At 38.6% G+C, this 57,671-nt stretch carries 49 protein-coding genes, 22 tRNA genes, 2 rRNA genes and 1 riboswitch (2 of these 74 cut by a window edge); of the genes, 54 read left to right on the plus strand and 19 right to left on the minus strand.

Translation table 11 applies throughout. The features are described 5' to 3' along the window. The 25 genes from BK580_RS04885 to BK580_RS05005 all read left to right on the plus strand — a co-directional run. A 23S ribosomal RNA gene (locus BK580_RS04885) occupies positions 1 to 1,708 on the plus strand; it begins 1,224 nt to the left of the window's first position. A 114-nt stretch (positions 1,709 to 1,822) separates the two neighbouring features. Next, positions 1,823 to 1,939 (plus strand): 5S ribosomal RNA (rrf, locus tag BK580_RS04890). A 9-nt stretch (positions 1,940 to 1,948) separates the two neighbouring features. After that, a tRNA-Val gene (locus tag BK580_RS04895) sits at positions 1,949 to 2,024 on the plus strand. Positions 2,025 to 2,030: 6 nt separating this feature from the next. Continuing rightward, a tRNA-Thr gene (locus BK580_RS04900) sits at positions 2,031 to 2,106 on the plus strand. A 247-nt stretch (positions 2,107 to 2,353) separates the two neighbouring features. Then, positions 2,354 to 2,429 (plus strand) — tRNA-Lys (locus BK580_RS04905). A gap of 8 nt (positions 2,430 to 2,437) precedes the next feature. Next, positions 2,438 to 2,518 (plus strand) — tRNA-Leu (locus BK580_RS04910). Between the two features lie 8 nt (positions 2,519 to 2,526). After that, positions 2,527 to 2,601 (plus strand) — tRNA-Gly (locus tag BK580_RS04915). 8 nt (positions 2,602 to 2,609) lie between these two features. Next, positions 2,610 to 2,698 (plus strand) — tRNA-Leu (locus BK580_RS04920). Between the two features lie 33 nt (positions 2,699 to 2,731). Then, a tRNA-Arg gene (locus BK580_RS04925) sits at positions 2,732 to 2,808 on the plus strand. Positions 2,809 to 2,812: 4 nt separating this feature from the next. Next, positions 2,813 to 2,889 (plus strand) — tRNA-Pro (locus BK580_RS04930). Between the two features lie 18 nt (positions 2,890 to 2,907). After that, positions 2,908 to 2,980: transfer RNA gene (locus BK580_RS04935), tRNA-Ala, on the plus strand. 29 nt (positions 2,981 to 3,009) lie between these two features. Then, positions 3,010 to 3,086 (plus strand) — tRNA-Met (locus BK580_RS04940). Between the two features lie 5 nt (positions 3,087 to 3,091). Beyond that, a tRNA-Ile gene (locus BK580_RS04945) sits at positions 3,092 to 3,168 on the plus strand. Between the two features lie 15 nt (positions 3,169 to 3,183). Next, a tRNA-Ser gene (locus BK580_RS04950) sits at positions 3,184 to 3,276 on the plus strand. Between the two features lie 45 nt (positions 3,277 to 3,321). Then, a tRNA-Met gene (locus tag BK580_RS04955) sits at positions 3,322 to 3,398 on the plus strand. A gap of 3 nt (positions 3,399 to 3,401) precedes the next feature. Continuing rightward, positions 3,402 to 3,477, plus strand: a tRNA-Asp gene (locus BK580_RS04960). A gap of 148 nt (positions 3,478 to 3,625) precedes the next feature. Next, positions 3,626 to 3,701, plus strand: a tRNA-Phe gene (locus BK580_RS04965). Between the two features lie 166 nt (positions 3,702 to 3,867). After that, positions 3,868 to 3,943: transfer RNA gene (locus tag BK580_RS04970), tRNA-Thr, on the plus strand. 24 nt (positions 3,944 to 3,967) lie between these two features. Further along, positions 3,968 to 4,040 (plus strand) — tRNA-His (locus BK580_RS04975). 10 nt (positions 4,041 to 4,050) lie between these two features. After that, positions 4,051 to 4,124: transfer RNA gene (locus BK580_RS04980), tRNA-Gly, on the plus strand. A 3-nt stretch (positions 4,125 to 4,127) separates the two neighbouring features. Further along, positions 4,128 to 4,204 (plus strand) — tRNA-Ile (locus BK580_RS04985). Between the two features lie 17 nt (positions 4,205 to 4,221). After that, positions 4,222 to 4,296 (plus strand) — tRNA-Asn (locus BK580_RS04990). A gap of 5 nt (positions 4,297 to 4,301) precedes the next feature. Beyond that, positions 4,302 to 4,392 (plus strand) — tRNA-Ser (locus BK580_RS04995). 10 nt (positions 4,393 to 4,402) lie between these two features. Beyond that, positions 4,403 to 4,474, plus strand: a tRNA-Glu gene (locus tag BK580_RS05000). Between the two features lie 428 nt (positions 4,475 to 4,902). Continuing rightward, complete coding sequence (locus BK580_RS05005; protein ID WP_078379273.1) at positions 4,903 to 5,238, plus strand: zinc ribbon domain-containing protein YjdM; 336 nt, start codon at positions 4,903 to 4,905, stop codon at positions 5,236 to 5,238. Between the two features lie 294 nt (positions 5,239 to 5,532). Here the strand turns inward: BK580_RS05005 and solA are convergent, their stop codons facing one another. Beyond that, positions 5,533 to 6,669: an N-methyl-L-tryptophan oxidase gene (gene solA / locus BK580_RS05010; protein ID WP_078379274.1), complete on the minus strand. Its 1,137-nt coding sequence runs from the start codon at positions 6,667 to 6,669 to the stop codon at positions 5,533 to 5,535. Positions 6,670 to 7,158: 489 nt separating this feature from the next. Between solA and glgB the strand changes: the two genes are divergently transcribed. The 5 genes from glgB to BK580_RS05035 are packed head-to-tail and all read left to right on the plus strand — an operon-like array spanning position 7,159 to position 15,118. Continuing rightward, positions 7,159 to 9,042 carry a 1,4-alpha-glucan branching enzyme gene (gene glgB, locus BK580_RS05015; RefSeq protein WP_078379275.1) on the plus strand — a complete coding sequence of 628 codons (1,884 nt, stop codon included), beginning with the start codon at positions 7,159 to 7,161 and terminating at the stop codon, positions 9,040 to 9,042. 5 nt (positions 9,043 to 9,047) lie between these two features. Next, positions 9,048 to 10,202 carry a glucose-1-phosphate adenylyltransferase gene (locus BK580_RS05020; RefSeq protein ID WP_078379276.1) on the plus strand — a complete coding sequence of 385 codons (1,155 nt, stop codon included), beginning with the start codon at positions 9,048 to 9,050 and terminating at the stop codon, positions 10,200 to 10,202. Positions 10,203 to 10,243: 41 nt separating this feature from the next. Next, the gene (locus tag BK580_RS05025; RefSeq protein WP_078379277.1) at positions 10,244 to 11,269 is read left to right on the plus strand and encodes a GlgC family sugar phosphate nucleotidyltransferase; all 1,026 of its coding nucleotides are present in this window, start codon (positions 10,244 to 10,246) and stop codon (positions 11,267 to 11,269) included. Beyond that, positions 11,266 to 12,723, plus strand: coding sequence for a glycogen synthase GlgA (gene glgA / locus BK580_RS05030; protein ID WP_078379278.1), 1,458 nt, complete (start codon positions 11,266 to 11,268; stop codon positions 12,721 to 12,723). Before BK580_RS05025 ends, glgA begins: the two co-directional genes overlap by 4 nt. After that, a complete protein-coding gene (locus tag BK580_RS05035; protein WP_078379279.1) occupies positions 12,713 to 15,118 on the plus strand; it encodes a glycogen/starch/alpha-glucan phosphorylase in 2,406 nt (801 codons plus the stop codon). The genes glgA and BK580_RS05035 overlap by 11 nt, the downstream gene beginning before the upstream one ends. An 89-nt stretch (positions 15,119 to 15,207) precedes the next feature. On the opposite strand, the gene BK580_RS05040 is transcribed toward BK580_RS05035, so the two are convergent. The 3 genes from BK580_RS05040 to BK580_RS05050 all read right to left on the minus strand — a co-directional run bounded on the left by BK580_RS05040 (position 15,208) and on the right by BK580_RS05050 (position 18,358). Then, positions 15,208 to 15,936: a lipase family protein gene (locus BK580_RS05040; protein ID WP_078379280.1), complete on the minus strand. Its 729-nt coding sequence runs from the start codon at positions 15,934 to 15,936 to the stop codon at positions 15,208 to 15,210. A 610-nt stretch (positions 15,937 to 16,546) separates the two neighbouring features. Beyond that, positions 16,547 to 17,293 (minus strand): TraR/DksA C4-type zinc finger protein, encoded by a 747-nt coding sequence (locus tag BK580_RS05045; protein ID WP_078379281.1) that lies wholly within the window; start codon positions 17,291 to 17,293, stop codon positions 16,547 to 16,549. A 126-nt stretch (positions 17,294 to 17,419) separates the two neighbouring features. Further along, complete coding sequence (locus BK580_RS05050) at positions 17,420 to 18,358, minus strand: 1,4-dihydroxy-2-naphthoate polyprenyltransferase (protein WP_078379282.1); 939 nt, start codon at positions 18,356 to 18,358, stop codon at positions 17,420 to 17,422. 415 nt (positions 18,359 to 18,773) lie between these two features. Between BK580_RS05050 and BK580_RS05055 the strand changes: the two genes are divergently transcribed. From BK580_RS05055 to BK580_RS05100, 10 genes are all read left to right on the plus strand, one after another. Beyond that, complete coding sequence (locus BK580_RS05055) at positions 18,774 to 20,165, plus strand: isochorismate synthase (protein WP_078379283.1); 1,392 nt, start codon at positions 18,774 to 18,776, stop codon at positions 20,163 to 20,165. Continuing rightward, entirely contained in the window at positions 20,165 to 21,922 is a 1,758-nt protein-coding gene (gene menD, locus BK580_RS05060) for a 2-succinyl-5-enolpyruvyl-6-hydroxy-3-cyclohexene-1-carboxylic-acid synthase (protein ID WP_078379284.1), read from the plus strand. Before BK580_RS05055 ends, menD begins: the two co-directional genes overlap by 1 nt. After that, complete coding sequence (gene menH, locus BK580_RS05065; RefSeq protein WP_235863994.1) at positions 21,919 to 22,731, plus strand: 2-succinyl-6-hydroxy-2,4-cyclohexadiene-1-carboxylate synthase; 813 nt, start codon at positions 21,919 to 21,921, stop codon at positions 22,729 to 22,731. The genes menD and menH overlap by 4 nt, the downstream gene beginning before the upstream one ends. 21 nt (positions 22,732 to 22,752) lie before the next feature. Beyond that, entirely contained in the window at positions 22,753 to 23,574 is an 822-nt protein-coding gene (menB, locus tag BK580_RS05070; protein ID WP_078379286.1) for a 1,4-dihydroxy-2-naphthoyl-CoA synthase, read from the plus strand. Positions 23,575 to 23,852: 278 nt separating this feature from the next. Then, positions 23,853 to 25,349: an o-succinylbenzoate--CoA ligase gene (locus BK580_RS05075; protein WP_078379287.1), complete on the plus strand. Its 1,497-nt coding sequence runs from the start codon at positions 23,853 to 23,855 to the stop codon at positions 25,347 to 25,349. Further along, on the plus strand, positions 25,346 to 26,452 hold the full coding sequence (gene menC / locus BK580_RS05080) for an o-succinylbenzoate synthase (protein ID WP_078379288.1): 1,107 nt from the start codon (positions 25,346 to 25,348) through the stop codon (positions 26,450 to 26,452). The genes BK580_RS05075 and menC overlap by 4 nt, the downstream gene beginning before the upstream one ends. 381 nt (positions 26,453 to 26,833) lie before the next feature. Then, positions 26,834 to 27,769, plus strand: coding sequence for a metal ABC transporter solute-binding protein, Zn/Mn family (locus BK580_RS05085; protein ID WP_328589038.1), 936 nt, complete (start codon positions 26,834 to 26,836; stop codon positions 27,767 to 27,769). 109 nt (positions 27,770 to 27,878) lie between these two features. Continuing rightward, positions 27,879 to 28,625, plus strand: a complete 747-nt coding sequence (locus BK580_RS05090) for a metal ABC transporter ATP-binding protein (protein ID WP_078379289.1) — start codon at positions 27,879 to 27,881, stop codon at positions 28,623 to 28,625. A 10-nt stretch (positions 28,626 to 28,635) separates the two neighbouring features. Continuing rightward, complete coding sequence (locus BK580_RS05095) at positions 28,636 to 29,994, plus strand: metal ABC transporter permease (RefSeq protein WP_078379290.1); 1,359 nt, start codon at positions 28,636 to 28,638, stop codon at positions 29,992 to 29,994. Beyond that, positions 29,991 to 30,875 (plus strand): metal ABC transporter permease, encoded by an 885-nt coding sequence (locus BK580_RS05100; RefSeq protein ID WP_078379291.1) that lies wholly within the window; start codon positions 29,991 to 29,993, stop codon positions 30,873 to 30,875. The genes BK580_RS05095 and BK580_RS05100 overlap by 4 nt, the downstream gene beginning before the upstream one ends. Before the next feature lie 180 nt (positions 30,876 to 31,055). Here BK580_RS05100 and BK580_RS05105 read toward each other — a convergent pair whose 3' ends face one another. Beyond that, positions 31,056 to 31,217, minus strand: coding sequence for a DUF1540 domain-containing protein (locus tag BK580_RS05105; protein WP_078379292.1), 162 nt, complete (start codon positions 31,215 to 31,217; stop codon positions 31,056 to 31,058). A gap of 196 nt (positions 31,218 to 31,413) precedes the next feature. On the opposite strand from BK580_RS05105, the gene BK580_RS05110 reads away from it, so the two are divergent. After that, the gene (locus tag BK580_RS05110) at positions 31,414 to 31,692 is read left to right on the plus strand and encodes a DUF2325 domain-containing protein (RefSeq protein WP_078379293.1); all 279 of its coding nucleotides are present in this window, start codon (positions 31,414 to 31,416) and stop codon (positions 31,690 to 31,692) included. Between the two features lie 655 nt (positions 31,693 to 32,347). Beyond that, positions 32,348 to 33,310 carry a CobW family GTP-binding protein gene (locus tag BK580_RS05115; RefSeq protein WP_078379294.1) on the plus strand — a complete coding sequence of 321 codons (963 nt, stop codon included), beginning with the start codon at positions 32,348 to 32,350 and terminating at the stop codon, positions 33,308 to 33,310. A 167-nt stretch (positions 33,311 to 33,477) separates the two neighbouring features. Here BK580_RS05115 and BK580_RS05120 read toward each other — a convergent pair whose 3' ends face one another. Beyond that, complete coding sequence (locus BK580_RS05120) at positions 33,478 to 34,662, minus strand: metal ABC transporter solute-binding protein, Zn/Mn family (RefSeq protein ID WP_078379295.1); 1,185 nt, start codon at positions 34,660 to 34,662, stop codon at positions 33,478 to 33,480. Positions 34,663 to 34,755: 93 nt separating this feature from the next. Further along, positions 34,756 to 35,937 (minus strand): GTP-binding protein, encoded by a 1,182-nt coding sequence (locus tag BK580_RS05125; protein WP_078379296.1) that lies wholly within the window; start codon positions 35,935 to 35,937, stop codon positions 34,756 to 34,758. Between the two features lie 161 nt (positions 35,938 to 36,098). Between BK580_RS05125 and BK580_RS05130 the strand changes: the two genes are divergently transcribed. Then, positions 36,099 to 36,665, plus strand: a complete 567-nt coding sequence (locus BK580_RS05130; RefSeq protein WP_078379297.1) for a beta-class carbonic anhydrase — start codon at positions 36,099 to 36,101, stop codon at positions 36,663 to 36,665. On the opposite strand, the gene yidD is transcribed toward BK580_RS05130, so the two are convergent. Beyond that, positions 36,662 to 36,889 (minus strand): membrane protein insertion efficiency factor YidD, encoded by a 228-nt coding sequence (gene yidD / locus BK580_RS05135; RefSeq protein ID WP_078379298.1) that lies wholly within the window; start codon positions 36,887 to 36,889, stop codon positions 36,662 to 36,664. The genes BK580_RS05130 and yidD overlap by 4 nt on opposite strands. 140 nt (positions 36,890 to 37,029) lie before the next feature. Between yidD and BK580_RS05140 the strand changes: the two genes are divergently transcribed. From BK580_RS05140 to BK580_RS05150, 3 genes are all read left to right on the plus strand, one after another. Then, positions 37,030 to 37,503, plus strand: coding sequence for an S-ribosylhomocysteine lyase (locus tag BK580_RS05140; protein WP_078379299.1), 474 nt, complete (start codon positions 37,030 to 37,032; stop codon positions 37,501 to 37,503). A gap of 194 nt (positions 37,504 to 37,697) precedes the next feature. Further along, the gene (locus BK580_RS05145; protein ID WP_078379300.1) at positions 37,698 to 38,705 is read left to right on the plus strand and encodes a permease; all 1,008 of its coding nucleotides are present in this window, start codon (positions 37,698 to 37,700) and stop codon (positions 38,703 to 38,705) included. A 17-nt stretch (positions 38,706 to 38,722) separates the two neighbouring features. Further along, the gene (locus tag BK580_RS05150) at positions 38,723 to 39,697 is read left to right on the plus strand and encodes a TIGR03943 family putative permease subunit (protein ID WP_078379301.1); all 975 of its coding nucleotides are present in this window, start codon (positions 38,723 to 38,725) and stop codon (positions 39,695 to 39,697) included. Between the two features lie 111 nt (positions 39,698 to 39,808). Here the strand turns inward: BK580_RS05150 and ytzI are convergent, their stop codons facing one another. Next, on the minus strand, positions 39,809 to 39,973 hold the full coding sequence (gene ytzI / locus BK580_RS05155; protein ID WP_078379302.1) for a YtzI protein: 165 nt from the start codon (positions 39,971 to 39,973) through the stop codon (positions 39,809 to 39,811). Positions 39,974 to 40,432: 459 nt separating this feature from the next. On the opposite strand from ytzI, the gene BK580_RS05160 reads away from it, so the two are divergent. Then, positions 40,433 to 40,873: a Dps family protein gene (locus tag BK580_RS05160; RefSeq protein ID WP_078379303.1), complete on the plus strand. Its 441-nt coding sequence runs from the start codon at positions 40,433 to 40,435 to the stop codon at positions 40,871 to 40,873. A gap of 86 nt (positions 40,874 to 40,959) precedes the next feature. Here BK580_RS05160 and BK580_RS05165 read toward each other — a convergent pair whose 3' ends face one another. Next, a complete protein-coding gene (locus BK580_RS05165) occupies positions 40,960 to 41,226 on the minus strand; it encodes a DUF6154 family protein (protein ID WP_139364842.1) in 267 nt (88 codons plus the stop codon). Positions 41,227 to 41,368: 142 nt separating this feature from the next. Between BK580_RS05165 and BK580_RS05170 the strand changes: the two genes are divergently transcribed. The 3 genes from BK580_RS05170 to ytkD all read left to right on the plus strand — a co-directional run bounded on the left by BK580_RS05170 (position 41,369) and on the right by ytkD (position 42,749). Further along, positions 41,369 to 41,767 carry a phage holin family protein gene (locus BK580_RS05170; RefSeq protein ID WP_078379305.1) on the plus strand — a complete coding sequence of 133 codons (399 nt, stop codon included), beginning with the start codon at positions 41,369 to 41,371 and terminating at the stop codon, positions 41,765 to 41,767. A gap of 66 nt (positions 41,768 to 41,833) precedes the next feature. Beyond that, positions 41,834 to 42,163 carry a hydrolase gene (locus BK580_RS05175; RefSeq protein WP_078382643.1) on the plus strand — a complete coding sequence of 110 codons (330 nt, stop codon included), beginning with the start codon at positions 41,834 to 41,836 and terminating at the stop codon, positions 42,161 to 42,163. A gap of 112 nt (positions 42,164 to 42,275) precedes the next feature. Continuing rightward, complete coding sequence (gene ytkD, locus BK580_RS05180) at positions 42,276 to 42,749, plus strand: RNA deprotection pyrophosphohydrolase (RefSeq protein ID WP_078379306.1); 474 nt, start codon at positions 42,276 to 42,278, stop codon at positions 42,747 to 42,749. Positions 42,750 to 42,780: 31 nt separating this feature from the next. Here ytkD and BK580_RS05185 read toward each other — a convergent pair whose 3' ends face one another. Genes BK580_RS05185 through BK580_RS05195 form a run of 3 tightly spaced genes read right to left on the minus strand, consistent with a single transcriptional unit; the run spans position 42,781 to position 45,351 of the window. Continuing rightward, positions 42,781 to 43,587, minus strand: coding sequence for an ABC transporter permease (locus BK580_RS05185; protein WP_078379307.1), 807 nt, complete (start codon positions 43,585 to 43,587; stop codon positions 42,781 to 42,783). After that, entirely contained in the window at positions 43,565 to 44,344 is a 780-nt protein-coding gene (locus tag BK580_RS05190; protein ID WP_078379308.1) for an ABC transporter ATP-binding protein, read from the minus strand. The genes BK580_RS05185 and BK580_RS05190 overlap by 23 nt, the downstream gene beginning before the upstream one ends. An 11-nt stretch (positions 44,345 to 44,355) precedes the next feature. After that, on the minus strand, positions 44,356 to 45,351 hold the full coding sequence (locus BK580_RS05195; RefSeq protein ID WP_078379309.1) for an ABC transporter substrate-binding protein: 996 nt from the start codon (positions 45,349 to 45,351) through the stop codon (positions 44,356 to 44,358). Between the two features lie 272 nt (positions 45,352 to 45,623). Here BK580_RS05195 and BK580_RS05200 point away from each other — a divergent pair, with 272 nt between their 5' ends. Then, entirely contained in the window at positions 45,624 to 46,355 is a 732-nt protein-coding gene (locus tag BK580_RS05200; protein WP_408055255.1) for an alpha/beta hydrolase family protein, read from the plus strand. Positions 46,356 to 46,584: 229 nt separating this feature from the next. On the opposite strand, the gene pckA is transcribed toward BK580_RS05200, so the two are convergent. After that, complete coding sequence (gene pckA / locus BK580_RS05205; protein ID WP_078382644.1) at positions 46,585 to 48,171, minus strand: phosphoenolpyruvate carboxykinase (ATP); 1,587 nt, start codon at positions 48,169 to 48,171, stop codon at positions 46,585 to 46,587. 265 nt (positions 48,172 to 48,436) lie between these two features. Next, a riboswitch (SAM riboswitch) is annotated at positions 48,437 to 48,610 on the plus strand. A 176-nt stretch (positions 48,611 to 48,786) separates the two neighbouring features. Here pckA and metK point away from each other — a divergent pair. Then, positions 48,787 to 49,986, plus strand: a complete 1,200-nt coding sequence (metK, locus tag BK580_RS05210) for a methionine adenosyltransferase (RefSeq protein WP_078379311.1) — start codon at positions 48,787 to 48,789, stop codon at positions 49,984 to 49,986. A gap of 216 nt (positions 49,987 to 50,202) precedes the next feature. Here metK and abc-f read toward each other — a convergent pair whose 3' ends face one another. Beyond that, positions 50,203 to 52,086 (minus strand): ribosomal protection-like ABC-F family protein, encoded by a 1,884-nt coding sequence (abc-f, locus tag BK580_RS05215; RefSeq protein ID WP_078379312.1) that lies wholly within the window; start codon positions 52,084 to 52,086, stop codon positions 50,203 to 50,205. A 140-nt stretch (positions 52,087 to 52,226) separates the two neighbouring features. Beyond that, the gene (locus BK580_RS24100) at positions 52,227 to 52,358 is read right to left on the minus strand and encodes an RAxF-45 family protein (RefSeq protein WP_328589039.1); all 132 of its coding nucleotides are present in this window, start codon (positions 52,356 to 52,358) and stop codon (positions 52,227 to 52,229) included. Positions 52,359 to 52,561: 203 nt separating this feature from the next. On the opposite strand from BK580_RS24100, the gene asnB reads away from it, so the two are divergent. Beyond that, on the plus strand, positions 52,562 to 54,487 hold the full coding sequence (gene asnB / locus BK580_RS05220; protein ID WP_078379313.1) for an asparagine synthase (glutamine-hydrolyzing): 1,926 nt from the start codon (positions 52,562 to 52,564) through the stop codon (positions 54,485 to 54,487). Between the two features lie 39 nt (positions 54,488 to 54,526). Here the strand turns inward: asnB and BK580_RS05225 are convergent, their stop codons facing one another. The 3 genes from BK580_RS05225 to BK580_RS05235 form a co-directional block, all read right to left on the minus strand. Beyond that, entirely contained in the window at positions 54,527 to 55,669 is a 1,143-nt protein-coding gene (locus BK580_RS05225) for a glycosyltransferase family 4 protein (protein ID WP_078379314.1), read from the minus strand. Between the two features lie 26 nt (positions 55,670 to 55,695). Then, a complete protein-coding gene (locus tag BK580_RS05230; protein WP_078379315.1) occupies positions 55,696 to 56,247 on the minus strand; it encodes a phosphatase PAP2 family protein in 552 nt (183 codons plus the stop codon). A 171-nt stretch (positions 56,248 to 56,418) separates the two neighbouring features. Continuing rightward, positions 56,419 to 56,937: a gamma carbonic anhydrase gene (locus tag BK580_RS05235; protein WP_078379316.1), complete on the minus strand. Its 519-nt coding sequence runs from the start codon at positions 56,935 to 56,937 to the stop codon at positions 56,419 to 56,421. Between the two features lie 213 nt (positions 56,938 to 57,150). Here BK580_RS05235 and BK580_RS05240 point away from each other — a divergent pair, with 213 nt between their 5' ends. After that, a protein-coding gene (locus BK580_RS05240; RefSeq protein ID WP_078379317.1) for an alpha/beta hydrolase crosses the window boundary here: on the plus strand, positions 57,151 to 57,671 show its 5' portion. Its footprint extends 271 nt past the window's final position; only the first 521 of its 792 coding nucleotides appear in the window; the start codon lies at positions 57,151 to 57,153; its stop codon lies beyond the right edge, outside the window.

Here is a 57,671-nt window from a genome sequence, read left to right on the forward strand (position 1 = left end):
GTGGTAGGAGAGCGTTCTAAGGGCGTTGAAGCTAGACCGGAAGGACTGGTGGAGCGCTTAGAAGTGAGAATGCCGGTATGAGTAGCGAAAGAAGGGTGAGAATCCCTTCCACCGAATGCCTAAGGTTTCCTGAGGAAGGCTCGTCCGCTCAGGGTTAGTCGGGACCTAAGCCGAGGCCGAAAGGCGTAGGCGATGGATAACAGGTTGATATTCCTGTACCACCTCCACTCCGTTTGAGCAATGGGGGGACGCAGAAGGATAGGGTAAGCGCGCTGTTGGATATGCGCGTCCAAGCAGCAAGGCTGAGAAGTAGGCAAATCCGCTTCTCATATAAGGCTGAGCTGTGATGGCGAGGGAAATATAGTACCGAAGTTCCTGATTTCACACTGCCAAGAAAAGCCTCTAGCGAGGAGTATGGTGCCCGTACCGCAAACCGACACAGGTAGGCGAGGAGAGAATCCTAAGGTGAGCGAGAGAACTCTGGTTAAGGAACTCGGCAAAATGACCCCGTAACTTCGGGAGAAGGGGTGCTCTGTTAGGGTGTTAAAGCCCGAGAGAGCCGCAGTGAATAGGCCCAGGCGACTGTTTAGCAAAAACACAGGTCTCTGCGAAGCCGTAAGGCGAAGTATAGGGGCTGACGCCTGCCCGGTGCTGGAAGGTTAAGGGGAGAGGTTAGCGCAAGCGAAGCTTTGAACCGAAGCCCCAGTAAACGGCGGCCGTAACTATAACGGTCCTAAGGTAGCGAAATTCCTTGTCGGGTAAGTTCCGACCCGCACGAAAGGCGTAACGATCTGGGCACTGTCTCAACCAGAGACTCGGTGAAATTATAGTACCTGTGAAGATGCAGGTTACCCGCGACAGGACGGAAAGACCCCGTGGAGCTTTACTGTAGCCTGATATTGAATTTTGGTACAGCTTGTACAGGATAGGTAGGAGCCTGAGAAGCCGGAGCGCTAGCTTCGGTGGAGGCGTCGGTGGGATACTACCCTGGCTGTATTGAAATTCTAACCCGCAGCCCTTATCGGGCTGGGAGACAGTGTCAGGTGGGCAGTTTGACTGGGGCGGTCGCCTCCTAAAGAGTAACGGAGGCGCCCAAAGGTTCCCTCAGAATGGTTGGAAATCATTCGTAGAGTGTAAAGGCACAAGGGAGCTTGACTGCGAGACCTACAAGTCGAGCAGGGACGAAAGTCGGGCTTAGTGATCCGGTGGTTCCGCATGGAAGGGCCATCGCTCAACGGATAAAAGCTACCCCGGGGATAACAGGCTTATCTCCCCCAAGAGTCCACATCGACGGGGAGGTTTGGCACCTCGATGTCGGCTCATCGCATCCTGGGGCTGTAGTCGGTCCCAAGGGTTGGGCTGTTCGCCCATTAAAGCGGTACGCGAGCTGGGTTCAGAACGTCGTGAGACAGTTCGGTCCCTATCCGTCGTGGGCGCAGGAAATTTGAGAGGAGCTGTCCTTAGTACGAGAGGACCGGGATGGACGCACCTCTGGTGTACCAGTTGTCTTGCCAAAGGCATAGCTGGGTAGCTACGTGCGGACGGGATAAGTGCTGAAAGCATCTAAGCATGAAGCCCCCCTCAAGATGAGATTTCCTTTAGCTTCGGCTAGTAAGATCCCTGAAAGATGATCAGGTAGATAGGTTCGAGGTGGAAGCGTGGCGACATGTGCAGCTGACGAATACTAATCGATCGAGGACTTAACCCAAAAATAATGAACGATACTTAGTGAATCTTGATATAAAAATACGTTATCTAGTTTTGAAGGAATATAGCAAAAAAATGCTTGATTTTCTTCAAAAATATATTATAATAATATTTGTCTGGTGGCGATAGCGAAGAGGTCACACCCGTTCCCATACCGAACACGGAAGTTAAGCTCTTCAGCGCCGATGGTAGTTGGGGGCTGTCCCCCTGTGAGAGTAGGACGTTGCCAGGCGAATATATTGGAGGATTAGCTCAGCTGGGAGAGCACCTGCCTTACAAGCAGGGGGTCGGCGGTTCGATCCCGTCATCCTCCACCATTTTTAGCCGGTGTAGCTCAGTTGGTAGAGCAACTGACTTGTAATCAGTAGGTCGTGGGTTCGACTCCTATCGCCGGCACCACTTAGTTTTTTTGTTAGTTTTATCTATTTCATTGTTATATATGAATAATAAAGCAACTAATTTTATTATGTGCCATTAGCTCAGTAGGTAGAGCACATTTGAATAAACTGCGAAGCGATACTACAGCGTACTCGTTGATTAACTTCTAGAATTATCTAGCAGAAACGAGGACGTCGTACAGAATATGCTTCTTAGATTGAAATAATATATAAAGATTTATTAAAAATTAATATGTTTCTTTAATTAAGTGCCATTAGCTCAGTAGGTAGAGCATCTGACTTTTAATCAGAGGGTCGAAGGTTCGAATCCTTCATGGCACACCATTTATCACGCGGGTGTGGCGGAATTGGCAGACGCGCTAGACTTAGGATCTAGTGTCTTTGACGTGGGGGTTCGAGTCCCTTCACCCGCATTATATTAGCGGAAGTAGTTCAGTGGTAGAACACCACCTTGCCAAGGTGGGGGTCGCGGGTTCGAATCCCGTCTTCCGCTCCAACAGTAGTGCCGGGGTGGCGGAACTGGCAGACGCACAGGACTTAAAATCCTGCGGTAGGTGACTACCGTACCGGTTCGATTCCGGTCCTCGGCACCAAAGTTTTTTGCACTAGCAAAATAAATTTCAATAGCGCCCGTAGCTCAATTGGATAGAGCGTTTGACTACGGATCAAAAGGTTAGGGGTTCGAGTCCTCTCGGGCGCGCCAATTTCGGGGAGTAGCTCAGCTTGGTAGAGCACTTGGTTTGGGACCAAGGGGTCGCAGGTTCGAATCCTGTCTTCCCGACCATGAAATTTACAGTTATATGGGGCCTTAGCTCAGCTGGGAGAGCGCCTGCTTTGCACGCAGGAGGTCAGCGGTTCGATCCCGCTAGGCTCCACTTATAAAACTTTAATACTTTTCTTTTTTGGCGGTGTAGCTCAGCTGGCTAGAGCGTACGGTTCATACCCGTGAGGTCGTGGGTTCGACTCCCTCCGCCGCTACCAAAAAAGGACCTTTAGCTCAGCTGGTTAGAGCAGACGGCTCATAACCGTCCGGTCGTAGGTTCGAGTCCTACAAGGTCCACCAGTAATTCTTATATGTGGAGGAATACCCAAGTCTGGCTGAAGGGATCGGTCTTGAAAACCGACAGGGGTGTCAAAGCCCGCGGGGGTTCGAATCCCTCTTCCTCCTCCATATTCTTATAAGAATTGCTTAAAGTAAAAGTTTATATATTATTGTCGCGGGGTGGAGCAGTCCGGTAGCTCGTCGGGCTCATAACCCGAAGGTCGCAGGTTCAAATCCTGTCCCCGCAACCAATAGGTCCCGTGGTGTAGCGGTTAACATGCCTGCCTGTCACGCAGGAGATCGCCGGTTCGATCCCGGTCGGGACCGCCATTTTAAATTTAATAATGGCTCGGTAGCTCAGTTGGTAGAGCACGATCGAATAAGCTGCGAAGCAATTCAACAGCGCACAAATTTTGGTTTTGAAATTTGGGTGATCATGCAAATAACTACTAATTATTGTTGCAAAGATTTACATTATGGCTCGGTAGCTCAGTTGGTAGAGCAATGGACTGAAAATCCATGTGTCGGCGGTTCGATTCCGTCCCGAGCCACCATTTTTAGGTTAATGCAGTATTGCCGGTGTAGCTCAGTTGGTAGAGCACGAACGAATAATCTTCGTAGTGAATCATTAGCGCACAAATCGAGTTGCTTCCTGAATAATCCCTGAGATTTGGGTGACTATTCAAAAACGAATAAATATTGTTGAATTAACTTTAATTAGCCGGTGTAGCTCAGTTGGTAGAGCAACTGACTTGTAATCAGTAGGTCGTGGGTTCGACTCCTATCGCCGGCACCATTTTTAAAATTAAATAGTATTATGGCGGTTGTGGCGAAGTGGTTAACGCACCTGATTGTGGTTCAGGCATTCGTGGGTTCGATTCCCATCAGTCGCCCTTTTTTTTTGCGGGTGTAGTTTAATGGTAAAACCTCAGCCTTCCAAGCTGATGTCGTGGGTTCGATTCCCATCACCCGCTCCATATGGGCCTATAGCTCAGCTGGTTAGAGCGCACGCCTGATAAGCGTGAGGTCGGTGGTTCGAGTCCACTTAGGCCCACCATACTTTAATATGATTAATCCACCATAGCTCAGCGGTAGAGCATTCGGCTGTTAACCGAAGGGTCGTAGGTTCGAATCCTACTGGTGGAGCCATATTCGGGGAAGTACTCAAGTGGCTGAAGAGGCGCCCCTGCTAAGGGTGTAGGTCGTGTAAGCGGCGCGAGGGTTCAAATCCCTCCTTCTCCGCCATTCTAATTTAGGCCCGTTGGTCAAGCGGTTAAGACACCGCCCTTTCACGGCGGTAACACGGGTTCGAATCCCGTACGGGTCATCAAAAAGTTGTGATATTTATAACAAATATCATGGCTTTTTTATTTTGTTTTAATTTTACCCCTCTCATCTAAATATAAATAGCATCTTTTTATAATGTGAAATTATGCTATACATTTGCTATACTTAAGTCTTATTCCTCTAAATAAACTAATAGTTGTCTAACTCCTTCTATTTCGTATAAATTCATATAAGGGCACAATATATTGATAAGAAAATTGATATCTTCTATTATTTGATTTAGAATAGCTCTGGGTGAATAGTAATGCATGGATTAACTAAATGGATCTTGTAAGAAGGCTTGTCAGTATGGAAAGACTATGACAATATATAAACATGTATGGTTGCAATACGATTTTTTTGAAAAAGCAAAAGTAAAATAATTTTTATGTGCAAGAATTAACAAGAATGAGTGGAGGAAATGAATGTATGAGCGAAATACCAAATTGTCCAAAATGTAACTCCGAATATACATATGAGGATGGAAGTCTTTTTATTTGCCCAGAATGTGCCTATGAGTGGTCATTAGAAACAGAAAATAGTGAAGAGCAAAAGGTTGTTAAAGATGCAAATGGGAATGTCTTAAACGATGGGGATTCTGTAACTGTTATTAAAGATTTGAAAGTAAAAGGGAGCTCTTCCGTCTTAAAAATAGGTACTAAAGTAAAGAGTATTCGTTTGGTTGATGGTGATCATGATATTGATTGCAAAATTGATGGTTTTGGAGCTATGAAATTAAAATCTGAGTTTGTTAAAAAAGTGTAATTTTACTTTTGCGAACTTCTATTTTAATGATTGATTTTATGAAAATAAGTGAATTACATAATCTTATGTGCAGCTACTGATATTAGTGCACATGTATCGACCTTCCACGGATTCACGGACTATGTGGAAGGTTTTTTGTTGATTAAAATAATATGGCTTCTATTTTTGAGGCTTGTCAGGGCATCATAGGCCATCAAAGGACTGTATGTAACAAACAACATCCAAATTAACAATTAAACTCAAAAAAGCAACACTAGGAGACTAGGAAGAGGCATCCTTAGGTTAGAGAGCGAGTCAATTGTCAAATCGACGAACTGAAAATAACGATATATCTTCTTCGCTACTACCTTCTATAATTAATTCACTTAAAATTTTCCCAACGACGCTACTAAATTTAAATCCATGACCAGAGAAGCCTGCTGCAATTGCTACGTTTGGGTAGGATGGATGCAAGTCTATAATAAAGTTTTCATCGGGAGTAAGGGTGTAGATACAAGTCTTTCCATTCTTTAGAAGAATATCTTGTTGCATGGACATATACTTTTGCAAAAACTGTTTCAAATCTCCCTCATCTTCTGGGAATTCACCGAATTGTATAATAGAAGAGTCAGGATTAATTTTTTCGCCTCCATCATGTCGACCGACCTTCAAACCGGACCCGTTAATACTTGGAAACCCATAATAAATTCCTGTAGAGGTGTCGAAAGCAAAAGCAGGAAAATGTTGGCTATTGTACATACTTTCATTTACATTAAACCAAGCAAAAGTCTTTCGAATAGGAGTAAGCGGAAGGTTTAAATCTAGTAATGCAAGTAAATGAGTGCTCCATGCTCCTGCTGAAAGCACCAATGAATCAGAATAGAAAACCTGATCTTTGGTTGTGATACGAACATTTTTTCCTTGGATAGATATATCCATCACAGGACAATTTGTTAAAATAGTAGCACCATGCTTTTTTGCTAGTTGAGCATATGTCAGAATACACTCTTCAGATTTAAGAATCCCAGAGCTTGGTTCATGGCAGGCGATAAAATTTTTCGGTAGTGTGATGCCTGGCCATTTTTGGTTAACCTGATTTGCTTTCATAATCTCTAGTGGCAAAGAAAATTTATTTGCACTAGCTATAACATTTGCAATAAAAGGTGATTCACTATTTCCGACGTTGAGCACACCTGTTTGTAAGAATAGCTCCCTATCTGTTTGTTGCTCTATATCGTTCCAAAGCTCTTGGGATTTTAGTGCTAGGGGAACATACGCCTCATTTTCACCGTAGGCATATCTTATTATTCTTGTGTCGCCATGATGACTGCCTCTATTATGTGGTGGATTAAAAGCATCTAATAATAATGTTTTCTGCCCATTTTTCGAGAGATAGTATCCTGCTGCCATCCCCATTGAACCAGCTCCTACAACAATTACATCATAATGCATTTGTGTCCTCATCCTCCTAATTTTAGCGAAAATTAAATTTAGAAATGAAATGGCTAGTTTTGTGTTGAAAGAGGGGGTGTTCGACTGTTTCATAACTTAAGTAGATACCCTCTATTCTATCAGTTAAAACTAAATATCTCATAATAATTTTAATATTTTAATATAATTACCCTCTCAAATGCCTCTTCATGATAAAAATTTTCAAAAAACTTTTCGACAAATTTATAGATTTTTCAAAGGATTTTCTTGTCTAAAAATCTTTATTGGAACCCCTTACATTTTTATAGTCATATCAAGAACTTTGACGTTATCCAAATGGAAGCGGTTTCTCTGATTTAGAGTGATTTCGACAAAATAGCAATAAATTGTGAATATTGCTACATTATGTCAACTGATTAGTGGTTGTCGGAAAAAGGAGAATGTTATAAAAAAGAGAATAGTAAAGTATAACAATAATCTTTTTAATTATATTCTGAAAGGGTGACGATTTTGATTGCAACTAGCACTACTGATTTTCAGTTGCACCTATTTCATGAGGGAACATTGAATAAGAGTTATGAGCTATTTGGTGCACATATTATGAAACACCGAAAGAAAATTATCGGAACTAGATTTACGGTTTGGGCCCCTAATGCAACGGTCGTTAGAGTTATTGGATCCTTTAATGATTGGAATGGGGAAGATTACGTTTTACAAAAAATAAATAATGAAGGCGTCTGGAGTATTCAGGTACCAGAAGAACTTACTGGACACCTCTATAAATATGAAATAGTTACAAAAACTGGGGAGATACTACATAAGTCAGATCCATTTGCTTTTCATGCTGAGGTAAGACCGAAAACTGCATCGATTGTATATGAGATGCAAGGGTATAAATGGAAAGATCAAAACTGGCGTAGAAAGAAAAAGAGAAAACTAGTTTACGAGAAGCCTATGTTTATTTATGAGTTGCATTTAGGGACATGGAAGAAAAAAGAGGATGGAGAATTATACTCCTATCGTGAGTTAATTTCTGAACTCATCCCCTATGTGAAAGAGCAGGGGTTTACTCATATCGAGCTTCTACCTTTAGTTGAACATCCCTATGACAGATCATGGGGATACCAAGGAACAGGCTATTATGCAGCGACAAGTAGATATGGGACTCCAAGTGATTTAATGGCATTTATTGATGCGTGTCACCAAGAGGACATTGGCGTTTTATTAGATTGGGTGCCAGGGCATTTTTGTAAGGATGCACATGGATTATCTATGTTTGATGGTACTCCTACTTTTGAGTATCAAACTTATAATGATCGCGAGAATGAAGTTTGGGGAACTGCAAACTTTGATTTAGGGAAGCCTGAGGTTCGAAGCTTTTTAATTTCAAATGCCCTGTATTGGATGGAATATTTCCATGTGGATGGTTTCCGTGTTGATGCTGTAGCAAACATGCTTTATTGGCCAAATTCACAAGAGGAACATGCAAATCCATTTGCACAGGAGTTTTTGAGAAAGTTGAATGAAGCTGTTTTTGAGTACGATTATAGTGCGCTTATGATTGCAGAGGATTCAACAGATTGGCCACTAGTTACTGCTCCGACATCATCAGGAGGATTAGGATTTAACTATAAATGGAATATGGGATGGATGAATGACATTCTGCGCTATATGGAGGCACCTCCTGAACACCGTAAACATCTCCATGATAAGGTCACATTTTCTATTGTATATGCTTTTTCTGAAAACTTCATTTTGCCATTTTCACACGATGAAGTAGTGCATGGAAAAAAATCTTTATTAAATAAAATGCCTGGGGAATATCAGGAGAAATTTAATCAATTACGATTATTATATGCATTTTTTCTCGCTCATCCTGGGAAGAAGCTTCTCTTTATGGGAGGGGAATTCGGACAATTTGATGAGTGGAAGGATTTAGAGCAGCTTGATTGGTTTTTGAAGGAAGAATATGAATCACACCAACAAATGAATCTTTATTTTAAAGAGTTGCTAGCATTTTATAAAGAGCAAAAGGCATTATATGAACTTGATCATATGCCAGAGGGTTTTGAATGGATTGATGCAGATAATCGTGAGCAAAGTATTTTTTCTTTTATTCGAAAAGGAAAAAAACCAACAGATACGTTAGTGGTTTTATGTAATTTTACAAACTCCGCATATGAACAATACAAAGTTGGAGTGCCTTTCATGGCCGAATATGAAGAGGTCTTTAATTCAGATCAAGTGAAATACGGTGGATCTGGTGTGGAAAATATAGGGGAGATTAGTGCGAAAGAAGGGGCATATCATGGCAAAGACTTTCATATGATGGTCAATGTTGCGCCTTTTGGAGTAAGTATGTGGCGACCTAAGAAATTACGAGGGGAGAGATAGTAGGGATGATGAAGAATAAATGTGTAGCAATGTTATTAGCAGGAGGAAAAGGTAGTCGGTTAAGCTCTTTAACAAAGACATTAGCTAAACCTGCTGTCCCGTTTGGTGGTAAATACCGCATTATTGATTTTGCTTTAAGCAATTGTACGAACTCTGGAATTCATACAGTTGGCGTATTAACGCAATATCAGCCATTAGTATTAAATTCATATATTGGAATCGGCAGTGCATGGGATTTGGATCGTAAAAATGGGGGAGTTACTGTATTGCCACCATATACAGAATCTTCTGGGGTTAAATGGTATACGGGGACGGCAAGTGCTATTTATCAAAACCTTAATTACTTAAAGCAGTATGAACCAGAAAATGTGCTGATTCTATCTGGTGACCATATTTACAAAATGAATTATGCAGAAATGCTTGATTATCATATTAAGAAAGATGCGGACGTGTCTATTTCTGTTGTAGAAGTTCCGTGGGAAGAAGCAAGTCGCTTCGGCATTATGAATACGAATGAAAAGCTTGAAGTCGTAGAATTTGATGAAAAGCCTGCTAATCCCAAAAGCAATCTGGCATCTATGGGTATCTATATTTTTAAATGGTCCGTGCTTAAGGAATATTTAGAAATGGATGATCGAAATCCAGATTCGAGTCACGATTTTGGTAAAGATGTTATTCCATTGTTGCTAGAAGAGAATAAGCATTTAATTGCATATCCATTTTCAGGATATTGGAAGGATGTTGGAACGGTAAAAAGTTTATGGGAAGCCAACATGGACTTATTAAAAGAAGAGTGTGAATTAAACTTATTTGAATATAACTGGCGCGTTTATTCCGTAAACCCCAATCACCCCCCTCAATATATTGCACCATATGCAGATGTGAATGACTCCCTAGTAAATGAAGGGTGTTTCATTGAAGGAAAGATTGATCATTCCGTAGTATTTCAGGGTGTAAAGGTTGGGAAGAACACGGTGGTACAAAATTCCGTTATCATGCCAGATGCAATCATTGGTGAGAATGTTTATATCAACAAAGCGATTGTACCTACTGGCATTGTCATTCCAGATGGCGTCGTCATTTGCCCAGAAAAAAATGAAGATGAGATTATTTTAGTTACTGAAGAAATGATGGAAAAAGGTATGTTCTCCATCTCATAATAATGACATTTAATCATAATCACAGGAAGGGATGAGAATCTATGAATAAATCAATGCTCGGAATAATAGATGCAACTACACATAATGACGCTATGCAAGAATTAACATGGAAGAGGTCGATTGCTGCCGTTCCTTTTGGAGGTCGTTACCGTTTAATCGATTTTGTCCTTTCTAATATGGTGAATTCGGAGATTCAGAGTGTCGCGATTTTCCCACGCTATCAATATCGCTCTCTAATGGATCACCTTGGATCAGGAAAGCAGTGGGATTTAGACCGAAAGCGAGACGGGTTGTTCTTTTTTCCAAGTGCTGATGGAGACGTGGATGGAAATACCGGATCTTTTCAACATTTTAAAGAAAATCAGGATTTCTTTTTAAGAAGCAATCAGAAATATGTGGTGATTGCTAATAGCTTTACCGTAAGTAATATGAATTACAAATTGATGCTTGAGCGTCATCTAAACAACCGTTGTGATATTACCCATGTCCTTCATGGGGAAGATTCTATGGATATTTATATTTTAGAGAAAGACTTGTTGGTAGAGTTGTTTACGAATTACGAGCGAACTGGGTATCGCAGTATCATGGATGTTGTGGAGGATGTAAACAGCGGCTACAAAGTATGTAATTATGAGTTTACTAGTTATGCGGCAGTGATTAATTCGGTAGAAAGCTATTACAAGCATAGCTTAGAATTGCTAAACCCTACTATATGGCAGCAAGTATTTAAGAAAAACCATCCGATATTCACTAAAGTAAAGGATGAACCACCAACTAGTTATTCAAAGGATGCTTATGTGAAAAATTGTATGATCGCAAACGGAGCGATTATTGAAGGGCATGTGGAGAATAGTGTTATCTTCCGCGGAGTGAAAATAGGAAAAGGTACGGTTATTAAGAACAGTATTGTGATGCAAAAAGGAATTATCGGCATGAATTGTGTTTTAGATTCTGTTGTTCTAGACAAAGATGTAAGAGTAGAGGATGGCACAATTTTAACTGGAAAGTCTTCTTCACCTTATTTGGTAAGAAAAGGTACTGTACAAGGAGCTCTGATGAATTCGTGAAGGTTTTGTTTGTAGTATCAGAATGTGTCCCATTTGTGAAATCTGGTGGCTTAGGTGATGTTGCAGGTGCATTGCCTAAGGAGTTAAAGAAGCTTGGTACAGATGTGAGGGTGATTTTGCCTAAATATGGGCAAATTCCCACTCCATTTAAGCAAAAAATGAAAAGGGTGCAAACCACATTCGTGGATGTTGGTTGGAGACATCAATATTGTGGAATTGATCAATTAGTTCTCGATAATGTAACATACTATTTTATTGACAATGAATACTACTTTAAACGCGATTCCTTGTATGGTCATTATGACGATGGGGAACGTTTTTCGTTCTTCTGTCGAGCGGTGTTAGAAAGTATGGCCGCCATCGATTTTGTGCCAGATGTGATTCATTGCCATGATTGGCATACTGGGATGGTGAATTTTTTACTAGAAAATGAATATAAGAAAAACCCGCGTTTTGAGCATATTCAAAGTGTCTTTACTATTCATAACTTGCAGTTTCAAGGAGTGTTTCCACCAAGTATTTTGCAAGACTTGCTTGGTTTAGATGGGCAGTATCTTACTACTGATCAATTAGAATTTTATGGGAATGTGAATTTTATGAAAGCTGCCTTGGTTTCGTCTGGTCTGATTACGACTGTAAGCCCTACTTATCGAGATGAGATTCAAACACCTTATTTTGGAGAAAATTTAGATGGTGTCTTGCGTCGCCGTAGTGATGATTTAATGGGAATTATAAATGGAATTGATGATGAAATGTATAATCCAGAAACAGATGAGTATATTGAGGCGACTTATCATCAGTCCAAGAAGTTTAATAACAAACAAAAGAATAAAGCTGCTTTGCAGAAGCTATGTGGCTTACCTGTTAATGAGGAAAGCCCAATTATTGCGATGGTTAGTCGCTTAACAAAGCAAAAAGGTTTAGATTTGGTGACTCGTGTATTACATGAAATTCTTGAAGAAGATGTGCAAATCGTTGTTCTTGGAACTGGAGAGCAAAAGTTTGAGCAATTTTTCCGGGACTTATCCAATAGATATCCTGAAAAGGTACGAACGTTTATAGGGTTTGATGAGCCACTTGCACATCAAATTTATGCGGGAGCAGATATGTTTTTAATGCCATCAAGATTTGAGCCGTGCGGACTGGGGCAATTAATTGCCCTTCGCTATGGAACGATCCCAATTGTTCGTGAAACTGGTGGGTTGAATGACACGGTGCATTCTTATGATGAAACAACCTTAGAAGGCAATGGGTTTAGCTTTACTAATTTTAATGCCCATGACATGTTGTATACGATTCGACGAGCTGTATTAATGTATCAGCAGAAGCCGGAGATATGGAACGGGATAATGAAGGAAGCGATGGAGCGAGATTATAGTTGGGCGAAATCTGCATTTAAATATAATCAGCTTTATTCAACTTTGATTGCTAGGAGTGGAGTGCATGTTCTCTAACAAAGAGAAATTTAAATCAACCTTTTTGAAAAAGCTTGAGAGTATGTACGGAAAAAGCTTTCAAGAATCATCCTCACGAGATCATTATCATACACTTGGAAACATGGTGCGGGAATACATAAGCTCTAACTGGATTGCCACAAATGAGCGAAATCGCACAACCAATGAAAAACAAGTTTATTATCTTTCCATTGAATTTTTGCTTGGAAGGTTGTTAGGAAATAATTTATTGAATTTAGGAATTCAAGAAGTGGTGGAAGAAGGTTTAAAAGAGCTAGGTTTAGAACTTTCTGCTATTGAAGAAATTGAGGCCGATGCAGGGCTAGGAAACGGTGGTTTAGGACGTTTGGCTGCTTGTTTCTTAGATTCCTTGGCATCACTAAATCTACCTGGGCATGGGTGTGGAATTCGTTATAAACATGGACTATTTGATCAGAAATTTGTGGAAGGCTATCAGGTGGAGCTTCCCGAGCAATGGTTAAGGCACGGTAATGTTTGGGAGGTTAGAAAACCTGACCAAGCAGTAGAGGTTAATTTCTGGGGCAAGGTTGAATCTTATCGTGAAGAGGACAAACTTAGATTTAGACATGCAAAAGGGGAAGCAATAACAGCTGTCCCGTATGATATGCCCGTAATTGGCTATCAAACAGATACTGTTAATATGCTTCGTCTCTGGAGTGCTGAGCCAGCTCCATTTCCTATTAATAAAGATATTATGCAATATAAGCGGGATACAGAGGCTGTTTCAGAGTTTCTCTATCCAGACGATACGCATGATGAAGGGAAGATTTTGCGATTAAAGCAGCAATATTTTTTAGTTGCAGCAAGTATTGGTAGTATTGTACGATCTTACCGGAAAAAGAATGGTAGTTTGGTAGATTTTCACAAACGAGTAAATATTCACATTAATGATACACACCCTGTTCTTGCTATTCCAGAATTGATGAGAATTTTACTAGATGAAGAGGATATGAGCTGGGAACAGGCTTGGGAAATTACGTCTCATACGATTTCCTATACCAATCATACAACGCTTTCAGAGGCTTTGGAAAAGTGGCCAGTATCAATATTTCAACCGCTCTTGCCGCGAATTTATATGATTGTGGAAGAGATAAATGAGCGCTATTGTGCAGACCTTTGGAAAAAGTACCCTGGTGAGTGGAATCGCATTGAAGATATGGCAATTCTTGCTCATGGTTTAGTAAAAATGGCGCATTTAGCAATTGTCGGTAGCTTTAGCGTGAATGGCGTAGCAAAAATTCATACAGAAATATTAAAAAATCGAGAAATGCGTTTATTCTATGAGGCATTTCCGGATAAGTTCAATAACAAAACAAATGGAATTACCCATCGTCGTTGGTTATTAAAGGCTAATCCGCAGCTAACCAACTTGATTCAAGAGACCATTGGTACTGGCTGGATAAAAGATACAACGCAGTTGCGTCAACTTGATGTCTATGCAAACGATTCCAATTTCTTAGAAAAGCTAGAACGTGTAAAAAGGGAACGTAAGCTGATTTTAGGAGAAAGAATTCGTAAGCAAACAGGTATGCTCATTGATCCTGATAGTATTTTTGATGTCCAGGTGAAAAGGCTTCATGCTTATAAGCGTCAGTTACTAAATGTGTTCCATATTATGCACTTATATAATCGTTTAAGGGAAGACAGTAGTTTTGATATCCATCCGCGTACCTTTATTTTTGGTGCGAAGGCTTCACCGGGATATTATTATGCAAAGCGGGTTATCAAGCTAATTAACGCTCTAGCTGATAAAGTAAATAATGATGAGACGATTAATGGAAAACTAAAGGTTGTTTTCCTAGAAAATTATCGGGTGTCACTTGCGGAGGATATCTTCCCAGCTGCAGATATAAGTGAACAAATTTCTACGGCAAGTAAAGAAGCTTCTGGAACAGGAAATATGAAATTCATGATGAACGGTGCTTTAACAATTGGAACATTAGACGGAGCCAACATTGAAATCAAAGAAGAAGTTGGCGAAGAGAATATGTTTATTTTCGGTTTGACAGCCGAGCAAGTTCTAAATTATTACCAAAATGGTGGATACCGCTCTAGTGAATATTATCATCACGACAAGCGCATTCAACAGATATTGGAACAGCTAATTAATGGTTTTTTCCCTGATGTAGATGATCATTTTGAGCCAATTCATGATTCTTTATTGATGCAAAATGATGAGTATTTTGTATTAAAAGATTTCGCGTCTTATATTGATGCACAGGAACGTGTAGATGATACGTATCGAGACCGTAGGAATTGGTTGACGATGAGTGCGAAGAACATTGCTCATTCAGGGTTCTTCTCTAGTGATAGAACAATTAGGCAGTATGCGGATGAGATTTGGGGACTAGAACCTAGTCTTAATAGGAAGTAAGAAGAAGAAGGGCGAGAGTGCCCTTCTTTTACTTTAGATGGAACAAAGCAATGGAAAAGAGCAAAATTCAATAAGTTTTCTACGGTAAACTATAACTTTGTTTTCATTGCTTCTATATACGTCTCAATGCTATGGTTCTTCACAATTGATCCTTTTCTTAGTAAAAAATGAGAGGCAGTGGAGGTATGTTTATAATGCCATGTCTTTTTGCTAATAGGACCAGTTACTTTGGTGGGTGGAATGAGTGGTACCACATCAGCTAGGTTTACAAAGCGAATGGAAGCGGGAACGTGTAGATCATAGATATTAGCGAAGGATTCATCGCCTACTCGAGGCGCTGCATAGCTGTACATGTAGATGGAAGAAAACTCGGAATTCAACGCACAATCGAGTGCATGGAGCGCAGCGATTCCTCCACCCAAGCTATGCCCTGTAATAAAAAGTATTTTATCCCTGTCTAGTTGCACTAAGCCATCTAATACTTCATTTCTTAATGACTCATAGATAGATAAGAAACCTGTGTGAACGAGCGGACTTGAAGAGCAATAAGGAAACGGCTCTTGAAAGATCTCCGCATCGGAAATCCAATTCGGATCTGTCTGAGTTCCTCTAAAGGAAACAACTATGGCATCTTCTGATTCTAAAATAAACCCAAACCATTCAATGCTATGGAAGGATTTCCCTTTGAATTCTTTTATAAGCTCAAAGCCATATGGTACAGAAAAAATTCCATTTTGAAGAAACTGATCGTAGGCTAACTGACAGCATTCTGCAAGAAAAATGGCCCAGTCCTTTGACAAAATATCTCGGGTATACATCGATCATATCCCTCACTTTAACAAAAATCGTGATAACGGTCTATGATAATGTATTGTTGTATCCCTGATTAGGTGTCAATTTTTGTTTGCAGTATAAGAAGTAGAAAAAATCCTCCTAAAACCATTTGGCAAAAAAGAAGTGAAAAATTAATGGAAAACACACAAAAAAGATGGTACCTATAGAGAAAATAGATACCATCATTTTAAATTAGCTATGTTCGTCCCGCCCGTCCTGTGATCGAAGTGCAAGGTGTGAGACCACACCAGCGATCGCTCGCTGCCGCCTGGAACGGAAATCAATAGGGTGCTCAAAGAGGTCACCTTATATTTTCAGGTAGACACCAATGCAAAGAAGTTTGCACCATGAGTAATGAAAATAGAAGGCTTTAGACTGTTAACCTTAATTTTTATCCGATTCCCCTGTAGATTGGAGTGCAGGGTGTGAGACTCCTGCGGGAGAAGCGTGTTTCGGGGAGACCCCGCAGGAGCGACAGCGACGAGGAGGCTCCCGGACCGCCCGCGGAAAGCGAACACCCGGAACGGAAATCGAAAGGGAGTTTGACAGTTAACCCTTATTTTCAGGGTATTCTTTAAAATAAAGTCTGTACCCTTATTCCTCAGTATAAGGATGCTTCTCATACCCAGGCAAATCACCAAAAGTAGTCATAATACCTTCTTCATCTAAAGCAGCTTCGTATTCTTCATGTTTTGCAGAAGGATAAACCTGTATGTGTTGGCCATACATATCAGTTCCGATAAAGTTTTCATAATCCTCTACGTACCCTTCGTTTTCTGCGCTTTCTACATAGGTTCGATTGTAGTGCTCAATATCATCGGCAAAGTCAGAAGGAGACTCAGACGTCCCATAGCTTTGAACGATTTGCCATGTATCTTCTGCATCAAAAGCTACACCTTCTGACTCATCGTATTCAAATCTGCCGTATGGTGGTGCTAAAACCTCTTCTTCGACAGGTCGATCATGAGAGACAAATTGATCAGGGCTATGTTCCTTGCAATAGGTAGTGGTTGGGAGCGCCTCTAATCGTTCAACATTTATCTCTTCTCCACATACTTCACATTTTCCATATGTTCCTTTTTCCATTGCTGCAAGCGCATGCTCGATATCATGTACCTCTTTTTCTGTATGTTCATTTAATGCAATATCTTTTTCTCGTTCGTATAACTCGGTGCCTAAATCTGCCGGGTGATTGTCATATGCAGAAAGTTCACTAACTGTTTCATAGGGATGCTCTTGTTCTAATTGATAATGATCATTCTGTGCTAAATGTGCCTCTAATTCTTTTTTTGATTGCTCTAATTGTTGTTTCAGTTGAGTTATTTTTTCATGGGATACCATAACATACTCCTTTCATAAATCCTGCCTATTTGTATTATGAACTTCCCACGAAAAAACATGATTTCCAATTAGTGAGTAGTGTAAAAAAAGAGGTCAACACTTTAGCAAAGTGTTGACCTCTTTCACTTATATAAAATAACCAAGTACAATCCCAATACCGAGTAAAAAGCCAAAGATTGTATTCGTTTGAGCTGTTGCTTTCATTGCAGGCATCATACTTACGTTGCTTTTATTGCTTCTAAAGCCTTTAATAGCAGTTAATGGCTTGATGACAGATAAAAACACTAATAATGACCAAATTGATGCGTACCCTAAAGAGATAAAGAGTACGATAAGGGCGTAAGAGCCAATAAACATGGCAGCTAATAAAAGAATGGCATTTTTTCTTCCCACCAAGATGGCCACTGTTTTCCGCCCGTTTTCTTTATCACCATCTAAATCACGAATATTATTGGCAAGCAAAATCGCGCCAACTAAAATAGAAATGGGAATGGAAATTAGCATGCTAACAGAAGTAATCATACCGGTTTGAATATAAAATGATATTAAAATAATCACAAAGCCCATGAAGAATCCTGCTACAATTTCACCAAAAGGGGTATAGGCAATTGGGTAAGGTCCGCCCGTATAAAAGTAACCAGCGGCCATACATGCCGTACCAATAGCAGCCAACCACCATGTGCTATTCATGCAAATATATATACCTAATAGGGTGGCAATGCCAAAGAGTATAAAGGCTAATCGGATAACAGTTTGTGGGCTAACACCTTCTCGTACAATGGCTCCACCAATTCCAACTGAGTTTTCATTATCCAGGCCCTTTTTATAGTCGTAATATTCATTCACCATATTGGTCGCAGCTTGAATTAATAGGCTTGCAATAAGCATTGCAAAAAATAATGGCCAATCAATAACTGTATCGTACAGTGCTAGTGATGTACCAATAAATACCGGGACAAACGCTGCAGTTAACGTGTGAGGGCGTAGTAAATTCCACCAAACTTTCCAGCGTTTTTCAGTAGGTGTTTGGAAATGTTGTTGAGTTTCTATTGTCTGAGGTTGCATCTAAACCCCTCCATCTTTTTACGTTGATATTTTTGATACAAGGTTGGGACGTATTTACCATGCGTTTCATAAATGAGAAGCAGAAATGATATATTATAAATACAGTATAAGTTTATGTAAAGGGACAAAGAGTGTCAACGCTTTTTCACTATAAAGGTCAGTATAACTTTTTCCAGTAGAATTAACGGTCTAGCTTTTTGAGACATAAGCCATCTTTCTTTCGTAGGAACAGTTCATCCTCCTGCGAAAATCTGCCTTATGCTTGTCGGAGCTGAGCGAGCTGCTTCTACTTATAAAGAAAGAAGAAAGAATAGGGTTCATTTTGTTGACATTAAAAGGTTTTGAGGTGTATCTTAAAGGAAGCTATTCGAGAGACAAAAGTCTTGCGGTAACAAGGCCTCGGGGGGAGTCTTACATGATTACAATGCCATTTCATCATATAGTGAATTTATGGGAGGAAGCAAAAGAAAGAGCTATTTCCATAAATCAACCGGTACTTATTAGTTATACACAAAAGGTGGAGCAGCTAAATCCCCTTCATTTTTTTCAAAGCAGTGAAAATTATTATCCAGGACAACGATTTTTCTGGTCAAATCCTACAAAAAGCCACGTGATGGTTGGGGCTGGAATAACGAAGGAATTTACTGCTTTAGGTGACGAAAACAGATTTCATCATATTGAAAATCAATGGAAGCGGTTAATGGAACAGGCTGTAAGGAACGAAGAATCAAAGGAAGTTGGACCTATTATTTATGGTGGCTTTTCTTTTGATCCTAATAAGGAAAAAACTAAGCTCTGGAGCAACTTTGCAGATGCATTGTTTATTCTTCCAACGATTATGCTAACAAATATTAATGATTCAACATATGTGACAATTAACTATTTAAGTGATTGCAAGGAAAGTCATCTGCATGAGCTTATGAATATAAAAGAAGAGCTTTTAAGCGGCTCTTCTATTAAGCATGCTCGTACACCATCTGTTTTAAAATGTTTAGAAATGGATCCGTTAGACTGGAAGGATTCCATTAACACGGTGACAAGTCGGATCTCTAATGGAGCGATGGATAAGGTTGTCCTTGCTAGGGAGCTCAGAGTTCTATTTCATGATGTCATTAATGTAGGAGCTGTATTAGAAAATCTTTTAGAGGAGCAATCAAATAGTTACCTCTTCACAGTGGAAAGAGGAGCTGATTGTTTTTTAGGTGCGACTCCAGAACAATTGGTGAAAAAGGACGGGAGAGAAGTCCAATCCATGTGTTTAGCTGGATCTATTGCTCGAGGATCCACTCCAAAGGAAGATGAAGCATTTGGAGAAAGCCTTTTATCGGACAATAAAAATATTCATGAGCACGAACTAGTGGTTCAGATGATCAAGAGCTCTTTACAAAAAGTCTGTCGGGATGTTTGCACACCGAGAGAGCCAAATTTATATAAGATGAAGCATATTCAACATCTTCATACACCAGTAACGGCTAAGATTCAAGAGGAGATTAGTTTGGCGGATTTAGTCAAACTATTACATCCTACTCCTGCACTGGGAGGTTATCCGAAAGAAATTTCCATGGAAACAATCAGAGAAGTGGAGAAGCTAGACCGTGGTTGGTATGCTGGTCCCCTTGGGTGGATGGATTGGCAAAATGACGGAGAGTTTATTGTTGCGATTCGTTCCGGGTTATTACAAGGAAATGAGGCCTCTTTATTTGCTGGATGCGGAATTGTCGGCGATTCTGATCCAGAAAGTGAATATAAGGAAACACAAATAAAATTTAGACCAATGTTATCAGCATTAGGGGGCATCCAGAAATAATGAAAGCTTCAAACGACATGACGTATTATCTTGCAGCTTTTGTAGACGAGCTTGTAAAAAGTGGAATGACAGATGTAGTGATTAGCCCGGGTTCTAGATCTACCCCTATTGCTATTTTAATGGCAGAGCATCCCAATCTAAAGATTACAGTTTTAATAGATGAGCGCTCTGCTTCTTTTTATGCGCTTGGATTAGCAAAGACAACTGGAAAACCAGTGGCACTTCTTTGTACTTCAGGTACAGCAGCAACCAACTATTATCCAGCTATTGTAGAGGCGTATCAATCTCGAATTCCGTTAATTGTCCTGACTGCAGACCGACCTCATGAACTTCGTGATGTTGGAGCTCCACAAGCGATTGATCAAATAAAAATGTATGGAAACTATGTAAAATGGTTTGTTGAAATGTCTTTGCCTATCGATGATCAGGCTATGATCCAATATTCGAGAACCATGGCTGCTAGAGCAATAGGCACCTCTTTAAGTGCACCTAGTGGCCCCGTTCATATGAATTTTCCATTGAGAGATCCACTTGTCCCTAATCTAGAAGCAGAACAGCTGTGGACGAAGTATAAAGAAGCTAGTGGATCCGTTGTAGAAGTTAGTATCGGAAGCTATTCTATTTCCGAGGAACGTGCGGAATTCTTTGCTAAGCTTTTAGCTGAATGTAGAAATGGAGTAATTGTGTGCGGAGAAATGACAGGTGAATCAGATTTTTCCGATAGTGTGACGATGTTAGCTGAAGCACTACAATTTCCGATATTTGCAGATCCATTATCTGGATTGCGGACAGGGATGCATAATAAGGCTTATGTAATGGAAGGATACGATGCTTTTTTAAGAGCAGATTCTGTAAAAGAAGGCTTTGTACCAGATGTTATCATTCGTTTTGGAGCAATGCCTGTTTCTAAATTTCTTATGCAATACATAAGTAAAGCAACAACTGCTACTCAAATCGTGGTCGATGCAGACGGTGGTTGGCGTGACCCGACACTACAAGCAAGCTACATGGTTCATTGTGAAGAATCTCATTTTTGTAAAAAAGTACTTCAGTATGTAAAACCAAGAAAATCGAATGAGTGGTTCAAACAGTTAAAATCGCTGAATGAAAGGACAAAGCAAATTCTACTTTCTCATGGAAATGAAGAACAATTATTTGAAGGTCAGGTTATACGAGAACTCCAACAACTTTTACCAGATGGAGCAGCAATTTTTGTAGGAAACAGCATGCCTATTAGAGATGTGGATACCTTTTTCTTCACAAATAGTAAAGAGATAAAAGTCTTAGCAAATCGTGGTGCAAATGGAATAGATGGTGTTGTTTCAACAGCGCTAGCAGCTAGCAATGTGTACGAGCATACAGTGCTAGTGATTGGGGATCTTTCATTTTATCATGATATGAACGGTTTGCTAGCCGCAAAGCTATTGAAATTGAATATAACCATTGTGTTGATTAACAATAATGGTGGAGGGATTTTCTCTTTTCTTCCACAATCAAAGATAGAGCAGCACTTTGAAGCACTATTTGGTACCCCGATGGACATGGATTTTGAACATGCTGTTAAGCTTTATGATGGAAACTATTCCATTGTGCAAACATGGAAGGAGTTTAAGTCAGAACTTGTCGCATCTCTGTCTAACAAGGGATTGAATGTTATAGAAGTTCCGACAAATCGTAAGGAAAATGAGCAAACTCATCGTAAATTGTGGAATGCTGTTTCCCAGGAAATGAACTTGTCATATGAAAGGGAATTATGATGGAAGTAAATGGTGTTTCCTATTATGTTAGGACATGTGGAGATGGGCCAAAAAAGGTTTTATTGCTTCATGGGTTCACAGGTATAGGAGAGAATTTCCATGATGCAATTTCAATGTTCGAGGACTATGGGAATTTCACATTTATTTTTTTGGATTTTCTAGGACATGGGAAGAGTTCTATTCCTAGCTCTAGTATCCGGTATTCAATGGAACATACAATTAGAGATGTAAAAACAATTTTGGATAAGTTAATGATAAAGAAGCTTTCTATTATTGGTTATTCCATGGGTGGCCGTGTTGGGTTATCCTTTGCTGCTGCTTACCCTGAATACATGGAAAAACTCGTGCTTGAAAGTGCATCTCCAGGGATTAAATTAACAAATGAGCAGCAGGAAAGAGTGAAAGCTGATACTCTTTTGGCAGAAAGAATTAGGCATGAGGGTGTTCAAGCCTTTGTTGACTATTGGTCAGCTATTCCATTGTTTGAAACGCAACGGTATTTGCCTAAAGAGAAGCAACAAATGATTTATGAGCAGAGAATGAAGAATTCTCCCATAGGATTAGTAAATAGTTTACTTGGTTTAGGAACAGGTGCACAACCTTCCAATTGGGATAGGTTAAAAACTTTGGAGGCAAAGACACTCTTGCTCGCAGGTGAATTGGATGAAAAATTTGTCCAAATTGCTCAGGAAATGACTAAACACATGAAAAACGCAGAATTTGTTAAAATAAGTGGAGCAGGACATGCAATTCATGTGGAACAACCAAGAAAGTTTGGTAAAATAGTAAGTGAGTTTTTGTCGAATTGACAAAGTAGGGAGGAAAAAGACATGGCAAGAGAGTGGATAGCAGGCCCTAAACAATATGAAGATATTTTATATGAAACATATAATGGGATTGCCAAGATTACAATCAATCGTCCAGAGGTACATAATGCGTTCCGTCCAAAAACAGTGATGGAATTAATTGAAGCATTTGCGTATGCACGTGATGACGCAAATGTCGGTGTTATTATTTTAACAGGTGCTGGTGAAAAAGCATTCTGCTCTGGTGGAGATCAAAAGGTTCGTGGACATGGTGGATATGTAGGAGAAGATGAGATTCCGCGATTAAACGTATTGGATTTACAACGTTTAATCCGTGTAACTCCAAAGCCGGTAGTCGCGATGGTAGCAGGGTACGCAATTGGTGGAGGACATGTTCTTCATATCGTCTGTGATTTAACAATTGCAGCAGATAATGCGCGTTTTGGTCAAACAGGTCCTAAAGTTGGTAGCTTTGATGCAGGATATGGATCAGGTTACTTAGCTCGTATCGTTGGGCATAAAAAAGCTCGTGAAATTTGGTACTTATGCCGTCAATATGACGCTCAACAAGCCTTGGATATGGGTCTTGTGAACACAGTAGTACCTTTAGAGAAACTAGAAGATGAAACAGTACAATGGTGTGAGGAAATGCTGGAAAACAGCCCTACTGCACTGCGTTTCTTAAAAGCAGCATTTAATGCTGATACGGACGGATTAGCTGGAATTCAGCAGTTCGCTGGCGATGCAACATTACTATACTATACAACTGATGAAGCGAAAGAAGGCCGTGACGCATTCAAGGAGAAAAGAAAGCCAGATTTTGGTCAATTCCCTCGCTTCCCTTAATATTGATGATGAGGGCAATCTAAAAGCAGTGTGCTTTTGGGTTGCTCTTCTTTTTTCTAGGCTCTGTTCAAGTACAGTGTTGATTTTTAGGTACCAAGCTGTTGATTGGAGCACGAGGCGAAGCCTCCTGCGGGAGGTAGCGTTTTGTGGAGACCCCCGCAGGCAAAAGCCGAGGAGGCTCCACAAGCGCCCTCTGGATAAGCGAAGCCTCGTGCGGAAATCAACAGCGGTGTTTAACATAGCCTTTTTCTATTGTCGTGAAATAGGAGGTGGATTAAATGGTTACTGTTCCAAATTTCTTAGTAAAAAGAGCGAGCCTTACTCCAAATCGAATCGCATATGAAATAGAAGAAGAGAAGGTAACATTCGCTGACTTACATAATCAAGCTACGATAATCGCAGGAAAGCTTGCCTTTCTTGGTGTGAAAAAAGGCGATATCATATCTATTTTCATGAAAAATAGTATCGAGCTAGTGGAAGTTATTTTTGCATTAAAGCATATTGGAGCAATTACAGTATTACATAATTTGAGATTAACTTCACAGGAACTAGCCTTTCAAATGGAAGACGCAGGAACGAGATTCCTTATAACAGATGAAGAGAGAATAGCTCATTTAAATGATTATTTACTTATACATCAGGAAAATATCCTGTCGATAAAGAAAGTAAAGCAGTCAAGTGAAGGGGCAGTAGTAATTCAAGAAGAGTTTGACTTAGACTCCGTGGATACCATTATGTACACAAGTGGAACAACCGGTCATCCAAAAGGTGTCAAACAAACGTATGGTAATCACTTTTGGAGTGCGACTGGCTCTGCGTTAAACCTTGGATTGCACGAGAATGATGCTTGGTTAGCAGCTGTTCCGCTTTTTCATATTAGTGGTTTATCGATTTTGATGCGCGGTGTCATATATGGGATGAGAGTGATATTGCATGAAAGATTCGATGGCCAAAAGGTCAATCTGGATATAAGAGATAAGGGTGTTACGATTGTATCGGTAGTGAGTACAATGCTCCGTACTCTTTTAGATGAGTTAGGAGAAAAGAAGTATCCTTCAACATTTCGTTGTATGCTCGTAGGTGGAGGACCTGTTCCTTTACCGATGCTTGAAGAATGTGAAAAGAAGGAGATTCCGGTATTTCAGACTTATGGGATGACAGAGACTTGTTCTCAAATTGTTACCCTTTCACCCGAAGCAGCACTGACGAAAATAGGAAGTGCAGGAAAGGCTTTGTTTCCTTGTCAGCTTAAGATAATGGATGAGGGAAAGGAAGCGGCAGCAGGGCATGCTGGTGAAATAGTGGTGAAAGGTCCAAATGTGACCCCAGGTTATTTTCAAAATGTAGGAGCAACTAATAAAGCAATGAAAGATGGCTGGTTTCATACTGGTGATATTGGTTTTTTAGATGAAGATGGTTTTTTATTTGTATTAGATCGTAGAAGTGATTTAATCATTTCTGGTGGAGAAAACGTGTACCCAGCAGAAATAGAGTCTGTTCTTCTTGCACATCCAGGAATAAAGGATGTAGGTGTGACTGGAGTGGACGAGGTAAAATGGGGTCAGGTGCCCATCGCTTTTGTAGTTAAAGGGCAAAGTAAAGTGATGGAAGAAGAGGTTCTTCAATTTGTCTCTCAAAGACTAGCTGGCTACAAGGTGCCAAAGAGAATTATTTTGGTGGATAGCCTGCCAAGAAATGCTGCGAATAAACTATTACGGAGAAAGCTCGTGGAATTACTACCAGTTGAGTTGGACGTTAGGGGTCCTACGAAATGAAAATAAAAAAGATAGAGATGTTTCACACGTCCATGAGACTTGTACAACCGTTTCGGACTCATTTAGGTACAGTAACAGAGCGGGAAAGTATTTTGTTGAAAATAACAGATGTGGAAGGTTACAGTGGCTGGGGTGAGGTAGTGGCTTTTTCCTCACCATGGTACACCGAAGAAACCATTGGGACGGCTTGGCACATGTTAGAAGAGTTTTTTATTCCGTCTATTATAGAAGGAGAGTGGGACCACCCTAGTACGCTATACGAAGCCTTAACAGTCTGGAAAGGGAATCCAATGGCAAAGGCAGGTATTGAAATGGCAGCTTGGGATCTCTTTGCAAAGAAAGAGAACAAGCCGTTAGCTGATTATATCGGTGGTATTAGCAAAAAGGTTCCAGCAGGTGTTGTTGTTAGTGTAGATACGCCAAGTAATATGTTAGCAACTATTGCTGTCCGGTTAAAAGAAGGTTATGAACGTGTGAAAGTGAAGATTGATCCTGAAAATGACTATGAAATGATTAAAGCAATACGGGAAGTGTTTCCTAAGCTAGCTTTAATGGCAGATGCGAATTCTGCCTATAAGTTGGATGATGTAGAGAGATTACAGAGGTTAGATCAGTTTGATTTATTAATGATAGAACAACCATTAGCAGCAGATGATATTGTGGAGCATGCACAACTCCAAAAAAAATTATCGACTCCAATTTGTTTGGACGAAAGTATAGTTTCCTATCAAGACGCAGAAAATGCGCTTAAAATTGGAAGCTGTCAGGTGATTAACATCAAAATTGGACGTGTAGGTGGTTTGACGAACGCAATTCGAATTCATGACTTATGCCAGCAGCATAATGTGCCGGTATGGTGCGGTGGGATGCTTGAGACTGGGATATCCCGGGCATTTAATATCGCATTGGCTACCCTACCTAACTTCTCTATTCCTGGAGATATATCGGCATCTTCTAGGTATTGGAAAAAGGATGTTGTTGAACCTGAGGTCGTAGTAAGGCATGGGAAAATAGATGTACCGACCTTCCCGGGAATTGGTTTCTCAGTGAATGAGCCATATGTGAAAGAAATAAGTAAACGCATTAAAATATACGAAGCATAAGAAAGATAGGTACGTAGTAAACCGTTCTATGCTAGCTTTCTTACAACAATAGCCCCCGCAACTCAGCGGGGGCTATTAATGTTCCAGTCAGTAACGTAAAGTAGGAATTCCTGCGAGGGCCAGGCACCAAAAACGGTTTAATTAAAATAGTTTTCAAAAAACTTTGCTTGACAAAAGTTTGCTTTGGGTTTAAATTTTGTATTAGGGCAACTTTTTAAGTCATAGGTTAAATTAATGTATATGTTCAAGATAAATGGCACATTTTCACTAGAGTCTGCATAAATTGGATTTGAACTCAGTGAAGTGTGTTAATTTTTAACATAAAACTTGCACAAGAGCAACATTTATTGCTAAGTACAATATTCACGAGGGAGAGAATGAATGATGAAAAAGATTTTATTAAAACTATTACTTGTAAGTGCAATTGCTTTAGGACTGTCGGCATGTTCTTCTGCAACTGGAAGCGATGAAAATGAGAAAGAAACAATTAATGTAACAACTACGATTGCTCAAATCGGTGATATTGTTTCAAATGTTGGTGGAGATAAGGTGAAAGTTGAATCTCTTATGGGACCAGGAATTGACCCCCATCTTTATCAAGCTTCACAAGGAGATATTAGCAAGCTAAATAAGGCAGATATTATTTTTTATAATGGGTTGAGACTTGAGGGAAGAATGGGAGAAATCCTTAACAAAATGGCCAATGATAAGATGACCGTTGCGGTGGGAGAAATGATCCCAACTGATTTATTATTAGTGGATGAAACAGATGCAAACAAAATGGATCCGCATGTTTGGTTTGATATTAATTTATGGATCCACTCCGTTGAAGCTGTTACTGAATCATTAGTGAAGTATGATGAAGAAAATGCAGACTTTTATAAAGAAAATGCAGCAAAATATATGGTAGAATTGAAAGAATTAGATGCATATGCGAAAGAAAAAATAGCCTCCATTCCTGAAGAAAGTAGAGTATTAGTAACGGCTCATGATGCGTTTAAGTACTTTGGAGCTGCATATGGAATGGAAGTTACTGGTTTACAAGGACTTAGTACTGATGCGGAATTCGGTTTAAGAGATGTGCAAGAAATAATCGATTTGTTAGTAGAGAGAAATATTAAAGCAGTTTTCGTGGAAAGTAGTATTTCCGAAGATTCCATTAATGCGGTAGTGAAAGGTGCGGAAAGCAGAGGGCATACCGTTGTAATCGGTGGAGAATTATACTCCGACGCAATGGGAGAAGCCGGGACAGAAACTGGCACATATCTAGGCATGTTCAAACATAATATTGACACAATCGTTGAAGCGTTAAAATAAAGACTTTATTAAAAATTAAAACTTATAGTTGATTTTAACTACCTGTGACGTTCAACAAATACCTAGCTATTTTCAGGGTAGCCAAAATAAAAAGGTAAGGTGACTATTTATGGAACCAGTAAAGATAGAAAATCTAACAGTAGCTTATCATCGAAAACCCGTCTTAAAAGAAATAAGCTTTACTGTTCCAGAGGGGAAACTCATCGGTATCATTGGACCAAATGGTGCTGGTAAATCAACGCTTATCAAAGCTGCTTTAGAGTTAATTCCAAAAGCATCTGGAACCATTTCTATTTATGGAAAACCTTATAAATCACAAAGGAAATTAATCGGTTATGTACCCCAGCGTGGTTCTGTAGATTGGGACTTCCCAACAAATGCTTTAGATGTAGTCTTAATGGGAAGATACGGACATATAGGGTGGATCAAAAGACCAAACAAAAAGGATATTGAATTTGCATATGACTGTTTAGATAAAGTGGGTATGAGAGAATATGCTACAAGGCAAATTAGCCAGCTATCTGGTGGGCAACAACAAAGGGTCTTTTTAGCGAGAGCACTAGCTCAGGATGCTAGTATTTATTTTATGGATGAACCATTCGTTGGAGTGGATGCAGCAACGGAAAAGGCAATTATTACGATTCTCGATGAACTAAAAGCCCAAGGGAAAACGGTATTGGTTGTGCATCATGATTTACAGACAGTAAAAGAATATTTCGATTGGGTATTACTGATCAATTTAAGAAAAATAGCGATTGGACCTACAGAAGAAGTTTTCACGATGGAAAACTTACAAAAAACTTATGGCGGTCGTCTAGCTTTTTTAGATCAAAGTCAGGCAATCGTAGAACAGTAGGAGTGACAGGATGGACACGTTACTATATATGCTAAGGGATCCAAATGTGCAATGGGTACTAATAGGAACAATATTGTTAGGTATGGCTAGTGGCGTGCTTGGTAGTTTTGCACTTCTAAGAAAGCAAAGTCTATTAGGAGATGCCATGGCACATGCTGCATTACCTGGAATATGTATCGCATTTTTATTATACGGTGCAAAATCAATGTCTTGGTTTTTAATTGGCGCTGCTATTTCTGGTCTAATAGGGACTTATTGTATCCAGGCTATTATCAAGCATTCCAGAATAAAAGAGGATACGGCAATAGGGCTCGTGTTATCCGTCTTTTTTGGAGTGGGAATCGTTCTCTTAACCTATGTTCAGCATCATGGTAAAGGGAACCAAGCTGGCTTAGATTCCTTTATTTTCGGGCAGGCGGCAGCAATTGTAGGTGTAGATGTTCAAATTATTAGTATTATCGCCTTTATCCTGGTTTTTATAACTTTCCTTTTATTTAAAGAATTCAAATTGATTACATTTGATCCCCAATTTGCCCAAGGGATAGGATTACCGATTAAATGGTTAAACGGACTCCTTATGACTTTGATTGTTGGAGCAGTTGTGATTGGACTTCAAGCAGTTGGTGTTATATTAATGGCTGCCATGCTGATTACTCCTGCAATAACAGCTAGATACTGGACGGAAAGGTTAGATCACATGGTAGTGCTAGCTGGTTTTGTTGGTGGGCTTTCGGGAGTAATTGGTACTCTCCTAAGTACCATATCTAGAGGAATGCCAACAGGACCGCTTATCATCATGGCAGTAACGATTTTGTTCCTCTTTTCTCTATTTTTTGGTACAAAGAAAGGGTTAGTTCAAAAAGCCATTAAACAATTAAAAGTGAAAAAACAAATAACAAGCGAAAATATTCTTTCATCATTATATGAGCTTTCTGAGAATTCCTTACAACAGACAGAAGGCAAAACAATGGGTAATTATTCTTTAGAAACTGTTTTGGCACTTCGACCAACCAATGTGCTCACCATTCAGCGAGTTGTGAAGGATTTGAGACAAAGGGAGATCATCCAAATTAATGAAGATAAACAAATAAGTTTAACTGAAAAGGGATTACAGCTTTCTCATGATATAGTGTTGAAAAACCGCCTTTTAGATATGTACTTAATGTTTGAAAGTAAGTTTCCTGTAGCAAATTGGAGAGAAGGAAGTATGGATCTATTAGAAGGACCAAAAGAAGTATTAGATGAATTACAGTCCTTATTAAATGATTTTGGAAGAATGCCAATGGCCCTTCCGTTATATGAGGCGAAGAAGCAAATGAAACAAATGGGCCCTCATTCCATTATGAAAAGGAGTGCAGGGAATCTATGAGTTATGAAGCATGGATTATTTTAACCGGATCATTAGTCGGAATTACGTGTGGGATTACAGGTTGTTTCCTTATTTTGAGAAAAATGGCAATGTTGGCAGATGCGATTAGTCATACCGTATTACTAGGTATTGTCGGTGCCTATTTAGTATCGAGTAGTTTAGAAGGGGTTTATATGTTTGTCGGTGCCCTTATTGTTGGATTGTTAACGGCCTTTTTTGTACAGTTATTACACTCATCAGGCGTACAATCTGATGCAGCAATCGGTGTTGTTTTTACTTCATTATTTGCTTTAGGGGTTATCCTTGTATCTATGTATGCAGGGAGAATTCATTTAGATGTTGACCATGCATTAATGGGAGAGATAGCTTTTGTCCCATGGGATACGCTGGTGATTGCTGGCATGGATTTAGGACCGAGAGCAGTCTGGATGCTTGGTGCTGTACTTGTCATAAATATTGGATTAATCGTTTTCTTTTACAAGGAGTTAAAGATATGTGCCTTTGATCCAGAAATGGCTGCAGCAATTGGAATTCCAGTATTATTTATGCATTATTTGTTAATGGGGATGTTGTCTATTACAACCGTTGCCTCATTCGATAGTGTTGGAGCTATCTTAGTTGTTGCTATGCTTATTGCGCCTGGAGCAAGTGCTTATTTATTAACAGATAAATTAAGTGTGATGCTGGTGCTTAGTGCAGTGATAGGTGTAGCATCTGCTGTACTTGGATATTATTTAGCTTATCTCTTTAATGTTTCTATTTCGGGTTCGATGGCTACGATGGCGGGAGTGTTATTTACTCTTACATTTTTCTTGTCTCCGAAGCATGGAATTGTGATGAAGTGGATTTTTAGAAGATCATTGGCGAAAAGTTCAGTTTGATTTGAGTGACCTCCGAATATGGGGGTCTTTTTTTATTTATAGGATACCTGTTAAATTCCCTGTTGATTTTTGCTTCTATCAACATCAAGTCAAAATCAGCTAGGAGTTTTAATACAATCAGAAAGTGGACTAGGAGTAGAAATACTCCATAGTCCACCGAAAGTGTGAGCCCTACTCAGCTTAATGGGAGGGCTCGAAGGTTTTACAGTCTGTATCTTTGCTATCGTGTGCGGTATTCCCTTTATGACTTACCACATAGATAGCATCTGCATTGCAGCGATTTCCTTGACCCCAGTAGTTACAGTTCTCTACTTCACATAGTACTTCTACATCTTTTGCCATCGTTTTTTCCTCCTCCTTTTGTACATACGAAACATCTATATTTTGTCCTTTCGTCATTTTTCCATGCTTATTTTTCAAAAAAAGTAAATAAATCATGAATAATTTTATATTTTATTGACAAAGAGAATCATTCTCAACTATTATAGAGAGTATAAGAGAGAATCGTTCTCAATTAAACTAGAAAGGAATGATAAAAATGACATCGTTAATGGTAGTAGGTGCAGATCATTTAGGAAATATTCATGATAAATTAAAAACGTACGGATTTGAGGATATTGTGCATGTAGATGGAAGAAAGGTACAGGTGGTAAAGCGTTCCATTCCAGATCATGTGGATTTGATTTTAGTGATGACCGATTACATAAATCATAATTTAGCAAAGGTGATAAAACAAAAGGCCAAAGAATGTAACAAGCCAGTGTATTACTGTAAACGCTCATGGAGCTCGATTCAGCAGGTATTAAGTAAAGTTTAGAGAAAATAGAAAAAGCTAACTCTTGATCTTAATGTTTATTTTTAAATGTAGCGGTCGTCCTTTATGAACAAGCACCAAAGTACATTGGAACAAAATGATATAGGCGATAATGTAAGAGACGAATAGTGCTCGAAAGGAAGCTGGATCGGTAAACTCATTCTGTGTGGTCACATTTGAGTGTATGATATACGGTAATTGAACTCTCCCGTATGCGTAACTAGCTAGCGAATATTGTATAAAAGCCGACACAATAGCAAGTCTTGGCAAGCCAGTCCAGCCCTTTTTTTATCAGGTAAAACGAGCGTAATTTCGGTTACAACTTACATTTCAGCAGAGGTGAATAGCCACATAAAGTAATCTATCTCCCAGTTAAATATCCAACTAACCTCATATCGAATCGACACCATGATTAATAGCGCCTCAAGGAATTTCCACTCCTCACTTTACTTCTTAGATTTTACAATCAGTAATTCTCCTATCAAAAAAGACAAATGATGATGAAGATGGAATAGGTGTACTTGATAGAACATAGAGATAGTTATATAATTAAAATCGTAATAATTACGATTTGAGAGAAGTGTATATTTTCATTCCTTTTATCACACCTTTATAATGGGTAATAGATAGGGAAGACTAAACGATAGGAGGGCTTTTCATGAAGAAAAAAGTGCCGGTATATGTGATTAGTGGATTTTTAGGAAGTGGCAAAACAACCATTCTTTTACATATGATTAATTACTTTAAGAATAATGGGAAAAAGCCTGGTATTATTTTGAATGAACTAGGGGACGAAAATGTAGAAAATCATCTTTTTGAAGGACAAAAAGTGGTCGAATTATTAAATGGCTGCATCTGCTGTACCATTCAGGAAGATTTAAAGTCAACGCTTGATTTATATAAAAACGAAGAGATGGATGTTTTACTTATTGAAGGTACAGGGGTTGCGAATCCATTAGAAATTAAGGATGTTCTCCTCGATCCATTATATATGGATTACTACGATTTACAAACTATGATTAGCCTTGTTGACGCAAGTCACTATCTAGAGTATCAAAGTTTTTTTAACAGTTCAAAAGAAATAAGAGCTTTGTTGAAAGAACAAGTTACTTCTGCCAATCTTCTTGTGTTAAATAAGATTGATTTAGTTTCAGAAAAGCAATTAAATAAAGTAGAAACAAAACTAGCGGATGAATTAGAGGATCATATACCTATATATAGAACAAGTTATGGTGAGGTACCGCTAGAGCTATTGCTTGAAAAGAGGGTGCATATCAGAGAATTGCATCATTCTAAGGAAGAGACAAGTGGAAGTGAGCATGGGCATCACCACCACCATCATCACCACATAGAGGCGACAAAGGTTAAAATGGAGCAGCCAGTTAATCGAGAAGAATTAGAAAGACAGTTAAAAAAGCTTTCTAGGCACGTTGTGCGGGCAAAAGGAATCATTCGATTAGATGAGTCTCCAGGTTTTTTTGAATTTCAGTATGCTGGTAATAGTCTCGTACTAAATGAATTAACTAGTAAAATAGATAAGATTACTCCAAGTATTATCTTAATCGGGAACAAGCTAGAAGAGGATAAAATCGAAAAATTTTATCAAGCATTAGTGGAGTAAAGTAAATCTTATGGATGATATAGGTGATAGGGGAGCTATCTCAGAGTCGGTGTGTAACTGGCAATGGGGTAGTTTTTTCTTGTTTAAATATTAAAAATCGGATATAAAAAAAGAAACAGGTGGATTCGCCCACCTGCTCCAAATAAAAAATTCTCGATCTTAGAAAATTAATTTAATGCCTTCTTCAATGTCTCTAGATTTTGACGCATTAAGCTAAAATAGTCCGCATCCTTGGCGATGTCATTATCTGTTACTGCTTCTAAATTGTGTAAAGTTAATGCCTCTGCCTTAATTTCATTTTTCACGACATCAGCAATTTTACCGCTAATATTTTGATCAAAAATGACGTACTGAATGTTATTTGATTTAGCTGTTTCTATAATTTTTGTCAGTTGCTTTTGTGATGGTTCTTGAGTTGGAGATAAGCCTGTTACACTAATCTGTTCAAGCCCATACTGTTTCTCCCAATAACCATATGCAGCATGGGAAACTAATATTTTATTTGTTTCTGCAGATTCAATTGTTTCCTTGTATTCTGCATCTAATTTTTCGAGTTCTTCTTTTAGGGAAGTAAAGTTCTTCTCAAAATCTTCTGTTGCCTCAGGTTTTAATTCTATTAATGCATTCTTAATATTCTCAGCAAGCACTACTGCAAGTGTGGGATCTAGCCATACATGTGGGTCTCCATCAGTATGGGTATGATCATCGTGCCCATCTTCATGTGCGTCCTTACCATGTTCGTGATCTTCTTCATGTGCGTCCTCACCATGTTCGTGATCATGATCTTCCTCGTGTGCGTCCTCACCATGTTCGTGATCATGATCTTCCTCATGTGCGTCCTCACCATGTTCGTGATCATGATCTTCCTCATGTGCGTCCTCACCATGTTCGTGATCATGATCTTCCTCATGTGCGTCCTCAGCATGTTCGTGATCGTGATCTTCCTCATGTGCGTCCTCATCATGCTCATGATCGTGATCTTCTTCATTTAGTAATTTAATACCATTTCCAGCTGCAACAATTTTCACGTTTTCTGTTTCAAGTACATTTTTTGCTTTATCAGCAAAGCCTTCTGCTCCGACACCAGTGTAAATAAATGCGTCGGCAGAAGCCATCTCACTCATAGTCTTGGTAGATGGTTCAAAAGTGTGAGCGTCAGCACCAGGTGGGTAGACTGATATTACTGTAATATGGTCACCACCCAATTTTTTTGTAAAATCCTCAAGAGGAAAGATTGTCGTATATATGGTTAGTTTCCCATTTTCCTCTGAGGTTTGATTATTCGAATTACATCCTACTAGAAATGTAAATAATATTAGTACGAAAATGAACAGTAATGGTTTAATTTTCATGTTGTTCTCCTCTCAATCGATTATCCTTGAACATTATATCGTAATTGTTACGATTTGAGAACTAGAAGATAAAAGATTAATTATTTTTTATATTTACTCTACAATGAAAGCGGGAATAGGATCGGATAAGCTATTCCAATCTTCCTGCATTTCTGCTTCGGTTAATAAGCAGGTATCTAAAGAGTGTTCAATTAATTGTTGTTCTAATTCTACTCCAATGAATACTAATTCTGTCATTCTATCGCCGTATATTTTATCCCATTTTTTCATAAGATCCGGCTCTTCTTTTAATGTTTGGATTCGGTCGGTTTCATTATAAGTAGCAACCCATTCACCAGCGCCTTGTATCATAATAGATGCGCCGGCTTGAGAAATTAAACCAGCCATATTATTTCTTGTCGCTAGCCAAAAGAAGCCTTTTGCTCGAATAACATTATCTGGCCAATTTTCCAGCCAGTTCATAAGGCGTTCTGGGTGGAATGGCTTTCGACGTCTGTAAACAAAGGACGAGATACCGTATTCTTCAGTTTCGGGGATATGTTCTTCGTTTAACTCTTTGATCCATCCAGCTCCTTGACTAGCTTTTTCAAAGTCAAATAGATTTGTATGTAAAATAGAATGCAAATCTACTTTGCTTCTAGTAGTTGGAATTAGCTTCGCTCGTGAATTGATTTTTCGAAAGAAGGCAAGTAGTTCTTGGATGTGCTCGGGTTCTAATAAATCTGTTTTATTGAGTAGTAAAATATCCGCAAATTCTATTTGGTCGATGAGTAAGTCAGCTATTTCTCTCTTATCATGTTCATCTGTTCCTTCTTTGCGATCTAATAAACTTTCTCCAGATTGATAGTCATCAAAAAAATTGAATCCATCCACAACGGTAATCATAGCATCTAGTCTACATTTTTTTGTTAAGTCAATCCCGAATTCCTCATCTAAATAAGTAAAGGTTTGTGCAACGGGGATTGGCTCGCTTATTCCAGAGGACTCGATGACAATATAATCAATATCTCCAGCATCTACTAAGCGGTCTACTTCTTTCAATAAATCTTCTCGCAATGTACAACAAATGCAACCATTTTGCATTTCTACGAGCCTTTCTTCGGTTCGAGAAAAACCACCTTGTTGGATAAGTGTTGAGTCGATATTGACTTCGCTCATATCGTTAACAATTACTGCCACTTTTAAACCATCTCTATTAGATAAAATATGATGGAGCAAGGTCGTTTTCCCTGCGCCTAGAAAACCACTAATAACGGTTACTGGGACTTTTGCCATTATGTACTTCCTTTCTTTTAAAACGTAATTATTACGATTTAAATTTTATACTACAAGAAACTTTCAAAAAAAACAACCTATTTTGTTGTCAGATTTAAAATTCTTTGTCATATTGAAAGGAGTAGGAAAATGAAAATTTATTGCAGAAGGAAGGTAACATGATGAAATTACTAGATCAAATATTAGAGCATAATAAGTTATTTGTAGAAAAGGAAGAGTATGTACAATTCCAAACCACCAAGTTTCCTAACAAAAAATTAGTGGTTTTATCATGTATGGATACAAGACTAATTGATCTTTTACCTAGCGCGATGAATGTAAAGCATGGAGATATGAAAAATGTAAAAAATGCCGGGGCGATTGTTTCTCACCCTTTTGGTAGTATCATGAGAAGTATTTTAGTTGCTGTATTTGAACTAAATGCGGACGAGGTGTTAGTAGTAGGGCATCATGACTGTGGGATGGGGAAAATTAATTATGAATCCTTGCGAGCAAAAATGGAGGATAGAGGCGTATTAAAAGAAACGATTGATGACTTAAAATATGCTGGTATTGATATAAAGAGCTTTTTGAAAGGGTTTAATAGTGTGGAGGAAAGTGTTCGAGAAAGTGTAGCGATGATTACAAAGCATCCATTAATGCCAGAAGGAGTCCCTGTGCATGGATTGGTGGTAGATCCTAACACAGGAAAATTAGACGTTATTGTGAACGGGTACGAAGGAAATTAATCCTTTTTTTTCTTTTCAGGAACGTGGTCAAATCCACCGGGATGGAACGGATGGCACTTCAAAATCCTTTTTATTGTGAGCCACCCTCCTTTAATTGCACCAAAGCGTCCAATTGCTTCCATCCCATAATGGGAACAAGTCGGATAAAAGCGGCAAGTTGGTGGTTTTAAGGGAGAGATGACTTTTTGGTAAAAACGTATGATCAAAAGGAATAAATGTTTCATATAATGTCACCTCACATAAATTATAATGGAAAATGTTTAAAACGGAAAATTTAACTAATTCTTATAAAACAGATGAATTTAATTGGAATTAGATGTATGATATAATAGGTTTATCTTTTTAATAAGGGAGAGTGTCTTACATGCCTTCAGTAGAAAGCTTTGATTTAGATCATAATGCAGTAAAAGCTCCTTATGTCCGCCATTGTGGAGTTCACAAAGTTGGGACAGATGGTGTTGTAAATAAATTCGATATTCGTTTTTGTCAACCAAACAAACAAGCAATGAAGCCTGATGCGATTCACACACTTGAGCATCTTTTGGCTTTTAATATCCGCGCTCATGCTGAAAAATACGATCATTTTGATATCATTGATATTTCGCCAATGGGTTGCCAGACTGGTTACTATTTAGTAGTAAGTGGAGAGCCAACTGTTGAGGAAATCATTGATTTGATGGAAGCTACATTAAAGGATGCAGTAGAAATTGAAGAAATTCCTGCATCTAATGAAAAACAATGTGGTCAAGCAAAGTTGCATGATTTAGAAGGTGCAAAGCGTTTAATGCGTTTCTGGTTAGAGCAAAGTAAAGAAGACCTGCAAAAGGTCTTTGGATAATAGTAAAAAAATAGTGCAAAACAGATTTATTCGTATAAAGCGAATAGGTCTGTTTTTTTATGGTTTTCAGTGGGCTCTTTTTTGTTTTCTATCATACTTTTAATAGAAAGACATATATTGCTAACAACAAGGATAAAAGTTTCAAAGAGTCCTATGATATAATATCAAATAGATAAAATGTTAGGAGTCGAAAAATGAGGACAAGCAATAATCTACTGAAAGATATTATCGGGCTTGCATTAATTGGGTTTTTCCTCTATTTATTCTTTTTTATGGATATGAATGAACTCTCTGATAAAATACCAAGCTCTTGGCTAAATGTAAATACTATCTTTTTAAGTATCGTTATTGAAGCGGTACCTTTTATACTACTTGGTGTATTTGCTTCTGCCCTTATTCAAACGTTTGTGTCAGAAGAGAAAATTAAGAAATTCTTACCGAAAAATGCTATTGCTGCAATCATTCCTGCGGCCATATTAGGAGCAATATTCCCTATTTGTGAATGTGCGATTATTCCAGTGGTACGCCGCTTGATAAAAAAAGGGATGCCTTTGCATGTTGGTGTAGTATTCCTAGTTGGAGCACCTATTTTAAATCCAGTGGTATTTGCTTCTACTTTTTACGCATTTAACGGAGATCCAACGATACTTTATGGAAGATTTGGTCTGGCATTCATTCTTTGTATTGTGATTGGATTATTGATGCTTCTACTATTTGATAATAAAAATCAACTTCGTTGGACCAAAAATGAGTTGCAAGGTAAATTAGATCCTACTTTAGAGCAAACAGGACCAACGAATAAATGGAAATCAACATTTTACCATGCAAGTGATGAATTTTTTGATATGGGAAAATATTTAATTATGGGTGCTTTTATCGCTAGCTTATTTCAAACATTCTTAGACCGCAGCGTTCTTGTTGCACTTGGGTCAAATGATGTATTATCACCAGCTGTTATGATGGCATTTGCTTTTGTATTGTCTTTATGCTCGGAAGCAGATGCATTTGTTGCGGCATCCTTTGGATCAACATTTACGACCGGATCAATACTAGCCTTTTTAGTTTATGGACCAATGCTGGATTTGAAAAATGTGTTTCTGCTATTTGCCTATTTCCGTACGAAATTCGTATTAGTGTTTATGGCTGTAGTCACTATTGTTGTATTTGCAGCAATCCTTATTTTCCAGCAGCTAGTGTTGTAAAGAGAGGATGAGATAGAATGGAAAATAAACGAGATTATGGGTTCCATATTTATTTACGCGGAATTATCTTATTAGGCTTTACCCTACTATTCTTTAAGCTTATAGTTACGGGGGATATTGCGAACTTCATTGCCCCGCGGATGATGCCTTTTATGTACTTTGCTGCTGGAACCTTGTTTTTGCTAGGGATTATCCAAATTTGGAGAAGTGGATCGAAAAATAAAGAAGAGTTAGTGTGTAACTGTGGCTTTGATCATGGCGATTCTTCGACACCAATACAATCTATTGTAATCTATTCTATTTTTGTATTGCCTGTTGTAACGGGGTTCATGTTTCCTGACAATATCTTAGACAGCTCGATTATTGATAAGCGAGGATTCACGAACTCAAAGCAAATAGTGGAAGAACGGCAGCAAGCGGGGGCTTTTGATGGCACCACTGAAGGGACAGGTGACACCTCTTTAGCTGATGAATACTTAAAAGATCCAGAGAAATATATGGAGTCAAGTGGCCAACAAACAATCGATGAAAAACTAGCGGATGCACCACTCGAACATCCTGAAGGCTTTGAAGTACAAGCGCCACCAGAAGGCTATTATGAAGAGATAAAAGCGGAGCTCAAAAAGAGTGATACTATTATGGTGGATGACGAAAAATATATTCCGATTATGAATATCATTGACATGAGTATACATGAATTTGTCGGGAAGAAAATTGAAATGGTTGGATTTGTTTATCGCGAGGCTGATTTCACGGACGACCAATTTGTTGTAGCCCGATTTGGATTGTCATGTTGTGTTGCTGATGCCTCTGTATATGGGACTTTATCAACAATAGAAGGTGCAAGTGACCTGCAAAATGATGAATGGGTAAAAGTTTCTGGAACCTTAACAATAACAGAATACAATGGCTGGACCTTACCTTACGTGGAAATAGAAAGCTTAGAGAAAGTCGAACAGCCAGAAACCCCATATATATATGAATATTATTAAATAGCTTGATATATTAGTAGAAAACCCAAAGCGGGCCATCCGAGAAGGACGGCCCGCTTTGGGTTTCGACATGTATGGGGAAATTCCTGCTGGGGTCTGGCACCAAATAGATCATTTTTTATTAGTTTTTTTTTCCTCGCTGTTTTGGGTTTCTTGTGCTTGGTCGTCTAGAGGATCAATTTTGTGCTCGTAGTTGTAGGCTTTGTTTGTTGTTAATAGGGTTAAGAGAAGAACGACAAGTACGATAATGACGCAAATAATAAGTATGGTTGTCATGATTTAGAGAACTCCTTATATAATGAATTTTTCCGTAATTTTGGTTGTGTTTCATTGTTTCTTAATTAAAGAGAATAGTTTATATTATTCCAAAGGCGTTAATCAAAATAGGCTCAAATAAAGCTAATTTAATTATAATTTTTTACTATACCTAGCTGAGGATTGGAGCGAAAGTCGTAGACTCCTGCGGGAGAAGCGGAGTTAGGGAGACCCCGCAGGCGCTTTATGCCGAGGAGGCTCCATACCCGCCCGCGGAAAGCGGAGACTTTCGCGGAAATCATCAGCGGCGTTTAATAGAGTAAATTAATAAGAAATGAACCATAGTGAGAGCTGCTTTTCCTATTTTAACATGATTATTCTTATGGAAAAAGTAATTCTAAGGATAGATTAACTGTTTAAGGGGAACCTAAATGGGGTAAAAAATTAATGAGTACGTATCGTTTTAGAGGAGGAAGAGGTATGTCTAATCAATTAACAGATGTAGTCAACAAGCAAGTAGCAAACTGGAGTGTCTTATTTATTAAATTACATAACTACCATTGGTTTGTGAAAGGACCTGAATTCTTTACGCTCCACGAAAAATTCGAAGCGTTTTATAATGAAGCAGCAACTCATATTGATGAGTTAGCAGAACGACTTCTTGCTATTGATGGAACGCCTGTGGGTACAATGAAAGAAATCTTAGAAATCTCTACCATAAATGAGGCGGAAGGTAAAGAGACCGCTCAGCAAATGGTCCAATCAATTGCAAGTGATTTTTCCACTCTTATTGAAGAGTTAAAAGAAGGAATGGAAGTCGCCGATCAAGCTGGAGACGAAACGACTGGAGATATGTTGTTAGCTATTCACCAAAGTGTGGAAAAGCATAATTGGATGCTACATGCATACTTAGGGAAATGATTAATGAAATTTCAAGCCCGATGTGAAGGGAAATCCCCTAATCATTGGGCTTTAATATTTTTGAATACCTATATTTTTTGCTCACTCTAATGCAAAAGCTTAGGATCTTTACTAAATTCATGTTCACTTCTTTCATCATCCTCATCAAACCTGATCAAAAATTCTTTCACCTGATCCATCACAAATAAAGCGACAATTTGATGAAGTTCTTCGTCTGAAAGCTCCTTCAACAAATCAAGACACTGTTCTCTTGTAAAGCCTTTAACGATAGAATATGCTACTGCATCGATATCCTCATCATCTCTTAATAGTTTCTTTTGATATTTACCTACGAACTCTTCTAATGATCTCAAAGTAATCACCTCAACTAAAAGTATCCTTCCCCTAGTTTCTTCTAACTTTTTTGCTTCATGCAAAAAAGGTCAAATCGACTCTCACAAGTAAACGACTGCTACATAAACTAGTGTATAAAAACTTAATTGAAGGAGGTTAACAATGGACAAGTACACAGCCATTTATGTAGGAACTGTTTCATTTCTAGGATCCGTTGCTTCCTTTTTGTATGGCGGATTTAGTATGTTGCTACTTTTTCTCATTGCCTTTGTAGTAGTGGATTATGTAACAGGAATCCTAGCAGCTTTTGTAGAGAAGAAACTGTCTAGCAGAGTAGGCTTTAAGGGAATTGCACAAAAAATATTTATCTTTGCCCTTGTTAGTATTGCGCATGTTTTAGATATTATCTTAGGTACGACCGTGATAAAGGATGTTACGATTCTTTTTTATCTAGTGAATGAATTCATTTCAATTATGGAAAATGCGAATAGAATGGGCGTTCCAATTCCTGAAATTTTAAAAAAATTAATTGATACGGTGAAAAAGAAGTCTAATCTATAATAACTTTCAGCATCTGGAATAAAGCAGAGCATCCGGAGCAAAAATAAGAGAATGATGCTAGAAAGGATGAAGGCGATGGAACGAAAAACATATTACATTTCATTAGCAGATGGAAATATATCGCAGGTAAAATCAGCTGCTTCTTGGAATTATCAAATTCAAGCAACAGATGAAGAAATTACTCAGCTAAGAGAGCTATTCGATCAAAATTATTCATCCGATTGGCAAAGTTTTTGGCGTTCACATATTCCTTATGTGGAATATCACTTTGATCGTCCAAATGATGGTTATGATAATGGACTACAACAAGTATTTAAAATGCTGTATGAGCTTGGAGATGAAGAAACTAAAGCCCATATTAAAAATCAGGGGCTATTAGAGGATCGATTCGAGTGAAAAATTAGTTTTATTGCAAATGATGGTCTCTTTTAGGATACTTGACTCTCACAATTTCGATGCTACTATGATAAGATGGAGAAGAAAAAAGAGATATTGGAGTTTCGATAGTATGTATCAGTTTGAAGACATTTATCATAATAAAGTGATGTTATCCTTTAAAGACCATCCTTATTCCAAAGAGCCTAAACACGTTTGGGTCATTTGTAAATTTGAGGATCAGTGGTTGCTCACTAGCCACAAAAATCGCGGCCTTGAATTTCCAGGAGGCAAAGTAGAAATAGGAGAGAGTGCTGAACAAGCGGCAGCTCGAGAAGTAAAAGAAGAAACTGGTGGACATGTTTCCAAATTGCATTACATAGGCCAGTACAAAGTTGAAGGAAGAGAAAAGATCATTATCAAAAATGTGTATTTTGCCCTTATTGATAAAGTGGAAAAACAATCTACTTATTTTGAGACAAATGGTCCCGTTCTCCTGAAACAACTTCCGGCAAACATAAGAAAAGATCATCGTTTTAGTTTTATCATGAAGGACTCTGTGCTAACTTATAGCATGCAGAAAATAATGGAGAGCAACTCTTTTTAATGGAGCTGCTCTTTTTTATGTTTGTCACACATTATGAATGTTTCACAAGCTTTTTCTCTAACAAATCTACAAGTTGATACATAATCGTCGCAAATACCGCGATAATTAGCAAACTGAGTAAGACGAGCGTGAAGTTAAAGACTTGGAAACCATAGATAATCATATAGCCCAATCCTTTTGAAGAAACAAGAAATTCTCCTACGATAACTCCAACCCAAGAAAGCCCTACATTTACTTTTAATGTAGATATGATTGTAGGGTAGGAGGCTGGGAGCACTGCCTGAGAAAAAAGCTGTCCTCGTGATGCTCCGAATGTTCGCAATACCTTTAAATAATTTTCATCTACTTCTTTAAATGCAGTGTATACAACGATCGTCGTAATAATAACGGAGATGATCGCTCCCATCACAATTATAGAGCCCATATTAGGTCCAATTGCCACAATAAGAATGGGACCAAGGGCCACTTTTGGCATCGCGTTTAGAATGACTAAATAGGGCTCTAAGACCCTGGAGGTCAAAGGGGACCACCATAAGATAGCAGCAATAATCGTACCAATCAATGTCCCCAGTATAAAGCCGAAAATCGTTTCTGTTACAGTAATACCGATATGGGCGTATAGGGAACCATCTTGGATTTTATCGATAAAAAGATTCCATATCTTACTTGGATAACTAAACAACAGCGGGTTAATCCAACTGTTTTTACCGGCAAGTTCCCAAAATGTAAAGAAAACAACAAAAATAATGAGTTGGTAAAATCGAACTTGAAGCTTTCCTTTTTTTCTTTTTCGTAAATAGTCTGAATGGAGGAGGTTAATGTTCGTTTGATTCTTCAAGTTGCTCCAACTCCTTCCAGATTTTTTGGAACAACGAAGGAAAGAGAGGATGCTGTCTTGCCTCAAAAGGGATACTCTCTCTTAGTTCATTAGGAACATTAAAGGTTTTGGCAATTCGGCCAGGATTAGCTTTTAAAAGAAAAATTCGGTCACTCATCGCGATTGCCTCTCCAATATCATGGGTAACGAGTAATGCTGTCTTATGAAACGATTTCAGGGTACTAAACACCAAATCTTCAAGCTTTAGTTTGGTCTGATAATCTAAGGCCGAGAATGGTTCATCTAGAAGAAGTAATAGCGGGTCAGTTGCAAGGGTACGAACAAGCGCAACACGTTGACGCATTCCCCCTGAAAGCTGGGATGGATAAAGTTTTTCCACCTCATGTAGATCCATTTCATTTAAAAGCTGAAGGGCCTTCTTCTTAGTAGCTTGATTCAACTTATTTGATATTCTTAGTCCTATTAAGCTATTATCTTCAATCGTTTTCCAAGGGAATAGATAATCCTGCTGGAGCATATAGCCGATTTCAGAAACGCAGTCTTTCGGTCGTTTCCCCTGCAAAAGAATGCTTCCATCTGTTGGTTGCAAGAGACCGGCAATGATAGAAAGTAAGGTTGTTTTCCCACACCCACTAGGGCCGAGAAAGGAGATAAACTCCCCTTCCTCAATATTAATGGAAATGTCTTCTAATACCTTTGTGGCTCGGTCAGGTGTAAAGTAAATATGTTCGATTTGATTGATTGTTAAAAAGCTCATGGATCTTCATCCTATTCTCCCATTACCTCTTCGGCAATGGTTGTATTTACTAATGTTTCATGCTCCACATATTGTGGTAGCTCTCCGGCTTCTTCCATAATATTTTGTAAGTTCTCCCATTCAGCGTGATCAAGTACAGGGTCTGTTGCAAACGAACCTTGGCTCTTATAACGATCCACTACTGTTTCGATTAATTCAACAGTCGTATCGTCAAAATAGGGGAGAATGACTTCGGCAATTTCTTTGGCAGTATGCGTGTCGACCCATTGTTGTGCTTTATATAAAGCACGGGTGAATTTTTCAATTGCTTCACTATTTTCTTTAATGTAGCTCTCTTTTGCCATAAAAGTAGTGTAAGGGATCAAACCAGATTCCTCTCCAAATGACGCCACAATATGACCAATGCCTTCTTCTTCAAAGATACTTGCTTGTGGTTCGAAAAGTTGAACGAATTCTCCAGTGCCAGAAGCAAAAGCACTAGGGATATTTGCGAAATCAACATTTTGAATTAAGTTCAAATCAGATTGTGGGTTAATACCATGTTTTTTTAGGACAAATTCGCCAGCCATTTGTGGCATACCGCCTTTACGTTGACCTAAAAAGGTACTTCCCTTTAAATCATCCCAAGAAAAATTCTCTAAGTTTTCCCTTGCTACTAAGAACGTACCGTCAGTTTGAGTTAATTGCGCAAAATTGATTATTGGATCATTTGAACCTTGGGCATAGACATAAATCGATGTTTCTGAACCAACGAGTGCCACTTCTGCCCCATCAGCTAGCAAAGTCGTCATCGTTTTATCACCGCCCCATGCCGTGGTTAAAGTGACATCGAGTCCTTCTTCTTCAAAAAATCCTTTTTCAAGTGCTACATATTGGGGAGCATAAAAGATAGAACGAGTTACTTCTGAAATCCGTATCGTATCTTTCTTAGCGCCTCCACAAGCAACTAATGAAGCAATCAAAATTAGGCACAATCCAATACTTAGGGTGATTTTATAAAGTTTCATGTTAACCTCCTCAGGTTCTCACCAATAGATTAATTTACTTACTTCTAGGGCCAGCGCTTATCTCTACAAGGTTTTCTCCTGACTTCTGAGGAGATTTTCTTTGGTTAGCTGCTTTACAATGTTGCGCTTGCACACTTCTCATAAAATAAAGTATGATTTGGGCTAAATATGTGTGAATGCCTAGTGGGTAAAAAGGAGGCAAAAAATTGAAAAACGGTTCGATTATTGAGAAAGTCCGCTATCCTTCACCTAGCCCACATGTTTCTGTGTTTATGGTTACTTATTATAGTGGTGGGCTTAAGGTGAAAGGACTACTTGCGGAACCTCAAGTAGAAGGGAACTATGATGGTTTTCTTTATTTAAGAGGCGGAATTAAAAATGTTGGACAAGTTCGAGTGGGGCGAATCGTGCAATTTGCTTCCGAGGGATTTATCGTTATGGCACCTTTTTACCGTGGAAACCAGGGTGGAGAGGGGAATGAAGATTTTGCTGGTGATGATCGCGAGGATGCATTTTCTGCTTTTTGTCTGCTTGAGCAGTATGCGAAGGTGAAGAAAAACCGAATTCATGTCTTTGGTTTCTCTAGAGGAGGCGTGATGGCGCTGATGGCTGGTGTTCAGTTTCCACATACTTGCTCGGTTGTAAGCTGGGGAGGGGTATCTGATATGTTCTTAACCTATGAGGAGCGGGTCGACTTAAGACGCATGATGAAACGTGTAATCGGAGGGACCCCTAGTAAAGTTCCAGAGCGTTATGAATGGAGGACTCCCTTATACGAGCTTGAAAGGCTAAAGGCTCCACTCCTCATTATTCATGGAGAAAAGGATAATAATGTGTCAGTTGAACATTCCTATCGCTTGGAAAATAGAGCGAAGGAGTTGGGAAAATATGTAGAAAGCTGGTATTTCCCAGAGTTTACTCACTATTTTCCACCAAAGGAAAATCGGAGGCTAGTGGAGCGATTGACATGTTGGATGAAGCAGCGGGCGGAGAATCCTGAGTAGGGGGGGCTTGTACCGTTTGGGGATTTGGACGAATGCGCCGTGAATTCGGACGAATGCACCGCAATTTCAGACGAATGCGATTCAGAAATGGACGAATGCACCGCAGTTTCGGACGAATGGCTACCATTACCAGCCCTATACTAGTCGAAAGCGCGAAGATAAATTAACAGATTCAATCATTAACCACAAAAAGTGCTAAACTCAGGAAGAGTTTAGCACTTTTGTTTATTTATACAGTTGGTCCACCTTGATGTAATACTTCTTCTGGTACATTTTTAAACTTTTTGAAGTTCTCTTTGAATTTATGAGCTAACTCACGAGCGAATTGGTCATATTTTGCTTCATCCTGCCAAGCTTTCTTTGGTTGAAGCACTTCATCAGGTACACCTGGAACATGAAGTGGTACATCAACGCCAAAGTATGGATCTTTTGCTGTTTCCACATGGATTAGTTCTCCTTCAAGTGCTGCTTGAACCATAGCTCTTGTGTAAGAAAGCTTCATACGGCTTCCAACACCGTATTCTCCACCAGTCCAGCCTGTGTTCACAAGGTAAACTTGAACATTATGCTCATCAATCTTTGTTCCAAGCATTTCTGCGTAAGTTGTAGCAGGAAGTGGCAAGAAAGGTGATCCAAAGCAAGTAGAGAAAGTGGTTTGTGGAGATGTAATACCACGCTCTGTACCTGCTAATTTACTTGTGTAGCCACTTAAGAAGTGGAACATTGCTTGTTCTTTAGATAATTTAGAGATTGGAGGTAATACCCCAGTAGCATCTGCTGTTAAGAAAACAATTGTTGTTGGATGACCAGCGATACTTGGCTGAACGATATTATCCATCGCATCTAATGGGTATGCGGCACGAGTGTTTTCTGTTAAAGTAGAAATATCGTAGTCTGCGATTCTAGATTGTCCATCAATTACCACATTTTCTAAGACAGAACCAAAGCGAATAGCATCAAAAATTTGTGGTTCTTTTTCATAGGACAGGTTAATACATTTTGCATAGCATCCGCCTTCGATATTAAATACACCTGTATTAGACCAACCATGCTCATCATCACCAATTAGTTTTCTATTTGGATCTGCTGATAATGTAGTCTTTCCTGTGCCGGATAAACCGAAGAATAAGGCAACATCACCTTCACGACCAACGTTTGCAGAGCAGTGCATTGGCATAATACCGTTTTCAGGAAGCAAATAGTTCATCACAGAGAAAATCGATTTTTTCATTTCTCCTGCGTATTCGGTACCACCGATTAGGACAACACGCTTTTTAAATGAGATAATGATAAATGCTTCGGAATTTGTTCCATCAATTGCAGGATCTGCTTTGAAGCTTGGTGCAGACACAACACTGAATGCGGTTTCATGCTTGGCAAGCTGTTCGTCGTTAGGACGAATAAATAATTGGTGTGCAAAAAGGTTGTGCCATGCAAATTCATTGATTACTTGGATTGGTAATTGATATTTTTCATCCGCTCCAGCAAATCCTTTGAATACAAATAGCTCATCTTTATTTTCTAAGTATGTTAGAACTTTCTCATATAAACGATCAAATACATCTTCTGAGATGGGGCGATTTACACTTCCCCAGTCAATTTTATCTTGTGAAACATCTTCTTCTACAATAAATTTATCTTTAGGGGAGCGACCCGTATATTTTCCAGTTGTAGCAACTACAGCACCAGTAGATGTTAGGCTGCCTTCATTACGGTTTAAGATTTTTTCCACTAATTGAGGAACAGATAGTTGCATGTGCGTGTTGCTTCCGTAAATTAATTTCGTTAAACCATTATCAATACCAACCGTTTTCATCATGGATAACTCTCCTTCAACTTGTATATTAATTTCTCATCTGTTAAAAAGTATAACACATTTAAATGAATAGTCCATACTAATTAGCTTATTTTATGAAATAAAGTGGAAAAGCGTTAACATTTTGTGGAATTAGGGCTTATTTTCTTTCCAAAACATCCATATAATAAGGAAGAGATTTATCTGTTGCTTTTTGTCGATTATTTTGTCCTTTTTTGTTGACAATAAAGCTTTTATTACGCTAATATAGAACCTTGAACGGATACTCTTATTCCGAGCTGGTGGAGGGACAGGCCCTATGAAACCCAGCAACCTGCTCAAAGGGGATTGCGAACGCATATAGCGTCGCTTTTATTTTTGGTACAACTACATTTGTAACTTGTACTACCTTGAGAAAAGGTGCTAAACCTGAGCAAGGCTTGACCTTGACCGATAAGAGTGAAAGGCTTAAACGTTGAAACCAAACCTTTCCTCAACTTTATGGAAAGGTTTTTTATATTTTGACACAAAATAACAAAGAACATAACAACAGGAAATGAGATCCGTATCAAATAGAACTGTTATCTATGAAGAAACACTTGTTTTTTCATAAACAAAAGGAGGAACTTTTTCAAAATGACCAAACAACGTCGTTTATTTACTTCTGAATCCGTTACTGAGGGACACCCGGATAAAATTTGTGACCAAATTTCTGACTCTATTTTAGATGCAATTTTAGCAAATGATCCAAATGCTCGTGTAGCTTGTGAAACTTCTGTAACAACTGGATTAGTATTAGTTGCTGGAGAAATTACCACTTCTACGTATGTAGATATCCCAAAAATCGTTCGTGAAACAATCCAAGGAATTGGCTATACTCGTGCGAAATATGGTTTTGATGCGGAAACGTGTGCGGTTTTAACTTCTATCGATGAGCAATCAGCTGACATCGCAATGGGTGTTGACCAAGCATTAGAAGCACGTGAAGGAAAAATGACAGATGCAGAAATCGATGCAATCGGTGCAGGAGACCAAGGTCTAATGTTCGGATTCGCTTGCAACGAAACAAAAGAGTTAATGCCATTACCTATTTCATTAGCTCACAAGCTTTCTCGTCGTTTAACAGAAGTGAGAAAAGATGAAATCCTTCCATACTTACGTCCAGATGGAAAAACACAAGTAACAGTGGAATATGATGAAAACGATCAACCTGTTCGTATTGATACAATCGTTATTTCTACTCAACATCACCCAGAAGTTACGTTAGAGCAAATTCAACGTAATGTGAAAGAATATGTTATCAAGCCAGTAGTTCCACAAGAACTTATTGACGAAAACACGAAATATTTCATCAACCCAACAGGCCGCTTCGTAATTGGTGGACCTCAAGGGGATGCAGGTTTAACAGGCCGTAAAATCATCGTTGATACGTACGGCGGATATGCTCGTCACGGTGGTGGAGCATTCTCAGGTAAGGACGCTACAAAAGTAGACCGTTCTGGAGCTTATGCAGCTCGTTATGTTGCGAAAAACATTGTAGCAAGTGGTTTAGCAGACAAATGTGAAGTTCAATTAGCATATGCAATTGGAGTTGCACAACCTGTTTCTATCGCAGTTGATACGTTTGAAACTGGTAAAGTTTCTGAAGAAAAATTAGTAGAATTAGTTCGTAACAACTTCGACCTACGTCCAGCTGGAATTATCAAAATGCTTGACCTACGTCGCCCAATCTACAAGCAAACTGCTGCTTATGGTCACTTCGGCCGTAATGATCTTGATCTTCCTTGGGAGCAAACAGATAAAGCAGAAACGTTAAAAGAACAAGCGAACGCGTAATATTTAAGGACTGTTCAATGTCAGAAGTTTCATCTTCTGATCGTTGGACAGTTTTTTTAGTTTGATGGTAGAGCTTACGTTCATGGAAGGAGATTTTCTTGAAAAGGTAGTAGCCAGAGGCGGTTGAAATTTACTGAAAATGAGCGTTTCAATTAAAAAGAAGCAGACGGTAAAAAACACGCCTGCTTTCATTTTTAATCTTCAATTACATGAAAACTACAGCACATCCTCTAACAATTCATAGAGAGAAGACCTTTCTGTTTCCATTAGCTTCCACTCATCCTGAAGCTGTTGAAGGGCTACTAAATCCTTCTCATGCTCCATTTGTATCTCAAGATCATAGATTGCTTGTTCGATTTCTTCAAGTTTCGCCTCGATAGTATCAGGTTTAATGGAGTTAGTTTTGTTATTTATCTGCTTTACTGGAGAGTGCACCTTCTTGTCTTTGGGCTTCTCGGCTTCATTATTTTTCTCCAGCTCTTTTCGCTTTTCCCTTGCATATTGATAATTTCCGTTATAAGTAATTAACTTGTTATTTTCAATCCAACATGTCTTATGGAAATATTTATTTAAGAAATAACGATCATGCGAAACAGTTAAAATTGTACCATTGAAATCCTCTAACGCTTCTTCTAAAACCTCTCTAGAATCAATGTCTAAATGGTTGGTCGGCTCATCTAGGATCAACAAATTGATATCCTGATGCATCAATTGTGCCAAGCGAAGTCTCATTTTTTCTCCACCACTTAAATTTTCCACCTTTTTAAAAACAGAAGCACCATAAAAAAGAAATTTGGCAAGGACGTGTCTGGCTTGCTCCTGAGTAATTGTTACATGTTCGCGAAATGCATCAATTAACGTTTGTTTTGGAGAACTAGCCTGAATATGTTGGGATAAATAGCCGATGTTTACATTGCTTCCAACTTTCACTTGACCAGAATCTGCTGTTTCCTCACCTAAAATTATTTTTAATAAAGTTGTTTTTCCTGTACCATTTTGCCCGACAATCGCTACTCGCTCTTGAAAAAATAGTGCTACATCAATTTCATCGAACAACTCTCTGTTATGAAAGGTTTTCGTTAAGCCTTCGATACTAATTACGTTCTTTCCACTTCGATCGCTTCCTTCGAATTGTAAGCCCATTGCTTTTCGTTCTAAAATAGGTCGCTTTACTTTTTCCATTCGATCTAATGCTTTTTCCATACTTTTTGCTCGACGATGTAGTCCGGCATTTGGAGGATTACTTTGGTTTGCCCATTCCTTCAAGCGCTTAATTGTTTCCTTCATCTTTTTGATCTTTTTTTGTTGTTCTTGAAAGACGGCGAATTCTAGTAATAGTCGCTCTTCCTTTTCTTTGAGAAAACCACTGTAATTCGTGTGGTAGACATGAGTTTCTCCATCTTCAAGATCAATGATTTTAGTGGCTACCTCGTCTAAAAAATAGCGATCATGAGATATAACGATAACCGTTCCATCGTATTCTCGTAAAAATTGCTCGAGCCATTCCACAGCATAAATATCGAGATGGTTGGTCGGTTCATCTAATAAAAGTAAATCAGGGGTTTGTAATAAAATAAAGCCAAGACAGATTTTTGTTTGTTCTCCACCACTTAAGCTAGAAAATTTCTGAGCTAAAAGATGGGTAATTTTTAAGCCATTTGCAATTTTTTGAATGGAAGCTTCTAGTTCGTATCCACCCATAAAAGTAAATTGTTCTTGAAGAATACCGTATTCCTCCATTATTTTTTGTAACACACGATCTTCTTTTACCTCGGTCATTTGTAATTCAAGTGCCCTTAATTTTTCTTGGACTTTGATAGCTTCAGAAAATGCGGATTGCAATACATCTTCACCCGTTGTTCCTTCTGAATACGTCGGAATTTGTGATAGATATCCAATTTTTGCGCCTTTTTTAATATGAATGGCGCCTTGGTCTGTTGCTTCTTTTCCGCTTATTAGTTGAAAAATTGTCGTTTTGCCGCTGCCATTCCTTCCAACAAGACCAATTCGGTCGTTTTCTACAATTTCTAGAGAAAGGTTCTCGAAAATTTTTGTTCCTGCAAAACTTTTACTTACATCATTTATCGTACAAATCATCATTTGAAATATCTCCTTAACGTTTCTTTTTTTGGACACAAAAAAACCATGAGTAAGAAAAAGCTTCTTATCCCATGGTTTCAAAAATAAATCATTTAAGAACGCAATATAAATATCGCGAGCAGAGGGTATAGAGTCTCTTACTATCTGTAACATGTATTCAGTTGTTTAAAAAAGGACAGACGAATCCCGTTAACAACTGAATCATGAAAAATCGCACGGCATATATGTAAATAAGACAAATATTGCGCGCGAATCTTTACAGATAATAACATCTCATTTCCCTCCTTCCGTTCATTAGATTATTACTATTATAAACGGTAATATCGAAAGGTTGCAACTTTTCTGTGAAAATATCCGTGTAAAGCGGCTCAAGTATACGATGGAGGCATTTTCGTCAAAACTAAGAGAATAATATGTAACTTGGATTAGCTCTAAATCGTCTAACAGGTCAAGGGAATGATAGTGGGGTGGGAATGTGTGTGGATTTGTAGGAAGTCTTTTTGAAATACAAGCTAAGAATCAGCGATCCATTACTTCGATGTTAAAGGTTATTCACCATCGTGGACCAGATGATACAGGAGTTTATATGGATAATGATATACAGCTTGGTTTTCAACGGCTAAGTATTATTGATTTAGAAAAGGGACATCAACCGCTATCTTATGAGGACGGTCGTTATTGGATTGTTTTTAATGGTGAAATATATAATTATCTGGAGTTAAGAGAGAAACTTCTGGTTGAAGGGTTTGTTTTTCAAACAGAGTCTGATACCGAGGTGATAGTTGCATTATATAGCAAGTATAAGGAAAAATGTGTAAAATTATTGGAAGGAATGTTTAGTTTTGTTATTTGGGATTCTCATGATAAGGAATTGTTTGGAGCGAGGGACCCATTTGGAATAAAGCCTTTTTACTATCTGGAGCAGGAAGAGAGTTTTAGCTTTTCCTCTGAATTTAAAAGTTTGTTAGAACTGTTACCTGTTTCTATAAATGATGATGTTCAATACGATCAACTGCAACACTATCTTTCCTTTCAGTATGTGCCAGAACCTCAAACTATTTGCTCTTCTGTTAAGAAACTACCTCCTGGATATTATTTTTATAAACAATTGGGTGAAAAGATGAAAGTGAAGGAATATTGGCATCCTACCTTTTTTCCCATCTTCCAATCAGAAAAAGGGTTAAAGGGGCTAGTACAGAGTACGCTTAGAAAATCAGTAGAGCAACAAATGAGGAGCGATGTTCCAGTCGGTTGTTTTTTATCAGGTGGGATTGATTCTACAATTATTGCGACACTTGCAAAGGAACAACATTCGAAGATTAGGACATTTTCTGTTGGCTTTGATGTAAATGGCTATAGTGAAATTGAAATTGCTGAGAAAACCGCGGAAAAGTTAAAGCTTGAAAACGATAGCTATATCATTACTGCAGAAGAGTTTAGCAAAGAGTTGCCAAAAATTATTTGGCATTTAGATGATCCAGTTGCTGATCCGGCTGCAGTTCCCCTTTACTTTCTAGCAAGGGAAGCACGGAAGCATGTAAAGGTTGCCCTTTCAGGAGAAGGGGCAGATGAATTATTTGGAGGGTATAATATTTATAGAGAACCACGTTCTTTGAGAGCTTTTTCCTTGATTCCACCTTTTATTCAAGATGTTATTCGAGCAATCGGAAAAGAGCTTCCGGAGGGGATGAAGGGTAGAGGGTTTCTTTTAAGAGGGTGTACGCCTATTGAAGAGCGATTTATCGGAAACGCAAAGATATTCTCGGAAGAAGAAAAGAGTTTGTTTTATAAAAAATATCAAAAAGAACTTAGCACTATTCAAATAACCGGAAAGATGTATCAAGAGGCTGCAGAGTATGATGAGATAGCGAAAATGCAGTATGTGGATATGTTAACGTGGTTACGCGGAGATATTCTGGTAAAAGCTGATCGGATGTCTATGGCGCATTCATTAGAGGTAAGAGTGCCTTTTTTAAGTAAAGAAGTATTTGATATTGCTTCTTCATTGGGACCTCATTTAAAAATCTCCTCTACCTCTACAAAATATTTATTAAGAAAATCAGTTGAAGACTTGATTCCAGCTCATGTAGTGAATCGAAAAAAATTAGGTTTTCCCGTACCTATCCGAGTCTGGTTAAAGAATGAACTTTATGAATGGGCGTACATGATCTTCAAAAATAGTACTACTGCAACTGAGTATTTCCATGTGTCTTATTTACTGAAGCTCTTAGAGGATCATCGGATAGGGAAGAGAGATAATAGCCGAAAACTTTGGACAGTGATTGTATTTTTAGTGTGGCACAATATGTATGTGGAGCAATATCAGTGTATAAACTCCGTAAGTAAAAAGGATTGGCTAGAAGAGGATAATGAGAAAATGGAAGAAGAAAAGGAGGCATAGTCGCCTCCTTTTCTTCGTGTAGATAATGAGTTTCGTTTTTTAAGCTAACTCTTGAAGATCTTGATTAGTTAACGCCTCTTCATAATCTAGTAGCAACCTTTGGAAAATAGCATCCCAAGACTGCTGTAGCGCGTATTCTCTCCCAGCGATGCTCATATCCTCTCGAAGCACATGATCATTAAGGATGGTGGAAATGGCTCGTGCAAAGGAAGGGACGTCTTTTTCTGGGCACAATAGGCCTGTGACACCATCCTGAAGAATCGTCCTAACTCCACCTGCGTTTGCACCAACAACTGGGGTACCAGAAGCTAGTGATTCTAATACGACATTTCCAAACGTTTCAGTAGAAGAAGGGAACACAAATAAATCAGATGCACCATAGATCTCTGCTAAGCTAGAGCCAGATTGAAATCCTGCAAACGTCATTTTAGAGGAAGCTGCCTTCATTAACTCTGGCTTTAATGGGCCATCTCCTACAATGAGCCAATGAACATGTTGACGAATATGATCGGGGAGTGCGGCGTGTATTTTAGGTATTAATGAAACATCCTTTTCTGGAGCAAGTCGTCCTACATAGGAGATAACATATTTTTCTTTAATCTTGTATTTGATTTTCAGTGCTTCAGCTGAAAAATTCGGATGAAAAGCGGTGCAATCTACCCCTCTTGGCCAAATAGCTGTATTCGTAAAGCCATGTTTTTTTAAATGATTTTGTGTGTCGATGGAAGGAACAAATATTTTCCGAAGTGGTCGATGGAACCAGTTCATATATGTCCAAAAAAACTTAGTGAGAAATTGAAGGTCATAATATTCGAGGTATTTATCAAAGTCAGTGTGATAGGATCCCACAATTGGAATGTTTAGTTTTTTTGCAAAATGGATTCCGCATAACCCAATATTGAAAGGAGTAGCGACATGAATTAAGTCTGGTTGAAATTTTTGTAGTTCTAGCTTAATGGATATCATGTTTGGAAGTGCAAGACGGCACTCGGGATATAAGAAGAAAGGAAGGCTTGCAAATCGGTAAACATGACTTGAAAACAACTCTTTTTCTGTACTTTCTGGTGCAAAAACACGGTATTCTATTTTATTTTTCTCCAGATATGAGGTAAATCGATTTAAGGTTCTTGCCACTCCATTTACATCTGGTGCAAAAGTATCGGTGAAAATAGCTATCTTCATATGAAACCTCCATCTCAATTTGCATTTTAGATAAAAGCATATGGATAAATCTTTTCAATTAGGAAAAAGGAGTTTATACCAACAGTGGTTCCAAGTAAGCAACCAACTGCTACATCAGTTGGATAGTGTAGTCCGAGATATATTCGGGAGAATCCGATACTTAATGCTAGTGGAACTAAGCAAATTGCTAAAAAAGGCATATATATAATAAACGGAATTATAGATGAAAAGATTGCCGTCGTATGACCAGACGGGAAGGAATGATCCTTTAATGGATTGGTTGTCACTTTAATTTCCGTTAAGGCGAGGTACGGTCGTTTTCTTGGATAGTACTTTTTCATTATTGCAACAGGTATGTGGCTGAGGGTTAAGGAAATCCCGCTTGCAATAGCAACATATTGTAAAGAATTAGAACTGAGGATAATGAGTGCTAAAAGAGTACCTATGGTAAAGACTGCTCCACCCATATGAGTAATGGATCGGAAAAAGAAGTTTAAATACTTCCTATCAAAATGTCGATTTATTCCACGAAAAAGATGACATTCAAGCTCGTAAATATTGTGAAATAATTTACCCATTATCACACCTCCTCGTTAGAGATTCTTCTTTCTATCTATATTCTAAGTAGTAAATATTTAGTAAGTAATAAGTCATTGTTAAAAATATATGAAAAATTTCAAAATATATTTTACGAAAATTTAAGAATAAAAAAAACCGCTATAGAATACATAACGGTTAATGGGAGGAATTTATTTTTGCAGAGATTTATAAAATTGTCCTTTTTCAACATATTCTCTTCGGATTCGAGCCATATCTTTTTTATCTTCTTCTGTTAATTCCCGAATTACTTTAGCAGGGCGTCCGAAAGCAAGGGAATTTGGAGGGATTTTTTTGCCAGGAGAAACAAGGCTACCTGCACCAATAAATGCACCTTCTCCAATTTCAGCACCATCCAATACGATGGATCCCATCCCAATTAAGGCATTTTTTCGAATTATTGCGCTATGTAGTGTACATTGATGCCCAACTGTGACATCATCTTCTATAATTAAAGTTCTCTTTGGACTTTGGTGTAAAAGGGATTGATCTTGAATATTCACCCTGTCTCCAATGATCGTAGGAGCTACATCACCGCGAATAACAGTATGAAACCAAATGCTACTTTCCTTACCAATTGTTACATCACCGGTGATCACAGAAAAGTCAGCTAAAAATACGGTCGGGTCAATTTGTGGTTTTTTATCCAGATATGGGTATATTTTATACATGAGATCCTCCAACTTGTTTTTAAGATAGAATTGTTATACTTTAATAAGAAAACTTTCTTAGAATCGGCGGATTACCTTACCACCTGACGCATAAGTGATTCTGGGAATAGACTAGGGACGTCTTATGCTTGTCGGAGCAGAGCGAGCCGCTTATACTTTTCTTATTCTATAATATCAGAAAGAGAATTATTTTGTTTTAAGGGAGTGTTTTTTATGTGGAAATGGGAGGCGGAAAATCCTAAGGGGACGATCGTTATTGTGCATGGTGCACAAGAACATCATGGTAGATATACTTGGCTAGTTGACCAGTGGATGGCTACGGGATTTAATGTATTGATGGGAGATTTACCTGGTCAAGGACTTTCCACTAGAAGAAGAGGACATATCGACAACTTTGATGAATATATAGAGGAAGTAGAAAAATGGATTAAAGAGGCATACTTACTAAAACCGCCAGTCTTTGTCATTGGACATAGTATGGGAGGACTCGCAGTAATTAGGACATTGCAAGAAAAGAGTCCGTTGTTGGTAGCGGGTGTAATTTTATCCTCTCCATGTTTAAAATTAACACACCAGCCTACAAAAAAGATGGATGTGCTTTCCAAAGGTTTAAACTTTATCCTTCCAAAAGCTAAATTCGATACAGGGCTTACCGTTGACAAGGCGACTCGAAACGATAAAGTTATTGCAAAATATGATGACGATGAACTATACATTACGAAGGTGTCTGTCAG

The sequence above is a fragment of the Sutcliffiella halmapala genome (assembly GCF_002019665.1).
In the GTDB taxonomy this organism is placed as follows: domain Bacteria; phylum Bacillota; class Bacilli; order Bacillales; family Bacillaceae_I; genus Sutcliffiella_A; species Sutcliffiella_A halmapala.

What these genes read in the sequence shown, in the direction of transcription:
- BK580_RS05005 (WP_078379273.1), top strand. Translation starts at nt 4,903, where the DNA reads ATGAGCGAAATACCAAATTGTCCAAAATGTAACTCCGAATATACATAT.
- solA (WP_078379274.1), bottom strand. Translation starts at nt 6,669, where the DNA reads ATGCATTATGATGTAATTGTTGTAGGAGCTGGTTCAATGGGGATGGCA.
- BK580_RS05020 (WP_078379276.1), top strand. Translation starts at nt 9,048, where the DNA reads ATGATGAAGAATAAATGTGTAGCAATGTTATTAGCAGGAGGAAAAGGT.
- BK580_RS05025 (WP_078379277.1), top strand. Translation starts at nt 10,244, where the DNA reads ATGAATAAATCAATGCTCGGAATAATAGATGCAACTACACATAATGAC.
- BK580_RS05035 (WP_078379279.1), top strand. Translation starts at nt 12,713, where the DNA reads ATGTTCTCTAACAAAGAGAAATTTAAATCAACCTTTTTGAAAAAGCTT.
- BK580_RS05040 (WP_078379280.1), bottom strand. Translation starts at nt 15,936, where the DNA reads ATGTATACCCGAGATATTTTGTCAAAGGACTGGGCCATTTTTCTTGCA.
- BK580_RS05045 (WP_078379281.1), bottom strand. Translation starts at nt 17,293, where the DNA reads ATGGTATCCCATGAAAAAATAACTCAACTGAAACAACAATTAGAGCAA.
- BK580_RS05050 (WP_078379282.1), bottom strand. Translation starts at nt 18,358, where the DNA reads ATGCAACCTCAGACAATAGAAACTCAACAACATTTCCAAACACCTACT.
- BK580_RS05055 (WP_078379283.1), top strand. Translation starts at nt 18,774, where the DNA reads ATGATTACAATGCCATTTCATCATATAGTGAATTTATGGGAGGAAGCA.
- menD (WP_078379284.1), top strand. Translation starts at nt 20,165, where the DNA reads ATGAAAGCTTCAAACGACATGACGTATTATCTTGCAGCTTTTGTAGAC.
- menH (WP_235863994.1), top strand. Translation starts at nt 21,919, where the DNA reads ATGATGGAAGTAAATGGTGTTTCCTATTATGTTAGGACATGTGGAGAT.
- menB (WP_078379286.1), top strand. Translation starts at nt 22,753, where the DNA reads ATGGCAAGAGAGTGGATAGCAGGCCCTAAACAATATGAAGATATTTTA.
- BK580_RS05075 (WP_078379287.1), top strand. Translation starts at nt 23,853, where the DNA reads ATGGTTACTGTTCCAAATTTCTTAGTAAAAAGAGCGAGCCTTACTCCA.
- menC (WP_078379288.1), top strand. Translation starts at nt 25,346, where the DNA reads ATGAAAATAAAAAAGATAGAGATGTTTCACACGTCCATGAGACTTGTA.
- BK580_RS05085 (WP_328589038.1), top strand. Translation starts at nt 26,834, where the DNA reads ATGATGAAAAAGATTTTATTAAAACTATTACTTGTAAGTGCAATTGCT.
- BK580_RS05090 (WP_078379289.1), top strand. Translation starts at nt 27,879, where the DNA reads ATGGAACCAGTAAAGATAGAAAATCTAACAGTAGCTTATCATCGAAAA.
- BK580_RS05095 (WP_078379290.1), top strand. Translation starts at nt 28,636, where the DNA reads ATGGACACGTTACTATATATGCTAAGGGATCCAAATGTGCAATGGGTA.
- BK580_RS05100 (WP_078379291.1), top strand. Translation starts at nt 29,991, where the DNA reads ATGAGTTATGAAGCATGGATTATTTTAACCGGATCATTAGTCGGAATT.
- BK580_RS05105 (WP_078379292.1), bottom strand. Translation starts at nt 31,217, where the DNA reads ATGGCAAAAGATGTAGAAGTACTATGTGAAGTAGAGAACTGTAACTAC.
- BK580_RS05110 (WP_078379293.1), top strand. Translation starts at nt 31,414, where the DNA reads ATGACATCGTTAATGGTAGTAGGTGCAGATCATTTAGGAAATATTCAT.
- BK580_RS05115 (WP_078379294.1), top strand. Translation starts at nt 32,348, where the DNA reads ATGAAGAAAAAAGTGCCGGTATATGTGATTAGTGGATTTTTAGGAAGT.
- BK580_RS05120 (WP_078379295.1), bottom strand. Translation starts at nt 34,662, where the DNA reads ATGAAAATTAAACCATTACTGTTCATTTTCGTACTAATATTATTTACA.
- BK580_RS05125 (WP_078379296.1), bottom strand. Translation starts at nt 35,937, where the DNA reads ATGGCAAAAGTCCCAGTAACCGTTATTAGTGGTTTTCTAGGCGCAGGG.
- BK580_RS05130 (WP_078379297.1), top strand. Translation starts at nt 36,099, where the DNA reads ATGAAATTACTAGATCAAATATTAGAGCATAATAAGTTATTTGTAGAA.
- yidD (WP_078379298.1), bottom strand. Translation starts at nt 36,889, where the DNA reads ATGAAACATTTATTCCTTTTGATCATACGTTTTTACCAAAAAGTCATC.
- BK580_RS05140 (WP_078379299.1), top strand. Translation starts at nt 37,030, where the DNA reads ATGCCTTCAGTAGAAAGCTTTGATTTAGATCATAATGCAGTAAAAGCT.
- BK580_RS05145 (WP_078379300.1), top strand. Translation starts at nt 37,698, where the DNA reads ATGAGGACAAGCAATAATCTACTGAAAGATATTATCGGGCTTGCATTA.
- BK580_RS05150 (WP_078379301.1), top strand. Translation starts at nt 38,723, where the DNA reads ATGGAAAATAAACGAGATTATGGGTTCCATATTTATTTACGCGGAATT.
- ytzI (WP_078379302.1), bottom strand. Translation starts at nt 39,973, where the DNA reads ATGACAACCATACTTATTATTTGCGTCATTATCGTACTTGTCGTTCTT.
- BK580_RS05160 (WP_078379303.1), top strand. Translation starts at nt 40,433, where the DNA reads ATGTCTAATCAATTAACAGATGTAGTCAACAAGCAAGTAGCAAACTGG.
- BK580_RS05170 (WP_078379305.1), top strand. Translation starts at nt 41,369, where the DNA reads ATGGACAAGTACACAGCCATTTATGTAGGAACTGTTTCATTTCTAGGA.
- BK580_RS05175 (WP_078382643.1), top strand. Translation starts at nt 41,834, where the DNA reads ATGAAGGCGATGGAACGAAAAACATATTACATTTCATTAGCAGATGGA.
- ytkD (WP_078379306.1), top strand. Translation starts at nt 42,276, where the DNA reads ATGTATCAGTTTGAAGACATTTATCATAATAAAGTGATGTTATCCTTT.
- BK580_RS05190 (WP_078379308.1), bottom strand. Translation starts at nt 44,344, where the DNA reads ATGAGCTTTTTAACAATCAATCAAATCGAACATATTTACTTTACACCT.
- BK580_RS05195 (WP_078379309.1), bottom strand. Translation starts at nt 45,351, where the DNA reads ATGAAACTTTATAAAATCACCCTAAGTATTGGATTGTGCCTAATTTTG.
- BK580_RS05200 (WP_408055255.1), top strand. Translation starts at nt 45,624, where the DNA reads ATGGTTACTTATTATAGTGGTGGGCTTAAGGTGAAAGGACTACTTGCG.
- pckA (WP_078382644.1), bottom strand. Translation starts at nt 48,171, where the DNA reads ATGAAAACGGTTGGTATTGATAATGGTTTAACGAAATTAATTTACGGA.
- metK (WP_078379311.1), top strand. Translation starts at nt 48,787, where the DNA reads ATGACCAAACAACGTCGTTTATTTACTTCTGAATCCGTTACTGAGGGA.
- abc-f (WP_078379312.1), bottom strand. Translation starts at nt 52,086, where the DNA reads ATGATGATTTGTACGATAAATGATGTAAGTAAAAGTTTTGCAGGAACA.
- BK580_RS24100 (WP_328589039.1), bottom strand. Translation starts at nt 52,358, where the DNA reads ATGTTATTATCTGTAAAGATTCGCGCGCAATATTTGTCTTATTTACAT.
- BK580_RS05225 (WP_078379314.1), bottom strand. Translation starts at nt 55,669, where the DNA reads ATGAAGATAGCTATTTTCACCGATACTTTTGCACCAGATGTAAATGGA.
- BK580_RS05230 (WP_078379315.1), bottom strand. Translation starts at nt 56,247, where the DNA reads ATGGGTAAATTATTTCACAATATTTACGAGCTTGAATGTCATCTTTTT.
- BK580_RS05235 (WP_078379316.1), bottom strand. Translation starts at nt 56,937, where the DNA reads ATGTATAAAATATACCCATATCTGGATAAAAAACCACAAATTGACCCG.